Origin of the sequence: Pseudomonas sp. S3E17 (assembly GCF_024168685.1) — a bacterium.
Classification (GTDB): Bacteria; Pseudomonadota; Gammaproteobacteria; order Pseudomonadales; family Pseudomonadaceae; genus Aquipseudomonas; species Aquipseudomonas marginalis.
In genome coordinates, this window is the sequence record NZ_JALJWE010000001.1 from 6,780,247 (window position 1) to 6,837,039 (window position 56,793).

General features: G+C 60.5%; 50 protein-coding genes, 2 tRNA genes, 3 rRNA genes and 1 pseudogene (2 of these 56 cut by a window edge). 22 read left to right on the plus strand and 34 right to left on the minus strand.

Annotation, left to right across the window (positions count from 1 at the left end; all coding sequences use genetic code 11):
• Positions 1-643, minus strand: partial view of a catalase family protein gene (locus J3D60_RS30915; RefSeq protein ID WP_253493887.1) — the 5' portion only. 524 nt of this gene lie to the left of the window's left edge; the window shows 643 of its 1,167 coding nt (coding positions 1-643); its start codon is at positions 641-643; its stop codon lies off the left edge, out of view.
• The gene (locus J3D60_RS30920) at positions 640-2,448 is read right to left on the minus strand and encodes a di-heme-cytochrome C peroxidase (RefSeq protein WP_253493888.1); all 1,809 of its coding nucleotides are present in this window, start codon (positions 2,446-2,448) and stop codon (positions 640-642) included. The genes J3D60_RS30915 and J3D60_RS30920 overlap by 4 nt, the downstream gene beginning before the upstream one ends.
• Before the next feature lie 258 nt (positions 2,449-2,706).
• Here J3D60_RS30920 and J3D60_RS30925 point away from each other — a divergent pair, with 258 nt between their 5' ends.
• From J3D60_RS30925 to J3D60_RS30940, 4 genes are all read left to right on the plus strand, one after another.
• Positions 2,707-3,438 carry an FKBP-type peptidyl-prolyl cis-trans isomerase gene (locus J3D60_RS30925; RefSeq protein WP_253493894.1) on the plus strand — a complete coding sequence of 244 codons (732 nt, stop codon included), beginning with the start codon at positions 2,707-2,709 and terminating at the stop codon, positions 3,436-3,438.
• A 312-nt stretch (positions 3,439-3,750) separates the two neighbouring features.
• Positions 3,751-4,209, plus strand: coding sequence for a YkvA family protein (locus J3D60_RS30930; protein WP_027607108.1), 459 nt, complete (start codon positions 3,751-3,753; stop codon positions 4,207-4,209).
• A gap of 93 nt (positions 4,210-4,302) precedes the next feature.
• Positions 4,303-4,641 (plus strand): multiprotein-bridging factor 1 family protein, encoded by a 339-nt coding sequence (locus J3D60_RS30935; protein ID WP_253493896.1) that lies wholly within the window; start codon positions 4,303-4,305, stop codon positions 4,639-4,641.
• Entirely contained in the window at positions 4,638-5,009 is a 372-nt protein-coding gene (locus J3D60_RS30940) for a hypothetical protein (RefSeq protein WP_005786715.1), read from the plus strand. Before J3D60_RS30935 ends, J3D60_RS30940 begins: the two co-directional genes overlap by 4 nt.
• On the opposite strand, the gene J3D60_RS30945 is transcribed toward J3D60_RS30940, so the two are convergent.
• Positions 5,006-6,775, minus strand: a complete 1,770-nt coding sequence (locus J3D60_RS30945) for a bifunctional diguanylate cyclase/phosphodiesterase (RefSeq protein WP_065939992.1) — start codon at positions 6,773-6,775, stop codon at positions 5,006-5,008. The two genes, J3D60_RS30940 and J3D60_RS30945, sit on opposite strands and share 4 nt — an antisense overlap.
• Before the next feature lie 118 nt (positions 6,776-6,893).
• On the minus strand, positions 6,894-8,975 hold the full coding sequence (locus J3D60_RS30950) for a carboxy terminal-processing peptidase (RefSeq protein ID WP_169898467.1): 2,082 nt from the start codon (positions 8,973-8,975) through the stop codon (positions 6,894-6,896).
• A gap of 138 nt (positions 8,976-9,113) precedes the next feature.
• Between J3D60_RS30950 and J3D60_RS30955 the strand changes: the two genes are divergently transcribed.
• On the plus strand, positions 9,114-10,076 hold the full coding sequence (locus J3D60_RS30955; RefSeq protein WP_065939891.1) for a zinc-binding dehydrogenase: 963 nt from the start codon (positions 9,114-9,116) through the stop codon (positions 10,074-10,076).
• A 96-nt stretch (positions 10,077-10,172) separates the two neighbouring features.
• On the opposite strand, the gene J3D60_RS30960 is transcribed toward J3D60_RS30955, so the two are convergent.
• The 6 genes from J3D60_RS30960 to J3D60_RS30985 all read right to left on the minus strand — a co-directional run bounded on the left by J3D60_RS30960 (position 10,173) and on the right by J3D60_RS30985 (position 15,547).
• Complete coding sequence (locus J3D60_RS30960) at positions 10,173-10,826, minus strand: HAD family phosphatase (protein WP_065939890.1); 654 nt, start codon at positions 10,824-10,826, stop codon at positions 10,173-10,175.
• 33 nt (positions 10,827-10,859) lie between these two features.
• The gene (locus tag J3D60_RS30965; protein ID WP_253493898.1) at positions 10,860-11,849 is read right to left on the minus strand and encodes an ABC transporter ATP-binding protein; all 990 of its coding nucleotides are present in this window, start codon (positions 11,847-11,849) and stop codon (positions 10,860-10,862) included.
• Complete coding sequence (locus J3D60_RS30970; RefSeq protein WP_065939888.1) at positions 11,846-12,646, minus strand: ABC transporter permease; 801 nt, start codon at positions 12,644-12,646, stop codon at positions 11,846-11,848. The genes J3D60_RS30965 and J3D60_RS30970 overlap by 4 nt, the downstream gene beginning before the upstream one ends.
• Positions 12,633-13,478 carry an ABC transporter permease subunit gene (locus J3D60_RS30975; RefSeq protein ID WP_027607116.1) on the minus strand — a complete coding sequence of 282 codons (846 nt, stop codon included), beginning with the start codon at positions 13,476-13,478 and terminating at the stop codon, positions 12,633-12,635. The genes J3D60_RS30970 and J3D60_RS30975 overlap by 14 nt, the downstream gene beginning before the upstream one ends.
• Positions 13,475-14,281, minus strand: a complete 807-nt coding sequence (locus tag J3D60_RS30980) for an alkaline phosphatase family protein (RefSeq protein ID WP_065939887.1) — start codon at positions 14,279-14,281, stop codon at positions 13,475-13,477. Before J3D60_RS30980 ends, J3D60_RS30975 begins: the two co-directional genes overlap by 4 nt.
• Positions 14,282-14,470: 189 nt before the next feature.
• Positions 14,471-15,547, minus strand: a complete 1,077-nt coding sequence (locus J3D60_RS30985; protein ID WP_027607118.1) for an ABC transporter substrate-binding protein — start codon at positions 15,545-15,547, stop codon at positions 14,471-14,473.
• 347 nt (positions 15,548-15,894) lie between these two features.
• Here J3D60_RS30985 and J3D60_RS30990 point away from each other — a divergent pair, with 347 nt between their 5' ends.
• Positions 15,895-16,608 carry a UTRA domain-containing protein gene (locus tag J3D60_RS30990; RefSeq protein WP_253493899.1) on the plus strand — a complete coding sequence of 238 codons (714 nt, stop codon included), beginning with the start codon at positions 15,895-15,897 and terminating at the stop codon, positions 16,606-16,608.
• Positions 16,605-16,724 (plus strand): annotated as a pseudogene (locus J3D60_RS30995) (outer membrane lipoprotein carrier protein LolA); the annotation flags it as partial. The gene J3D60_RS30990 and the pseudogene J3D60_RS30995, both read left to right, overlap by 4 nt.
• Here J3D60_RS30995 and J3D60_RS31000 read toward each other — a convergent pair.
• The 10 genes from J3D60_RS31000 to soxR all read right to left on the minus strand — a co-directional run bounded on the left by J3D60_RS31000 (position 16,717) and on the right by soxR (position 24,045).
• Entirely contained in the window at positions 16,717-17,640 is a 924-nt protein-coding gene (locus J3D60_RS31000; protein ID WP_253493901.1) for a zinc ABC transporter substrate-binding protein, read from the minus strand. The pseudogene J3D60_RS30995 and the gene J3D60_RS31000 overlap by 8 nt on opposite strands.
• Positions 17,640-18,539: a metal ABC transporter permease gene (locus tag J3D60_RS31005; RefSeq protein WP_115488150.1), complete on the minus strand. Its 900-nt coding sequence runs from the start codon at positions 18,537-18,539 to the stop codon at positions 17,640-17,642. The genes J3D60_RS31000 and J3D60_RS31005 overlap by 1 nt, the downstream gene beginning before the upstream one ends.
• Positions 18,536-19,282 carry a metal ABC transporter ATP-binding protein gene (locus J3D60_RS31010; protein WP_253493902.1) on the minus strand — a complete coding sequence of 249 codons (747 nt, stop codon included), beginning with the start codon at positions 19,280-19,282 and terminating at the stop codon, positions 18,536-18,538. The genes J3D60_RS31005 and J3D60_RS31010 overlap by 4 nt, the downstream gene beginning before the upstream one ends.
• Entirely contained in the window at positions 19,279-20,199 is a 921-nt protein-coding gene (locus tag J3D60_RS31015) for a metal ABC transporter substrate-binding protein (RefSeq protein WP_065924535.1), read from the minus strand. Before J3D60_RS31015 ends, J3D60_RS31010 begins: the two co-directional genes overlap by 4 nt.
• Positions 20,200-20,218: 19 nt before the next feature.
• On the minus strand, positions 20,219-20,779 hold the full coding sequence (locus tag J3D60_RS31020; protein ID WP_065939882.1) for a DUF6162 family protein: 561 nt from the start codon (positions 20,777-20,779) through the stop codon (positions 20,219-20,221).
• The gene (locus tag J3D60_RS31025) at positions 20,776-21,099 is read right to left on the minus strand and encodes a hypothetical protein (RefSeq protein WP_065939881.1); all 324 of its coding nucleotides are present in this window, start codon (positions 21,097-21,099) and stop codon (positions 20,776-20,778) included. Before J3D60_RS31025 ends, J3D60_RS31020 begins: the two co-directional genes overlap by 4 nt.
• Positions 21,096-21,635 carry a thiamine pyrophosphate-binding protein gene (locus tag J3D60_RS31030; RefSeq protein ID WP_253493904.1) on the minus strand — a complete coding sequence of 180 codons (540 nt, stop codon included), beginning with the start codon at positions 21,633-21,635 and terminating at the stop codon, positions 21,096-21,098. The genes J3D60_RS31025 and J3D60_RS31030 overlap by 4 nt, the downstream gene beginning before the upstream one ends.
• Positions 21,632-22,834, minus strand: a complete 1,203-nt coding sequence (locus tag J3D60_RS31035; protein ID WP_253493906.1) for a PepSY domain-containing protein — start codon at positions 22,832-22,834, stop codon at positions 21,632-21,634. The genes J3D60_RS31030 and J3D60_RS31035 overlap by 4 nt, the downstream gene beginning before the upstream one ends.
• Before the next feature lie 220 nt (positions 22,835-23,054).
• Positions 23,055-23,513 carry a VOC family protein gene (locus J3D60_RS31040; RefSeq protein WP_065939878.1) on the minus strand — a complete coding sequence of 153 codons (459 nt, stop codon included), beginning with the start codon at positions 23,511-23,513 and terminating at the stop codon, positions 23,055-23,057.
• A 91-nt stretch (positions 23,514-23,604) separates the two neighbouring features.
• Entirely contained in the window at positions 23,605-24,045 is a 441-nt protein-coding gene (gene soxR, locus J3D60_RS31045; RefSeq protein ID WP_027607129.1) for a redox-sensitive transcriptional activator SoxR, read from the minus strand.
• Between the two features lie 99 nt (positions 24,046-24,144).
• On the opposite strand from soxR, the gene J3D60_RS31050 reads away from it, so the two are divergent.
• Positions 24,145-24,510, plus strand: a complete 366-nt coding sequence (locus J3D60_RS31050; protein WP_065924540.1) for an antibiotic biosynthesis monooxygenase — start codon at positions 24,145-24,147, stop codon at positions 24,508-24,510.
• Here the strand turns inward: J3D60_RS31050 and J3D60_RS31055 are convergent.
• From J3D60_RS31055 to msuE, 4 genes are read right to left on the minus strand one after another with little or no spacing between them, the layout of a single operon-like run.
• Complete coding sequence (locus J3D60_RS31055) at positions 24,499-25,602, minus strand: sigma-54-dependent Fis family transcriptional regulator (RefSeq protein ID WP_065924541.1); 1,104 nt, start codon at positions 25,600-25,602, stop codon at positions 24,499-24,501. The two genes, J3D60_RS31050 and J3D60_RS31055, sit on opposite strands and share 12 nt — an antisense overlap.
• Before the next feature lie 12 nt (positions 25,603-25,614).
• Positions 25,615-26,802: an acyl-CoA dehydrogenase family protein gene (locus tag J3D60_RS31060; protein ID WP_065939877.1), complete on the minus strand. Its 1,188-nt coding sequence runs from the start codon at positions 26,800-26,802 to the stop codon at positions 25,615-25,617.
• A 55-nt stretch (positions 26,803-26,857) separates the two neighbouring features.
• On the minus strand, positions 26,858-27,997 hold the full coding sequence (gene ssuD, locus J3D60_RS31065; RefSeq protein WP_027607133.1) for an FMNH2-dependent alkanesulfonate monooxygenase: 1,140 nt from the start codon (positions 27,995-27,997) through the stop codon (positions 26,858-26,860).
• 9 nt (positions 27,998-28,006) lie between these two features.
• Complete coding sequence (msuE, locus tag J3D60_RS31070; protein ID WP_027607134.1) at positions 28,007-28,570, minus strand: FMN reductase; 564 nt, start codon at positions 28,568-28,570, stop codon at positions 28,007-28,009.
• A gap of 398 nt (positions 28,571-28,968) precedes the next feature.
• Between msuE and J3D60_RS31075 the strand changes: the two genes are divergently transcribed.
• The 3 genes from J3D60_RS31075 to J3D60_RS31085 all read left to right on the plus strand — a co-directional run bounded on the left by J3D60_RS31075 (position 28,969) and on the right by J3D60_RS31085 (position 32,481).
• A complete protein-coding gene (locus J3D60_RS31075; RefSeq protein ID WP_065924558.1) occupies positions 28,969-29,238 on the plus strand; it encodes a hypothetical protein in 270 nt (89 codons plus the stop codon).
• Positions 29,239-29,472: 234 nt separating this feature from the next.
• The gene (locus J3D60_RS31080) at positions 29,473-30,633 is read left to right on the plus strand and encodes a cysteine desulfurase family protein (RefSeq protein ID WP_253493909.1); all 1,161 of its coding nucleotides are present in this window, start codon (positions 29,473-29,475) and stop codon (positions 30,631-30,633) included.
• Positions 30,634-30,672: 39 nt separating this feature from the next.
• Positions 30,673-32,481, plus strand: coding sequence for an aminopeptidase P family protein (locus J3D60_RS31085; protein ID WP_065939875.1), 1,809 nt, complete (start codon positions 30,673-30,675; stop codon positions 32,479-32,481).
• A 106-nt stretch (positions 32,482-32,587) separates the two neighbouring features.
• Here J3D60_RS31085 and J3D60_RS31090 read toward each other — a convergent pair whose 3' ends face one another.
• On the minus strand, positions 32,588-32,869 hold the full coding sequence (locus tag J3D60_RS31090) for a hypothetical protein (RefSeq protein ID WP_065939874.1): 282 nt from the start codon (positions 32,867-32,869) through the stop codon (positions 32,588-32,590).
• A 165-nt stretch (positions 32,870-33,034) separates the two neighbouring features.
• The gene (rhtA, locus tag J3D60_RS31095; RefSeq protein WP_065939873.1) at positions 33,035-33,922 is read right to left on the minus strand and encodes a threonine/homoserine exporter RhtA; all 888 of its coding nucleotides are present in this window, start codon (positions 33,920-33,922) and stop codon (positions 33,035-33,037) included.
• A 698-nt stretch (positions 33,923-34,620) separates the two neighbouring features.
• Between rhtA and J3D60_RS31100 the strand changes: the two genes are divergently transcribed.
• From J3D60_RS31100 to mrdA, 6 genes are all read left to right on the plus strand, one after another.
• Positions 34,621-36,157: ribosomal RNA gene (locus J3D60_RS31100) — 16S ribosomal RNA — on the plus strand.
• 83 nt (positions 36,158-36,240) lie between these two features.
• Positions 36,241-36,317: transfer RNA gene (locus J3D60_RS31105), tRNA-Ile, on the plus strand.
• A 30-nt stretch (positions 36,318-36,347) separates the two neighbouring features.
• Positions 36,348-36,423: transfer RNA gene (locus J3D60_RS31110), tRNA-Ala, on the plus strand.
• 249 nt (positions 36,424-36,672) lie between these two features.
• A 23S ribosomal RNA gene (locus J3D60_RS31115) occupies positions 36,673-39,564 on the plus strand.
• A gap of 152 nt (positions 39,565-39,716) precedes the next feature.
• Positions 39,717-39,832: ribosomal RNA gene (gene rrf / locus J3D60_RS31120) — 5S ribosomal RNA — on the plus strand.
• The 16S, 23S and 5S rRNA genes sit together here with 2 tRNA genes alongside, the layout of an rRNA operon.
• A 270-nt stretch (positions 39,833-40,102) precedes the next feature.
• Positions 40,103-41,995 (plus strand): penicillin-binding protein 2, encoded by a 1,893-nt coding sequence (mrdA, locus tag J3D60_RS31125; RefSeq protein ID WP_065939427.1) that lies wholly within the window; start codon positions 40,103-40,105, stop codon positions 41,993-41,995.
• A gap of 1 nt (position 41,996) precedes the next feature.
• Here the strand turns inward: mrdA and J3D60_RS31130 are convergent, their stop codons facing one another.
• Entirely contained in the window at positions 41,997-42,398 is a 402-nt protein-coding gene (locus tag J3D60_RS31130) for a GFA family protein (RefSeq protein WP_253493912.1), read from the minus strand.
• Between the two features lie 99 nt (positions 42,399-42,497).
• Between J3D60_RS31130 and J3D60_RS31135 the strand changes: the two genes are divergently transcribed.
• Positions 42,498-42,965: an SRPBCC family protein gene (locus J3D60_RS31135; RefSeq protein WP_065939425.1), complete on the plus strand. Its 468-nt coding sequence runs from the start codon at positions 42,498-42,500 to the stop codon at positions 42,963-42,965.
• A 73-nt stretch (positions 42,966-43,038) separates the two neighbouring features.
• Here J3D60_RS31135 and J3D60_RS31140 read toward each other — a convergent pair whose 3' ends face one another.
• On the minus strand, positions 43,039-45,276 hold the full coding sequence (locus J3D60_RS31140) for a TonB-dependent siderophore receptor (protein ID WP_253493914.1): 2,238 nt from the start codon (positions 45,274-45,276) through the stop codon (positions 43,039-43,041).
• 218 nt (positions 45,277-45,494) lie between these two features.
• On the opposite strand from J3D60_RS31140, the gene J3D60_RS31145 reads away from it, so the two are divergent.
• The 4 genes from J3D60_RS31145 to J3D60_RS31160 all read left to right on the plus strand — a co-directional run bounded on the left by J3D60_RS31145 (position 45,495) and on the right by J3D60_RS31160 (position 49,886).
• The gene (locus tag J3D60_RS31145; RefSeq protein ID WP_065939423.1) at positions 45,495-47,852 is read left to right on the plus strand and encodes a DNA polymerase II; all 2,358 of its coding nucleotides are present in this window, start codon (positions 45,495-45,497) and stop codon (positions 47,850-47,852) included.
• Between the two features lie 70 nt (positions 47,853-47,922).
• A complete protein-coding gene (locus tag J3D60_RS31150; RefSeq protein ID WP_065939422.1) occupies positions 47,923-48,501 on the plus strand; it encodes a GNAT family N-acetyltransferase in 579 nt (192 codons plus the stop codon).
• Between the two features lie 12 nt (positions 48,502-48,513).
• Positions 48,514-49,146 carry a glutathione S-transferase N-terminal domain-containing protein gene (locus J3D60_RS31155; RefSeq protein WP_065939421.1) on the plus strand — a complete coding sequence of 211 codons (633 nt, stop codon included), beginning with the start codon at positions 48,514-48,516 and terminating at the stop codon, positions 49,144-49,146.
• Between the two features lie 164 nt (positions 49,147-49,310).
• On the plus strand, positions 49,311-49,886 hold the full coding sequence (locus J3D60_RS31160; protein WP_253493916.1) for a DUF4174 domain-containing protein: 576 nt from the start codon (positions 49,311-49,313) through the stop codon (positions 49,884-49,886).
• Between the two features lie 36 nt (positions 49,887-49,922).
• Here J3D60_RS31160 and J3D60_RS31165 read toward each other — a convergent pair whose 3' ends face one another.
• The 6 genes in view from J3D60_RS31165 to J3D60_RS31190 are tightly spaced (at most 22 nt apart) and all read right to left on the minus strand, a layout consistent with a single transcriptional unit that may run on beyond the window.
• Entirely contained in the window at positions 49,923-50,957 is a 1,035-nt protein-coding gene (locus J3D60_RS31165; protein ID WP_253493917.1) for an acyltransferase family protein, read from the minus strand.
• Between the two features lie 22 nt (positions 50,958-50,979).
• Positions 50,980-52,389 carry a lipid II flippase MurJ gene (locus J3D60_RS31170; RefSeq protein ID WP_253493918.1) on the minus strand — a complete coding sequence of 470 codons (1,410 nt, stop codon included), beginning with the start codon at positions 52,387-52,389 and terminating at the stop codon, positions 50,980-50,982.
• On the minus strand, positions 52,389-53,816 hold the full coding sequence (locus J3D60_RS31175; protein WP_027603097.1) for an O-antigen ligase: 1,428 nt from the start codon (positions 53,814-53,816) through the stop codon (positions 52,389-52,391). The genes J3D60_RS31170 and J3D60_RS31175 overlap by 1 nt, the downstream gene beginning before the upstream one ends.
• A gap of 2 nt (positions 53,817-53,818) precedes the next feature.
• Positions 53,819-54,922 carry a glycosyltransferase family 1 protein gene (locus tag J3D60_RS31180; protein ID WP_065939417.1) on the minus strand — a complete coding sequence of 368 codons (1,104 nt, stop codon included), beginning with the start codon at positions 54,920-54,922 and terminating at the stop codon, positions 53,819-53,821.
• On the minus strand, positions 54,913-56,130 hold the full coding sequence (locus J3D60_RS31185) for a glycosyltransferase family 4 protein (protein WP_253493919.1): 1,218 nt from the start codon (positions 56,128-56,130) through the stop codon (positions 54,913-54,915). Before J3D60_RS31185 ends, J3D60_RS31180 begins: the two co-directional genes overlap by 10 nt.
• 8 nt (positions 56,131-56,138) lie before the next feature.
• On the minus strand, positions 56,139-56,793 hold the final stretch of the coding sequence (locus tag J3D60_RS31190) for a cellulase family glycosylhydrolase (protein ID WP_253493920.1). It continues 674 nt past the right edge of the window; only the last 655 of its 1,329 coding nucleotides appear in the window; the start codon falls outside the window, past its right edge; the stop codon is at positions 56,139-56,141.

A 56,793-nucleotide genomic window follows, 5' to 3' on the forward strand; every position in this document is an offset into this window, starting at 1 on the left:
AGCTGCGCGGGTCGGCCTTGGGGAAGAACGCCAGGACTTTCTTGCCATCCGCCTGGGCGCCGATGTTCTGCGCGTACTCCGCCACATCGCTGACAAAGAAATTCGGGTGGCTGAACATCACGAAGTCCTGTTCCGTGCGGGCCTGCTGGTCGGCGAGCAATTGTTTACCCGGCACGTCCAGCAGCTTGAGCGCCATGCCCCGGGCATCGCGGATGCTGTCGAACTGCGGGTAGGCGTTGCCGTTGGACAAGCGCATCATGGCCTGCCAGGTCTTGCCTGGTTCGGCAAATACGCCCTGGCGCAACGCCGGGTCAAGATTGGCCAGCACACTGACTTCGGCTTTCACGCAACCATGGGCCTTGGCGTGGGCATCGCGCAGGTAGCGCGTGCCTTCGCGATGCTGGTCAACGATGCGCACGGCGGTCTGGATAATGCCCTGGGTCATTGCCGCTTCACCCGCAGGGATCTGCTCGTCCGGCGACACCGGCCCGCTGTGCTGCCAGGCAAACCAGGCCGTGCTCGCCAGCCAGCCGAGCAGGCCCAGGCCGACAAGCCACAGCAGGGTCTTGCCGAGAAACCGGCCAAGGCGCAGCCACAGGCGGGCTAGCAGGGAAGGTTGGTCGTATCGAGATCGGATCATCATGGCAGTTGTTGCTCCAGCGGGCCGCCCAGCACTTTGAGGTATTCCAGCAGTGCCCAGCGTTCCTGCGGCAGCAAGCTGCGGCCGATAACGCCATTGCCACGCTTGCCGGCACGGAATTCGTGGCCGCTGTTGTGGTTGCCGGTGAGTTTGGTATCGAACAGGAAGGCATTCTTGAACGCTGCGGTCTCAAAGCCCAGGTGACGCGGGTCATAGTTGAAGGTGCCTTTATAGAAGGTGGTGCTGCGTTCATCCTGAGGCGAGAGCAACTGGTAGATCGTCGGCACCGAGCCGTTGTGCAGGAACGGCGGGGTCGCCCATACACCGGCCAGCGGGCGGGCCTTGTAGGCACGCAACTCGCGCACGCCAATGGGCAGGCCGTAGCCATCCAGGCGCGGGCGCTCGGCCGGGGTGACGCCGGCGGCGCGGTAGGCGTGGTCTTCGACGAAGGCGGTGACGTAGGCCAGGCCCTTGGCCACGGACATTTTCTTCAGGTCCAGCGGCTCGGTGGGGGTGGGGTGCAGTTCGACATTGAGCTTGGCCAGTTCCGCCGGGTCCCACTGCAGGGCGCTGAGGTCATAGCGCTGGTCGGCAATGTTGCTGGCGGTACCGGGGTCGGTGCCGATGTACTCCACCGGCAGCATTTTCAGCTGCTGCACCGGGCGGCCATGTTCCTCGGTGACGGCCGGCACATGGCAGCCGGCGCAGTTCTCGGCGAACAGCGCACGGCCCTGGGCGGCGAGGGGCTTGTCGACGGGGCCGAACAAATCCTCGGGCCAGGTCGGTGGTTTGAGGCGTTGCAGGGTTTCTTCGATCCGGTTGAGGTCACGCACCCTGACGCTCGACGGGTAGCGCGCATCGCCCTGAAGCGGTTGGCCGGCGGCGTCGAAAAAGCTCAATGTCGCGCCTACACCGAGGGCTTCACCGATATTGCGCGCCATGGGTTGCTGGGCCGAACCGTTCCATTGCACCCAGTCGAAGGTCCAGATGTCCCACAGTTGCGGGTAGTCCACCGGCGCATTGGCGACGCGGTAGTTGTCTGGCGAAATGGCATCGCCAAAGCTGGCATTGGCGATTCGGCCAAAGGCGTCGGTGCGGCCCGGGCCTTCTTCGGTGGGGTAGAGGCCGCGATGGGTGTCGTTCCAGGCGACCTTGAGGAACTGGTTCAGCGACTGTTTGAAGTCCTCGCGCAACTGGCTGTGCTCGGCGTCGTAGCGATCCCCCAGCACCTGGCGGGCAAACCGCTCGAATTTCCAGGGGTTGTAGTAGGTGACGGCGAGGCTGGCGACCAGGGCCTGGCCGAAACTGCCACCGCGCAAGGTGGGTACGCTGGAAGGCAGTACGTGTTGGGCCGAGCCGCCGTCGATACGCAGGGCCTGGCCCTTGAAGTGCAATTCGCCGGTATGGCAGGCGGCGCAGGTAATATCCAGGTATTCGACGTTACTGTCGGCGTTTTTGTGCCGGGCGAATCCCACGGGCAGGTTGCCGGGGTTTTGCGTAGTGGGCACCTGCTTGGGGTCCACCAGGAAACCGAAGCGCGCCAGATACTCCGGCGTGGCAAAACGCCGCTCGGAGAACGGCAGTTCCAGGGCGGTGAACCAGTTGTAGTGCAGGCCTTTTACTTGGGTGCCCTGGGGCGTGAAGTAATAGGTCTGGCGGTCGGCGGCACTCCATTGGTCCTGGTAGTGCACCTGCTCCACCGGCACGTAGTCGGGCAGCCTGGGGTTGACGGTGTAGTACAGCACCACGGCCAGGATCAGGCCCAGCGCGATGAGTATCAGCAGTAAAACACGGGAAAAAATGCGCAAGATGGCTATCCTTGTCTCGGCCTTGTCGAGTGGTCGCGTTGTTATGCCACTACGCCACGGGTGCGGCAAGTGGCCATGAGTCAGATGAGAGACGGTCCCGCGATCCGTCGCGGGCTCCCATAATGAATGAAAATGCTTTTAAACACGTGAACTTATCGGAAGTTTCCTGCTCACATGCCGGTAGCCATTGGTCGTGGCCGCCTGATAAGCTCGCGACTTTATTCGAATGCCCTTTTGGCGCATGAACAAGGAAATAGCATGAAACAGCATCGGTTGGCGGCGGCGGTGGCCCTGGTTAGCCTGGTACTTGCGGGTTGTGATTCGCAGACCAGCGTAGAGCTGAAAACCCCGGCGCAGAAAGCTTCCTACGGCATCGGCCTGAACATGGGCAAAAGCCTTGCTCAGGAAGGCATGGATGACCTGGATTCCAAAGCGGTAGCCCAGGGCATCGAAGATGCCGTCGGCAAGAAAGAGCAGAAGCTCAAAGACGACGAACTGGTTGAAGCGTTTGCCGCACTGCAGAAGCGTGCTGAAGAACGCATGACCAAAATGAGCGAAGAGTCGGCAGCCGCCGGCAAGAAATTCCTCGAAGACAACGCCAAGAAAGACGGCGTAGTCACCACCGCTTCCGGCCTGCAGTACAAGATCACCAAGAAAGCCGACGGCCCACAGCCTAAGCCGACTGACGTGGTGACCGTTCACTACACCGGCAAGCTCACCAACGGCACCACCTTTGACAGCTCCGTGGATCGCGGCAGCCCGATTGACCTGCCCGTCAGCGGCGTGATTCCTGGTTGGGTCGAAGGCCTGCAACTGATGCACGTTGGCGAGAAGGTCGAGTTGTACATCCCGTCCGACCTGGCCTACGGCGCCCAGAGCCCGAGCCCGGCAATCCCGGCCAACTCGGTGCTGGTATTCGACCTGGAACTGCTGGCCATCAAGGACCCAGCCAAGGCTGAAGCCCCTGCTGTACCTGCCGCCAAGAAGTAATCGGCGCCTGAACACACAACGCCCCGTCTTGACGGGGCGTTGTTGTTTCCGGGGTTTTCAAAATCAGTGCCTGTAGACATCCGATCGAACGCCCGTACGCTGTAACAGTCTGATGTAAGACTCGAGTACGGGTATCGGCACATCTGCGCCAAGTCAATGAATTCTTGGGTTTTTTTGATGTGCGCAAAAAACGCCCGATCTGACTGGAAGCCTTGTAGACCGTGGCTTTCAGCCGGTAAAACAGGCTCTGTTCACAAGGTTATCCACAATTTGTGTGGATAACCTTTCTGTTTGATGGAACTGGAGTGACAGATGAAACCACCCTTCAATTTCACCCGTTTCCTGCCCATGGCTGCACGCTTGCTGGGCCGTGGACGTTTGCCGACCCTGCTGTTTGCTGTCGCCGCCAAAGGCTCCAGCCAGGGCAACCGCCTGGGTAAGCTCAAGGATGATCTCAAACTGCTTCAATCCCTGTGCCTGGCCTACTGGCGTGGCGAGTACCGGGCCATCAGCCCAAAGGCGCTGATCTCTGTGGTGGCGGGGTTGATGTATTTCCTCAGCCCGATTGATGCGATCCCGGACTTTATCCCCATGTTCGGCATGCTCGACGACATCGCCGTACTGGCGTGGGTCATGAAGACCCTGGAAGGCGAACTGAGCGCGTTTCGCGCCTGGCGTGACGCACAGCGCCCGGAAAAACTTGCGGTGGTTGAGCGCTTGCCTGCGACCCCGGCATTGCTGGCCAAGGAAAACCCGCAAAAAAACGGATGACGTGGCTATCCCCCTGCGACCTTTGTGGCTGTTAGGATTACACTCCTAAGGAAAGAGCTTACTCAGTAAGTGCAGTTATCCTACGGGGCGGTCATGGATATTCAGATAATTTCACGCAATGGCGAACCCGAGTATGCGGTGTTGCCATGGGATCAGTACCAGGCGCTGCTAAAAGCCGCCGGTCAGCAACAGCCTTCACCGACGCCTTCTCCTACTGCCCAAGCCGCACCTGACCAGGATTTGCGCCCGCTCGCAGACCTGCGCGGCTTGCGTGAAGCCAAGGGCCTGGCGATTGAAGCGTTGGCCCGCACCGTGGGCATCAGCCCCTCGTATCTCGGATTGATCGAAAGTGGTGAACGTCAGCCGGATGCCGCAATCCGCCGCAGCCTGGCCTGGGAATTGGGCGTTACAGGGTGGAGGGATGAATCTTGAGCCTACGTATCAGTCGTCAACATTGGGATGGGTTACTTAACGAACTGGACCAGGCGCGCCGCCAGCGCCATCTGCTGACCTACCGGGCACTGTTGGAGCGCCTGCAGTTTCCGACGCCGGCGATGCAAACCCTGGCCGCTGCCTTGGAGCACCTGGCGGCGCTAGACGCCAAGGCCGAGCAACCGTTGCGCAGTTCCCTGGTGATCAGCCAGGGCGCCAGTCGCCTGCCGCGTACCGGGTTCTTTGAATGTGTGGAGCGCCTGGGGCGTTTCAGCGGGCCGTCCGATGGCGTGGCCGCCGCCTCCTGGCATGCCTCGGAAGTGGTGCGGGTGTTCGAATACGAGTATCCGGAGTCTGCCGAGGCTTAAAGCGCCTGGGCCAGGATGTCCATGCTGTCGATCACATGGATGCTGTAGCCGGCCATGTCCTTGGCATGGTGTTTGGCCTGTGAGGCCAACTCTGCCAACTGGCTGGCATCGAGTTGTCCACAGGCCTGTGGATACAAATGCACCACCCCGATCGACAGTGACAGCAACGCAAACTCCTGGCGTACGCCCTGGCGGTTCAGTGCCACGAAGCAGCCGGCGTCGAGGTGCTCGGCGCGGTAGAAGCGCCGGCACTGGGTATGGAAATCGTCCAGCAGCTGGTTGAGCCGCTTGCGCCAATCCTGTGGCCCCAATACCAGCAGAAAGTCATCGCCACCGATATGCCCGACAAAGTCGCGGCTGGGATCGACCCGGTCGTTCAGGCACTGCGCCAGGCACAGCAACACCTCATCCCCACGTCCGTAGCCGTAGATGTCGTTGAACGGCTTGAAGCTGTCGATATCCACGTAGCAGATCACCGACTCCCGCTGTTGCTGCAACAGCCGCGTCAGGCACTGCTGGATCGGCACGTTGCCGGGCAGCAGGGTCAGCGGGTTGGCATAGCGCGCCTGCTGGATTTTCAGTTCGGTGATCAGCTTGAGTACATCGATTACCCGGCCCAGGCCCAGGTAGTCGCCATTGAGGGTGATGATGAAATCTTCTTCGATACGTTGCCGTGCGCGGCTGGTCAGCAGGCGGCTGACCTGTTGCAGCGACTGGCTCAACTCCACCGCCAGAAAATCCGTACTCATCAGCCGGCTGATGGGCTTGCGTGCAAACAGGTCGGTGGCAAACGGCTTGAGCAGCGCATCCGACAGCGAATGCCGGTGCACAATCCCCACGGGGTGGCCGCGCCCATCCAGAACCGCCAGGGAGTTAAGGTTGGCCTGGCGGCGGAAGGCTTCCAGCACCTGGGCGGTCGCAGTGTCCTGATCGACCGCCGGTTGTTCGTTGAGCAGGGCGCTGAGGTCGCCGGCCTCTTCGCTGAGGGCCACATTGGCCTGGTCGGGCTTGGGCAGCATCTGGCGCGCTTCCTGTGGCGGCTGCTCCTGTGGACGGCAGAGCAGGTAACCCTGGACCAGGTCGACGCCCATCTCGGTCAATACCGCCAGCTCTTCCGGCAATTCGATGCCCTCGGCGATTACCTGGGCCCGTGAGGCCCTGGCAATCTGCAGGATAGAGCCGACAAACTCACGCTTGAGCGCATCCTGATGGATACCGTCGATAAAGTGGCGGTCGATCTTCACGTAATCCGGGCGCAGCTCCGACCACAAGCGCAGGCTGGAATAGCCGGCACCCAAGTCATCCAAAGCAATCGAAAAGCCCATGTTGCGGTAATGGTGCAGGGCGGTTTGCAGCAGGTCGAAATCGTCGGTGGGGGTCTGCTCGGTGAGTTCGATCACCACCTGGCTCGGCGGAATGCCGAAGTCGCGCAGCAATTGCAGGGTGCGGCCCGGTTGATGAGCGGTCTCCATCAAGGATTCCGGCGAGACATTCAGGAACAGCTTGCCCGGCAGCTTTTGCTCGCTGAAGCGGCGGCAGGCGCTTTCGCGGCAGGCCATTTCCAGTTCGCTGAGGCGTCCGGCGTGGCGCGCCACCGAGAACAGCGCGATGGGGGAGTGCAGCGGGCTGTTCGACGGGCCGCGGCTGAGGGCTTCGTAGCCAAGGATGCGCCGTTCCGACAGACAGATAATGGGTTGGAACAGGCTGTGCAAACTGCCTTGAGCCAGGATAGAGCCCAATGCACTCAGCTGTTCGGTCATAGTCATGGCGATCTCGATCGAAAAAAAAGGACCGCGGGCGTTACGCCGACGGTCCTTCATTTCACGACAGAATGATGTCTATATGATGACACTCCAAGGAGCGATCACATTAAATCGCCATCATTTACTGCTTGGCCACCTGTTTGGTGATTTTCAGGTAGTCCAGCAGGATCCGGCCGCTCTCGGCCAGGTAAGCGTCGTCTTCCGGCTTGGTTTTATCCGCTTCGGTCGGCAGCGCATCCTCGTCTTCTTTCTTCAGCTCCTTGAGGGGTTCTTCACCCTTGGCCTTGCGGCGGATGTTTTCCAAGGCAAGTTGCTTGTTTTCGATGTCGGAGTGCTGTGCACGACGGTCCACTTCATTGAGGCTGACGGTTTTTTCTTCCATCAACTTCTTGGCCAGGGCCAGCTTGTCGCGGATGAACACAAACTCGGCATCCTTGGCAGAGCGGGTATCGTGGTCAGCCTTCAACTGCGCGAGGAACGGCTTGAACGGGTCCGAGGCCGGCTTGATCGCAGGACGAATGGTGTCCCACGGCATGGCTTCCGGCAGGGCGCTTTCGCCGATTTCCTTGGTGTCGATGATCGACGGGAAATCGATGTCCGGCAGTACGCCCTGATGCTGGGTGCTCTGCCCGGAAACCCGGTAGAACTTGGCCAGCGTCAGTTTGAGCTCGCCATGGTTCAGCGGCTGGATGGTCTGCACGGTGCCTTTGCCGAAGGTCTGGCCGCCGATGATCAGCGCGCGGTGGTAGTCCTGCATGGCACCGGCGAAAATCTCCGACGCCGACGCCGACAGACGGTTGACCAGCAACGCCATCGGGCCTTTGTAGAAGGCACCCGGGTTCTCGTCTTCGAGCACGTCGACACGGCCGTCAGCGTTGCGTACCAACACGGTCGGGCCCTTGTCGATAAACAGGCTGGTCAGCTCGGTGGCTTCCTGCAGGGAGCCGCCGCCGTTGTTGCGCAGGTCGATGACCACGCCGTCGACTTTTTCCTTCTGCAGCTCGGTAAGGATTTTCTTCACGTCGCGGGTGGTGGACTTGTAGTCCGGGTCGCCGGCTCGGAAGGCCTTGAAGTCCAGGTAGAAGGCCGGGATTTCAATCACGCCCAGCTTGTAGTCCTTGCCATCCTGCTTGAGGTTGAGGACTTTCTTCTGCACGGCCTGGTCTTCGAGCTTCACCGCTTCACGGGTGATGGACACGATCTTGCTGGTCTGGTCGTTCGGTGCATTGGTGTGCGGAATCACTTCCAGGCGCACCACGCTGCCTTTTGGCCCACGGATCAGCTTGACCACTTCGTCCAGGCGCCAGCCGACCACATCGACCATCTCTTTGTCGGCCTGGGCCACACCGATGATCTTGTCGGCAGGCGCCACCTGCTTGGTCTTGTCTGCCGGACCGGCCGGCACCAGACGCACGATCTTCACCTGGTCATTGTCGCTTTGCAGGACGGCACCGATGCCTTCCAGGGACAGACTCATGTTGATATCGAAGTTTTCCGCGTTATCTGGCGACAGATAATTGGTGTGCGGATCGTAGGACATCGCGAAGGTATTGATGTAGGCCTGGAAGATATCTTCTGCGCGGGTCTGGTCCAGGCGCGCCAGTTGATTCTTGTAGCGCTTGGTCAACAGTTCCTGGATGGCCTTGGGCTCTTTGCCGGCGATCTTCAGTCGCAGCACTTCGTCCTTGACGCGTTTGCGCCAGAGGTCGTCGAGGGCGGCGGTGCTGGTCAGCCAAGGCGCGTCCTTGCGGTCCACCAGAAGGGTTTCCTTCTGGGTGAAGTCGAGCTTGTCGACACCCTTGTCCAACTCACCCAGGGCGAAGTCCAGACGCGCTTTCACGCGATCCAGGTAGCGCTTGTAGATGGTGAAGCCGGGCTGCAGGTCGCCGCTCTTGAGGAAGTCGTCGAACTGTGTCTTCCACTTGTCGAACTCAGCGATATCGCTGGCCAGGAAGTAGCTGCGCGACGGATCCAGCAGCTTGAGGTAGCTGTCGTAGATGATCACCGAGCGGGCGTCGTCCAGCGGCGGCTTGCTGTAGTGATGACGCTTGAGCAACTCGACGACGTTAAGGCTGGCAATCACCTCATCGCGGTCCGGCTGAAGGTTGTCCCAGCTGTTGGCTGCGAGCGTATTGGTCGACATCGACGCGAAGCCGATACCAATGAAAAGAGCGAGGGCGGTGCTGGGGAACAGATGCTTCATGCTGATTCGACGCGGGGGCAATTGATAACGCATATTAGGCCGTCTTTGAAGTTGCCGGTTCCATAGGGGCCGGTCGCATAATGCAAAAAGCCCGGCGCTACTGCTACGGGCTCAGTCCAGACTCACTATGGAGGCACTGTGAAAGCATTGCAAGGCGTTGAAGGTCATGTGGAGTGGTTGGACGAACCCAGTCCTACATGTGATGTAGGCCAAGTTCGCATTCGCGTGGCGGCTGCGGGCCTTAATCGCGCCGATTTATTGCAGCGTGCGGGGCTCTATCCGCCACCGCCTGGCGCCAGTGCCGTGCTGGGCCTGGAGTGTTCCGGGGTGATCAGCGAAGTGGGCCCGGGTTCGTCCTGGCAGGTGGGCGATCGCGTCTGTGCGTTGCTGGCCGGTGGCGGCATGGCCGAAGAAGTGGTGGTGGATGCACGTCATGTGCTGCCGGTACCGGAAGGTCTGTCGCTGGTCGAAGCGGCGGCGCTGCCGGAGGTGTACAGCACCGCGTGGCTCAATCTGTTCCAGCTGGCGGGCCTCAAGCCCGGTGAGAAAGTGTTGCTGCACGCCGGCGCCAGTGGCGTGGGCTCGGCGGCCATCCAGCTGTGCAAGGCATTTGGCAGCCCGTGCTGGGTCAGCGTCGGCTCGGCGCAGCGCCTGGCCTACTGTGAAGACCTGGGCGCCCAGGGCGGCGTAGTACGCACTGACGGTATCGAAGGGCTGCGGGATTTCGGGCCATTCGATGTAATCCTCGATCCGGTCGGCGGCAACTACGCCGCGCTGGACCTCAAGCTGCTGGCGCTGGACGGTCGCTGGGTGTTGATCGGCTTGATGGGCGGCCGCGAGGCGCAACTGGATCTGGCCCAGGTGCTGGCTAAGCGTGTGCAACTGCTGGGTTCGACCCTGCGCAGCCGTGACGATCAGTTCAAGGCCGACCTGTTCAGCGACCTGAGCCAGCATGTATGGCCGTTGTTTGCCGAAGGGCGCCTGAGCCCGCAATTGGCCAGGACGTTCCCGATCAAGGATGCCGAGGCGGCGTTTGCGGAGCTGGCGACTAACCAGATTGCCGGGAAGCTGGTGTTGGTGATTGACGAAAGCCTGACCTGAGCCCGGATTGGAATAGGGTCGATGTGGGAGGGGCGGTGCGACGCTTCGACTTGCCCCTCCCACATTTGATTGGATTTCAAGTCGGGATAGGCGGTGTCAGACCCAGTGGTGGATTGGCCAGCCGGCCTTCTCGGCATGCTCGCGCAATACCGGATCCGGGTTCACCACCTGCGGGTGATCCACCTTCAACAGCAACGGTAAGTCATTGCGTGAATCCGAATAGAAATACGCGCCGTCCAGCGTCTCACCTTCCTGCTCCAACCATTCCAGCAAACGCGTGATCTTGCCTTCGCGGTAGGTCAGTACACCGACGGTACGGCCGCTGTACACGCCATGACTTACTTCCAGTTCAATCCCCAGCACCTCATCAATGCCGATACGCGCCGCAATCGGTTTCACCAGGTGCGTACCCGAGGCGGAGATCACCAGGATCCGGTCGCCGTTGGCGCGGTGGCGGGCGATGGTCCTGGTGGCGTCGCTGTAGATCAGCGGTTCAATCACATCCTCGACCCATGGCTCCACCAAATGCTCGATTTCCTCCGGGGTGCGGCCGATCATCGGTTCCAGGCTGAAGTCCATGAAGTCTTCCATGGCCAGCTCGCCTCGGCTGTAGGCGTCCATCAGCTCGTTGTTCCTGTCCATGAACGACGCCGGGTCGACCCAGCCCAGGCGCCCCATCTGTTCGCTCCAGAGGGTGGCGCAGTCGCCATGGATCAGGGTGTCGTCCAAATCAAAAATTACCAATGCCATCCGTTACGCTCTCTCAAGATTCACTGCTGCTGCTCAGGCTACTTCACACAGCGCACTGGGGTCGATGGAAAGTGCCAGGCGCTGGCCGTCCGGGTGCAGATCGTCCGCCGAGCGGTTTAGCACGTCCACCACCAATTCCACGCCACGGGCTTCGATACGGTAGCGGATCACGTTGCCCAGCAGGCTGTGGCTGCGCACCAGCGCGTCGAGTTCGCCGTTGCGGCTCAGTTCGATGGCCTCCGGGCGAATCGCGATGCGCCCGCTGATCGGGCGTTGCAGCAGTTGGCTGGCCTTGTCGGCGTCCAGCAGGTTGTAGTTGCCGATGAAACCGGCAGCGAATACATCCACCGGTGCGGTGTAGAGGGTCTCCGCATCGCCGCTTTGCACGATCTTGCCCTGGTTCATCAGGAAGATGCGGTCCGACATGGTCAGGGCTTCTTCCTGGTCATGGGTCACGAAGATCGTGGTCAACCCCAGTTCGCGCTGGATCTGGCGAATCTGTTCGCGCAGGTGCTTGCGAATCCGTGCATCCAGCGCCGACAGCGGCTCATCCAGCAGCAACAGGCGCGGGCGGGTGACCAGGGAGCGGGCCAGGGCTACACGTTGGCACTGGCCGCCGGACATCTGGTGCGGGTAGCGGCCGGCCAGGTCCTTGAGTTCCACCAGTTGCAGCACTTCCTGCACGCGCTTGTGGCTGTCATCGGCGTTGACCTTTTGCATGCGCAGGCCGAAGGCGACGTTCTGTTCCACGGTCATGTTGGGGAACAGCGCATAGCTCTGGAACACCATGCCGACGTTGCGTTTCTGTGGGCTCAGCGGAACGATGTCCTGGCCGTCCAGCAGGATTTTCCCACTGTCCACCGCGGTCAGGCCGGCGATGCAGCGTAGCAGGGTGGACTTGCCGCAACCGGATGGGCCGAGCAGGGTGACGAACTCACCCTTGGCGATTTCGCAGTTGATATCACTGAACACCGGGGTGCCGGCGTAGCCTTTTTGCAGATGTTGGACGCTGACGAAGCTCATTGGCTTTTGTCCTTGTTCAAGATATTGGCGGCCCAGGTCAGCACCAGCACAAAGAAGAAATAGGAAATCACGACGGCGCTGGTGAAGTGGCCGCTGCTGTTGCGCATGTTGTTCAGGTACACCTGCAGGGTTTCGTAGCGAGTGCCCACGAGGATATTGGCGAACACGAACTCACCGAACAGGAACGAGAACGACAGCAGCAGCGCCACCATCAGGCCTTTGCGCAGGTTGGGCAGCACCACGAAGAGCGCGGCCTGCCAGGTGCTGGCGCCGAGCAGTTGCGAGGCATCCATCAGGTCGCGCAGGTTGATGGCTTGCAGGTTGTTGGTGATCGCCCGGTACATGAACGGCAGCGCCACGGTGAAGTAGCAGCCGATCAGGATCCACGGCGTGCCCACCATCGCCAACGGCCCGGAACCGTACAGCTGCAGAAGGCCCACCGACGACACCACCGGCGGTACCGCGAAGGGCAGCAGGATCAGGATGTTCATCAAGGCGTCGAGCCTGGGAAAGTGGTAATGCACCACGAACAGCAGCGGCAGAATCAACACCACCGACAGGATCAGCGCGCCCACGCACACCAGCAAGGATTGCCCGAAGGCCATCAGGAAGCGTGGGTCGCTCCATAGCTGCACATACCATTTCACCGTGAAGCCCGCCGGCAGAATGGTTGCCGACCAACTGCTGGCAATGGAGTAGACGAAGGTGCCGATCAGCGGCAGCACCAGGATCGCGAACAACAGGTACACCACCACGCGGTGGTAGAGGGAGGCCGGGCCGGCTTCAGCGCGAGACATGGTAGCTCCTCTTGAGCAGCAGTTGATGGACCACGGTGACCACGGTCATCAGCGCCACCAGCACCACGGCCAGGGCGCTGGCCATGTTTGGATCGAGGGATACATCCCCCGACACCAGGCCGGCGATACGAATCGGCAGCACGTTGAAGTTACCGGTGGTCAGGGCGTAGACCGTCGCATAGGCACCCAGGGCATTGGCCAGCAGGATCACGAACGTGCCCAGCAGCGCTGGCGTGAGCACCGGCAGGCCGATATGCCGCCAGAACTGCCAGCCATTGGCGCCCAGTAACGCAGCGGACTCGCGCCAGTCTTCGCGCAGGGCGTCAAAGGCCGGGTAGAGCAGCAGCACGCCGAGGGGGATCTGGAAGTAGGTGTAGAGGATGATCAGGCCGGTCTTGGAGTACAGGTTGAAGTCCTGAATGATCCCGGCCTGCTTGAGCATGATGGTGATGCTGCCGTTGAACCCCAGCAGGATGATGAACGCGAAGGCCAGGGGCACGCCGGCAAAGTTGCTGGTCATGTTGGCGAAGGCGGTGACGAAGTTGCGCAGCGGCGAATCCACCCGGCGCAGGGAGTAACTGCCCAGCGTGGCGATGATGATGCCGAAGATGCTCGAGTAGAAGCTGATCTCCAGGCTGAACTGGATGGCCTGCAGATAGAACTTCGAACTGAAGATGCGCGTGAAGTTGTCCAGCCCCCAGCCGGTGTCTTCGGTCTGCAGGCTATTGATCAGCACCCACACCAGCGGGGCGATTTCGAACACGATAAAGAACAGTGCGAAAGGCACCAGGCACAGGAGGGCCAGCCATTTGCCGCGGGATATTGAACTCACTTCAGTAACTCCCGGCACACGGGTTTGTCGTGGGGTACGCCCAGCAGTTCGCAGACCGTGCCGCACAGCTCGGTCTGTTTCGGTGCGGCGTGGGTGTCCAGGCTGAAGGCATCGCCGAGCACGAACAGCGGCACTTCCCGTTCTTCCGGCAGCAAGCCGTTGTGGGAGCGGTCGTTGTTCATGCCGTGGTCGGCGGTCACCAGCACCTGGTAACCCGCATCCAGCCAGGCTTGCAGGTAGTCGGCCAGGATGATGTCGGCCGAACGTGCGCTGTTGCGGTACTGCGGCGTGTCGAGGCCGTGCTTGTGGCCGGCGTCGTCGATGTTCATCGGGTGCACCACCATGAAGTCCGGCGCGTGCTTGAGCCGCAGACTTTCGGCGTCGGCAAACAGGTGGGAGTCCGGGTAGTGGTCATTCCAGTAGAAATGCCCGTGCTGGATCGCCAGCGCTTTGTCGTCGGTATGACGATCCCGTGCGGCGAGAAAGGGCGTGCGGTTATACAACTCGCTGACCCAATGGTAAGCCGCCGCTGCGGTGGTAAGGCCGGCGTCGGTGGCGTAATGGAAAATGCTGCGCTGGTTGGACAGGCGCGAGACGTTATTGTGGACGATGCCGCTGTGGATCGGTGGCACGCCGGTGAGGATGCATTCGTACAACGGGCGGGACAGGGCGGGCAGTTCACATTCCAGCTTGTAGAGGGCTGCGCGTCCTGCGCCGACATAGGCCTGCAAGTGCCCCATGGCGTGCCTTGCAACCTCGAAGTTCAGGCCGTCGAGCACGACAAGGATGACGGGGTGCTTCATGGGGGGCGACGCTCCGCAATGATTGACTTGGCTCAATTCCTCTGGAGGAACGGGGTCAAAAATGTGGGAGGGGGCTTGCCCCCGATAGCGGTGTGTCATTCAACGAATTTGTTAGCTGATCCACCGTCATCGGGGGCAAGCCCCCTCCCACATTGGATCTCCACTGGAGCTCCAATGTGGGATAAACCCTTACTTCATCTCTACGATGACCTGCTCGTTCCACAGTTGCGGCAGCTTCTTGGAAGTCGCTTCCCAGGCATCGGCATCCTTGATCGGCTGCGGGTTGGCCTTGGTGTACTGCTCGCCCGGGATCAGGTTCTTGGCGATGTCGGCCGGCAGTTTCAGGTCGGTTTCGGCACGGATCGGACGTGCGTTGCCACGGGCCAGGTTGAGTTGGCCGGCGTCGCTGAAGATGTATTCGCGGGTCAGCTTGGCGGCGTTCGGGTGCTTGGCGTATTTGTTGATGATGGTGGTGTAGCCGGATTTCACCGAGCCGTCCGATGGGATCAGCACCACGTAGTCATCCGGGTTGGCCATCTTGGCTTTGTAGCTCAGGCCGTTGAAGTCCCAGACGATACCCACTTCGACTTCGCCTTTTTCCATGGTGGCGATGGTCGGGTTGGACAGGCCGAGGCGACCTTGCTGGGCGATCTTGGTGAAGAATTGCAGGCCCGGGGCGATGTTCTTTTCATCGCCTTTATTGGCGATGGCGGCGGCGAGTACGGCGTTGGAGGCCTGGGCCGCAGTGCTTACGTCACCCACCGAGACTTTGTATTTGCCGGTTTGCAGGTCCGCCCAACTGGTAGGGACTTCGGAGCCGTGCAGCAGCTTCTTGTTGACGATGAACGCGATGGTGCCGGTGTAGGCCAGGGCCCAGTGACCGTCCTTGTCTTTCGCCCAATCCGGCACCGAGGCCCAGTTGGACGGCTTGTACGGCTGGGTGACTTCCTGCTTCACCGCGATCGGGCCGAAGGCGGCGCCTACGTCGCCGATGTCGGCGCTGGCGTTGTCTTTTTCGGCCTTGAACTTGGCGATTTCCTGGGCCGAACTCATGTCGGTGTCGATGTGCTTGAGGCCGTAGGTCTTGGCCAGGTCTTCCCAGGTGCCTTTCCAGTTGGCCCAGTCATCGGGCATGCCGACGCTGTTGACGGCACCTTCCGCTTTCGCGGCGGCTTCCAAGGTTTTTAGATCGGTATCAGCGGCCATGGCGGCGGTGCACATGGCAATGGTCGAGCCTAACAGTGATGCCAGGAAAAGCTGTTTCATCCGAAGCTCCTTTGGGCGTTTTCAACGCGGCGGTGTTTTCTATGGTGTTGTTGGTCTAGGTCAGAGCAATACCTGAGCCAATCTAGACGCGATGGATGACAGTTTCATGTCGATGTCGTTTTTAAAACCTTGATGTCGCTCAGCGCAGACTTAGCGTAGACCATGCTCAAGTGCCCGTAGCGACTGGACTTGGCCGATGTATTGCAGGGTGTGGTGCAGGGACGGGGCAGGGACTGTCATCTGTCGGTCATCAGGAGTGCCTAGGCTGGCAAGCAGTCGTGCAAGCCCACTTATGCAGCGGTTTGTGCACCTGAACAGTGCTGGTCTAGTCCAGATAGGTAACGTTGATGCGTGATGAGGCAATCAAGGCGGTGACATCCATCGGGCTGGCGCTGCAAGAGCAGATCGACCACGGCCTGTTGGCGCCTGCAAGCAAGCTGCCTGCCGAGCGCAAGCTCAGCGAGTTGTTTGGTACCACTCGAATTACCGTGCGGGAAGCCTTGTTACAACTGGAGGCTCAAGGGCAGATTTATCGCGAGGAGCGCCGGGGCTGGTTCGTCTCGCCGCCACGCCTGGCCTACAACCTGATGCAGCGCAGCCACTTTCACGCCATGGTCAACGACCAGGGACGAGTGGCATCCACCGAAGTGATCAGTGCGCGACTGCAGCCGGCCTCGGCCGCGGTGTGTGCGTGGTTGCAGCTGCCGGCGTTGTCCAGCGTGATCCAGATCTGCCGGGGACGGCGGATTGACGGGCGGCTGGTGTTGTATGTGGAGCACTACCTGAACCCGCAGTATTTCCCGGGGATTCTCGAGTGCGACCTGAATCAGTCGATGACCGAGTTGTATGCGCGCAAGTACGACTTGCACTACGGGCGGGTGCGCTTCGAGATCGTGCCGACCTCATTGCCGGTGGAAGCTGCGGCGGCATTGCGCGTGTCGGTGGGCAGCCCGGGCTTGCGGATCGCCCGGGTCAATTATGACCAGTACCAGCGCTTGATCGACTGCGACCTGGAATTCTGGCGGCATGATGCGATTCATGTCGGTGTGGATGTGGTGTGATCGGGGGGCCTCCTGTAGGAGCGAGCTTGCTCGCGAAAGATGTCAACGATGACGCGGGAGGCCTGGCTCCCCGCAGCGCCCTCAGGTTTTTCGAGAGCAAGCTCGCTCCTACAGTGAGTGCACCGTGAGTGCCTTGATCACTTGGTCCACATTGCTCTCCAGCTCCGATACCGGGTCCGCGCCGTCTACGTTCAACACCAGCAGCGTTGAACCGCCTGCCGTGATGGCGGCTTTCACTGCGTCACTCGGCTGGCGATGATGCAGCACCACGGCCACGTCGTTGTCCTTCAGCTCGGTACTGAGCTTCTGTAACGCCTCAGGCGTCCAATCGGCGTCGGGCCGGGCATCGGTGCTGAGCAGTTCGAGATTCAAACTGCTGATCAGATAGGCAAAGTGATCGCTCAAACTGACCACACTCAGGTTGTCCGCCTTGGCCAGTCGCGCCTCGCTGTCGGCGCTGAGCTTGAGCAGGCGTTGCTTGAGGGCGGCCAGGTTGGCGTCGATCTTCGCCTTGGCGCCCGGTGCCAGGCGGCTCAGGTCGGCGGCCAGGACATCGGCCATGCGCCCCAGGTTGTTGCTCGATTGCCACGGCTGGCTGTTCAAGCCGTCGGCGACGCCAGGTTGCACGGCGATCCCCGGCAGGCCGCCATCCACCGGGCGTGCCGCATCGATTTCGACGATACGGATATTGCTGCGCCGTGCCACGGGGTAGAGCGGGTCATCGGCCCACAGCGAGCGCACGCCGATGGCAGCGTCGGCGTCCTGGGCCAGGGTGTTCAATGCCGGCGCGCCACGGCCGGTAAAGTACGACACCTGCCGCGAGCCCGGCAGGTTGGCCGGGGCGGCGCGTTCAAGCTGCACGTCGGTGCCCTTGAGCAGCACCTGCGCCAGGCCGTAGGTGATCGGCAGCGAGGCCAGGACTTTGACCGGTTTTGCCGCGTGAGCAGCAGGTTTGCCCACGTCGGCCGCCATCAGCGGCGTGGTGATCAAGCAAGCGATGGCCAGGGCCAGAGGTTGAAGAACGGAGCGCATTATCCAAGGTTCCCTTTAAGGCTGGGCACGGTGCCCCGCGCGACGGCGGCAAGGGCGAAAGCGATACCGGCCATCAGGATGATCGCGGCACCGGAGGGGATGGGCAGGTCGAAGATGATCGGCAACAGGATCCCGCACAGGGTGCTGACGGTGGCGATCACCACCGAGATCCAGAAGAAGCCTTTGAGCGACTGGCTCAGCAGGCGTGCCGCCGCAGCCGGGATCACCAGCAGTGCGCCCACCAGGATGGCGCCGATGACCTTGACTGCCGCCACGGTGATCAGCGTCACCAGGATCACGAACAGGTAGTCCAGGGTCTTCACCGCCACACCACGCACCGCCGCCAATTGCGGGTTGAAGCTGGCGAGCATGATGCGGTTGTACAGCGGCAGCGCCAGGGCCATTACCAGTGAGCCGACAATCGCCAGCACCAGCAGGTCGTTACCGTTGACCGTCAATACCGAACCGAACAGCACGTTCTCGAGGATATGCACGTTGATCTTGCCCGCCAGGATCAGCAGCAGGCTGGCGCCCAGCGCCAGGGACACCGACAGGAACACGCCGATCAAGGTGTCCGGTGCCAGGCCCGTACGGTTGCGCAGGTAGTTGAGCAGGATGCCGAACAACAGGCAGTAACCGAACAGGCTGCCATAGGGCCCGGTGTAGGGCTCACCCAGCAGGATGCCCACGGCCACGCCGGTCAGTGCGGCATGGCCGACCGCTTCGGAGAAAAACGCAAAGCGCTTGACCACCACCAGCGTGCCCAGCCCGCCCAGCACCGGGCCGATCAGCAGGCCGGCGAGCAGGGCGTTGACCACAAAACCATAGGCCAGTGCCTCCGGCAGGTAACCGGACGAGGCCCAGCCCTGGACCATCAGGCGAAACGCTTCATAACTCATGGCGCCGGGCTCCGCGGATGGGTAGAGAACAGGGTCAGCAGGCGCTCCGGGGTCAGCGCCTCTTTCGGCGTGGCGTCGAACAGCAGGCGGCGGTTCAGGCCGGTGACGCGGTCGGCCAGGCGGCCCACGGCTTCCAGGTCGTGCTCGATCCACAGCACGGTGATGCCGGCCAGGCGCCAGTCATTGAGCAGCCGTTCGAACACCTGGATGCCCGCTTCGTCGAGGGCCGACATCGGCTCATCCAGTACCAGCAGTTGCGGCGCCGGAATCAACCCTTGGGCCAACAACACCCGCTGGCGCTCACCGCCGGACAGCGCGCCCATGCGCCGCTTGCGCTTGTCCTGCATGCCGACCCGCTCCAGCGCCTCGCCAATCGCGGCGGCGTAATGTTTGGACAACCCCAGGAACGCCGGGCGCCGCTGGCACATGGCGGCCATGAAATCGTCGACCGTCATCGGCAGGCCCCGGTCGAACTCCAGCGCCTGGGGCACATAACCGATGGTGCCGGGTGTGCCCGGCCATTGCAGGCTCAGTTGCCCCTGGTGCGGTGTTTGCCCCAGCAGGGTCTTGATCAGCGAGCTTTTGCCGCCGCCATTCGGGCCCACCAGCGCATGAATACTGCCCGGCTGCACCTGGAAGCTCACGCCGTCGAGGATCACGGTGCGGCCCAGGGTCAGGGACACCTGGTTGAAGTCGAGGGTCGGGCCGACGCTCGCGACCTTAAGTTGCTGCGCTGCGGTCATGCCCCGGACTCCTGAATCGCCCGTACTACGGTGTTAAGGTTGCCGGTCATTTCCACTTCGTATTTTTCAGCGCTGTATTCGCCGTAGGAAATATGCGACAGCGGGTACAGCTTGACCCCGGATTCACGCTGGATGGTGTCGACGTAAGTGGACGGGAAATCCATCTCCGAGAAGATCACCTTGACGTCCAGGGCGCGCAGTTCGTCGATGGTCTTCTTCAACTGGCTGGGGCTCGGCTCGATCCCGTGGGCGGGTTCGACCACGGCCGTGACTTCCAGGCCGAACTCGCGCAGCAGGTAATCGTAGGCCGCGTGCACGGTGGCGACGCGCAGGTCCGGATTGGGGGCGCCGGTCAACTTGGCCAGGGCATCGGCACGCATCTGCCGCAGGCGTTTGCCGTAGGCACGGGCGTTCTGGGTGTAGGTCTTGGCATTGTCCGGGTCGAGCTTGCCCAGCTCGCGGGCGATGTTGTTGACCTGGGCAATCGATGCACTGATCGACAGGAAGGTGTGCGGGTTGACCACCTTGCCGGCACCGCGTGCGGCGTTGCCGGTGGCCGCCAGCAGCGGCACGTTGGCGTTGGCTTCGATCACCGGGATGTCCGGGCGCTCGCTGGTGGCGATCATGCGGTCGGCGAAATCGTCATGGCCGACGCCGTTGAGCACGATCACATCCAGGGTGCCGATGCGCTTGATGTCTTCGGCACGTGGCTCGTAGGCGTGGGGATTGAAGCCGGCCGGGATCAGCGGCACCACTTCGGCCTTGTCGCCGACGATATTGGCCACGTAGCTGTAATAAGGGTGCAGGGTGATGCCGATACGCAGGCGTTTAGCCGCTTCGGCATTCGCGAGGGGGGCGAGTATCAGGCTGAACAGGCCAACCAGAAACACGCGCAACAGGGGCGATGAAATAGACATGGGCAATCGGTCTTCTCGTTCAGTGACGGTGCTGGCGGGTGACGCCGGCATCGAATTGCGCGACCACCTGCTGCCAGCCGGCTGCGATCAGCGCCTGGTCAGTGAGGTCGGAGGGGGCGGCCAGGTGTGTGCTGCGGTTGAGCCAGATATCCGGCTCGCTGCCCTGTACGCGCATCAGCAGTGAACCGCTGGTGGTCGGCGTCTGGCTCAGTCCCAAGTAGGCCGAATTCGCCAACAACTGCCAGCGATGGTCGCCGCGGCTGACCGAACTGGCGTCCTGGGCAAAGGGCGCGAAGCCTTCTTCGGCCAGTTGCTCGGGGCCAGGCAGGGCGCTTTGCTCCTGCTGCAGCAAGTGGATTTCATCCAGCGTGACCCGCAGGTCGGCGTAGATGCCTTGTTCGGCGGCGCTCAGGTCGCGGCGGGCATCCAGCTGATGGCGGGGCAGCGTCGCGACTGCCTGGGTTTCACCGTGCAGCGCCACCACCGTACCGGCCACCGCGAGGATGATCAGGCACAGCAGCAGTACGTAGAGGGTTTCGTGGCCGGCACCGGCGGGGCGAACAACCTGTGTCGTACTCATTGAGGCTGGATATCCGCTTGGTCGATTTCCACCACGTGACCGGGGCCTGCATCAAACAGCACGTAGAACTCGGCGGTCGGTTTCTTGAAGGTCAGGGTGGAGTCCTGGCCGAGCTTGCCGGGCACCAGGATGGTTTCGTCATAGCCGATCACATCCAGGGTCACGCCGGGGGCACCGCTGCCGTCGGAGAAACCGCCTTTGCACTGGATCTGCTCGCCGGGGATTTCCTTGCATTCGCACATCGGGTTATGGGCAAAGACGGTGGTGCTGAAACCGGCGCACAGCAACAGCGCGGCGCGGGACAGGTGCTTGAACATCATGGTTTGACTCCTTGCTTGTTCAGCCAGGCAATGGTGGCAGGCGAGGCCTGGCTCAGCGGGATGGAACCCTGGTGCATGGTGCCGTCCCAGCCTTCCATGGTGACCCACAGTTCGGCGTCGACGGGGGTACGCTCCGGCACGGGCAGGCCCGCACCCATGCGATACGGGGTACCGAAGAAGATCACCCCGGCGGCACGCAGGCTGCGCGGCTTGCCGATGCGCAGGTACGTGGCCTTGACCTGGTCGGCGCAGGTGGCGCAGAGGGCGGCGTTGAAGGACTTCATCGGGCCGGCCGGGTCGGGGCGCGGGCCTTCATTGCGAAATTCGGCCAGCGTGAGGCTCCAGGGGCCGACCTGTACGTCGCCGGCCACCCGCTCGCCGATGCCGGTGTCGCCGCGAAACAGCGCGGCATCGGCGAAGTACTTGGGCATGAAGCCCAGCGGTACCAGCAACAGCAGGACATTGATGTGGAAACGCCATTTCAGCCAAAAGGTCCGCAACGGTGAAGGCGGGGTAGCTTTGGCGGACTTGCTCATGGGTTGGCCTCCGAGGTTTCAGACTGCATGGCCGGAATGGCTGCCGGCGCACGTTGTGTCTTGGCCTCACGCTTGAGAGCGTTGAGGGTGGCCAGGGCCGTGCGCTTGGTCCAGATCAACAGGCCGCTCAAGACCATCATGCTCAGCACAAGGCCGAAGAATGCCCAGATCAGCTTGATCCACAACCCGCCAAAGTCGCCGGTGTGCAGGGGGCGCATGGACTCGGTGACGAACTCCAGCTTGGTGCGGTCGGACAGCAGGTGCGACGAGGCGATTTCACCGTCATACGGGTTGATCTGAGCGGTCTGGAACATCAGCGGGTACCAGCCCCGCCCGCCGATTTGCAGGTGGCTGTAGGCATTGAGCGGCAGGCTCACGAAACTCGCCTCCAGCCCTGGGATACGTTGGGTGGCGATCGCGATCGCCTCATCCACCGGAATCATCGGCGCAGGCACGCCGGGGGCTGAGGTTGGGACTTTTTCGCGGGCGATCACCGGGACGATGGGCTCGCTGGAGATGGAGATCTGGTTGTCACCCAGGATTGCCTGGATCAGGAACCAAGTGCCAGTGATGGAAATCACCGCAATAAACCAGATCGACCAGATACCGCTCAGGCGGTGGAAGTCGCCCCAGAAAATCCGCGCGCCGTGGCGGATACGCAGGGTCGGCTTGAAAAAGCCTTTCCAGAAGCGTTTGTACACCACCAGGCCGGTGACCAGTGAGGCCAGCAACGGCAAGCCGAGCAGCGACACCAGGTACCAGCCCCAACTGAAGCCATTGGTAAACGGCACCAGCCACCAGCCGTGCAGGGCGCGGGTGAACTGACGGAAGTTGAACGACGGGCTGATGCCCTGGATCGCCCCCGTGTATGGGTTGACGTAGACCTCTACCGAGCGCCCGTCCGGGTAGCTGAGGTCGACGCTGAGGGCGAAGTGGGATTCATCCGGGCGGCTGATCGATTGGACGAAGACTTGGGGTTCGTCGCGCTTGATGGCGGCGATGACCCGGTCGTAGCTCAGTGGTTGCGCATCATCCGACGGCTTGCTCGCACGGATGTCCGGGTTGGCCAGCCACACGATTTCCTGGCTGACCACCGCCAGGGTGCCGGTGACGCAGACAATCAGTACAAAGAACCAGATGGGCAAGGCCAGCCAGCTATGGACGAGAAACCAGAGTTTTGAGCGTGACTTCTTCGACATGTGAAAGGGGGTCTTGATCAGAGGAGGGCGAGGGAGGCCCGGAAAAGGCCAGTCGTAGCTTTTGCTGACGCGACAGGCTGTATCTAAGTTAAGACGGATGAGAATGAGAAATCCCCAAGGTGGATATGAAAGAAAATGTTTCAGGTTCATATCCAGCGGGTTTTTACGGCGTGGGGGTATTCATGAAGTGGGGTAGGAGCCGGCGGACCGGCCCCGGTGCTCAGCCTTGCTTGAACATTTCCATGGCGCGCTGACGGATCTGTTCTTCGCTGAGGTCTTCCTTGCGGGTGGCGAGGTACCAAAGGTGACCGTATGGATCCTTCACGCTGCCCGAACGGTCGCCATAGAATCGGTCCTCTGGTTCGGACACCACGCTGGCGCCCGCTGCGACGGCTTGTTTGAACTGTGCGTCTACGTCGTTCACATAGAGATGCAAAGCGACACTGGTGCGTTCAGCCGGATTGCTCAGGGACATCTCATCGCAGGGCGTGCCCAGCATGATCGCTGAGTCACCAATGCGCAGTTCGGCATGGCCGACCCTGCCATCGGGCATGTCCAGGCGCGTGATTTGAGTGGCGCCGAAGGCCTTTTTGTAAAACTCGATAGCCTCTGAAGCTTTGTCGATGCCCATATAGGGCGTGACACTGTGATAACCCTCGGGAATCGGTTTAACGCTCATTTCGTTCTCCTTGATTGTGGTTGTGGAGGCACGGCCTCTTCACTATAGGCCATGCCCATCAAGGGCTCCGAGGGCCCCGACAAGGGGGCGTTCAGCCAGGCTCCAGCAATTGCGCCCCCGGCCCGCGCCCACCAAGCTGGTCATCCGGGTTGCGCAACGGGCACGCGTCCAGCGACAAGCATCCACACCCAATACAACCGGTGAGTTTGTCCCGCAGCAGCATCAGCTTATGGATGCGCTCATCGAGGTCTTCCCGCCACAGCGCGGACAACCGCTCCCAATCCTGAGCGTTGGGCGTGCGTCCTTCCGGCAACGTCTGCAATGCCTCGCCAATCGTCGCCAGTGGAATTCCCAGGCGCTGGGCGATCTTGATCACCACCACCCGACGCAGTACATCCCGTGGATAGCGTCGTTGATTGCCGGCATTGCGATGACTCTTGATCAGCCCCTTGGTTTCGTAGAAGTGCAGGGCCGTAACAGCTACACCGCTACGGGCTGCCAGTTGGCCGACGGTGAGCTCTTTGGTAACCATGAAAACTCCAATTAAGCGCTTGACCTTGACTTAACTAGAGGTTTTACCCTGCGTGGTATCGAATCACAAGATTCTGCCTACAGAGAAATGGGAGTGTTCATGCAGGTATCAGAGAAGAATCGCAGTTTCACTCAACTGATCGAGTTTCACATCGAACCCCAGCAACAAGTGGCGCTGGTGGCGGCCTTGTCCACCCAAAGTGAACGCCTGGCCCAGGGCCATGGCGGCTTTATCAATGCGAGCGTGCAGGTCAGCGAAGACGGGCGGCGGGTGCTCAATTACCTGCAATGGCGCTCCCGCGAGGACGGCGAAGCGGCGTTCCAATGCTTTGAACACGGCGAGGAAGATTTCTGGACGCTGATCCGCGCCCACCAGGCCACGGCCGTGACCTTTGGTTCGTTCCAGGTATTGCGCAGTTTCGAACGCAGCCATGACAACGCGTTGCACTGTCGCCTAAATGGATAGGTGCAGCATGCGCTCGCCCTGCACGTTTTCTCCAGGGCGACGCTTGTTCACCGCCAACTCGCCGATCTTGATCAGGCGTGTGCGCGTGACGTTGCGGCTCAGGCCCAGCAAGTTGGCGGTGTGCACCTGGTTGTAATGGCTGAAGCGGTAGGCGGCGCGCAATAGCGCGTCTTCAACCTTTTCGTGCAGGGCACCGGCCTGTTCTTCGAAGAGCTTTTGAAACGCGCGCTCCAGCAAGGCTTCGGCGCTGTTGTCGGTGCCGTGCTGGCTGTCGTCCTGGCGCTCGATGCGCATGTTTGACAGGCGCAGGTCGTCGCGTTCGATCACACCGTTACGGCAGATCAGCAGGGTGTGGTGGATCACGTTTTCCAATTCGCGGATGTTGCCCGGCCAGCTGTAGCTCTTTAGCTTGTGTTCGGCCTCGCGGCTGATGGTGATCGGGCCGTAGCCCAGGCGTTGGCTGTAGGCTTCGATAAAATGCCGGGTCAGCGGCAGGATATCGCCGGGGCGCTCGCGCAGCGGGCTGAGCTCGAGGCTGACGACGTCGAGGCGGTAGTAGAGGTCTTCGCGGAAATGCCCGGCGTTGATGGCCTTTTCCAGTTGCACGTTGGTCGCAGCCAGTACCCGCACATCGATCGGAATGCTCTTGCGCGAGCCCAGGCGCACCACTTCGCGCTCCTGTAGGACGCGCAGCAGCTTGACCTGGATGGGCATCGGCAAATCGCCGATTTCATCGAGGAACAGCGTGCCACCATCGGCCTCTTCGAACCAGCCGGCCTTGGCGCTGAGGGCGCCGGTAAACGCGCCTTTTTCATGGCCGAACAGCTCGGCTTCCACCAGGGATTCGGAGAACGCCCCGCAGTTCACCGCCACGAACGGCCGGTTGCGCCGCGCGCTGAGGTTGTGGATGTGGCGCGCCACCAGCTCTTTACCGGTGCCGGTCTCGCCGATGATCAGCACGCTGGCTTCGCTGGGTGCCACTTGCTGGATGTGGTCGAGCAGCGCCCTGGATTTCGGGTCTTCGAAGACCTGGGCCGTGGCGCGGATCGACGTCGCGAGGGCGGGCGAGGGCGGTAAGGTTAGAAGCTGCATGGGCACCTCTTTTTATGAGTAGAACGTCGGAATCGGCAGGGATAGGTTCAACGCCCAGTCCCCCAGTTCGTGGAGCTTGTAGTCGACCGGGTCGTGCAGGGTTTGCGTGCGCAGGTTGCGCCAATGACGATCCAGGCGCAGGGATGCGTGGGTGGAGCGCGCGCCGGTGACTTCAAACAGGCGGCTGCACAGGTCCAGGCCTTGGCGGGTGGCGGCGACCTTGGCGGTCGCAATGGCAATCGCCAGTTGACCGCGTTCGTTTTCGCTGAGGTTGGGGCCTTTTGCCCATGCCTGGTCGAGCAGCTCGGCAGCGCGTTCCACCAACAGGCGCACACCCTCCAGGGCCACCCAGAATTCGCCGTAGTGATGCAGTACGTAAGGGTCCTGGCGCACGTCTTCGGTTGAGGACTTGTGCCAGGAACGGGTCTCGGTGAGCGTGTAGTTGCGCGCTTCTTCGAAGGCACCTTCGGCGATGCCGAGGAACATATGGGTGAAGGTCAATTGGGCGATCAGCGGGCGCAGGCAGGCAAAAGGCGTGCTCAGCGGGCCCGGGTCGAGCAGCAATTCCGACTCCTCGACGCGCACCCGTTCGAAGCTGGCGCTGCCGCTGTCGGTCTGGCGCTGGCCGATATTGTTCCAGTCGTTGTGCAGGGTGATGCCGCTGCGCCCGCTGGGGATGGCAGCGATCAGCAGCTTGCCGCCGGCGCTTTCATCCACCGCCGAGGCAATCAGCATTTCCGAGTCGCTGGCGCCGGAGCAGAAGCTCTTCTTGCCGGAGAACTCGCGCCAGCCGCCGAAGTCCTTGACCACGGTGCGTGTGTCCAATGGATTGAGGGCGTTGCCCCAGAACCAGTTTTTGCGCGCGGTCTGTTCGAACCAGGGTTGCCATTGGTCCGGCCGCGAGAACAGGCGCACGGTGGCGAGCATCAGGTGGTGGAAGCCGAAGACGTGGGCAATGGAGCTGTCGACCTTGGCGAACTCGCGCACGATGGCCAGGGTGTCACTCCAGCGGGCGCCGAGGCCGCCGTATTGGGTGGGAATGCTCAGGGCCAGCAGGCCGCTTTGGCGCAGGGCGTCACGTTCGGTCTTGGGGGTGCCACCGCGCTCGTCGCGCTCGACGGCAGTGAGGGCGAATTCGGCGGCCAGCAGTCTGGCGGTCTGCAACGGTGATGGCAGGACGCTATGGGGTTTGGCTGTCACGGGTTTTCCTCTTTATAAGCGGGAACGACCAATGCCGCTCCCGCCGCTGCGCCGATCAGGCCTTGGCTGGCAGAACATCGTTGGCAATCATTTCGCCGAACGGGCCAGTGAGGTTGGTGATGCCGCGTCCGGCCAAACTGGCATAGGGTTCCGGCAGCAGCGGGAACACCAGCTCGGCAAAGCGATAGGCTTCTTCCAGGTGCGGGTAGCCGGAGAAGATGAAGCTTTCGATGCCCAGGTCGGCGTATTCCTTGATGCGCTCGGCTACTTGCCGGGGGTTGCCCACCAGCGCGGTACCGGCACCGCCGCGTACCAGGCCGACACCGGCCCACAGGTTGGGGGCGATTTCCAGGTTGTCGCGGCGCCCGTCATGCAAGGCGGCCATGCGGCGCTGGCCTTCGGAGTCGAAGCGCGAGAAGGATTTTTGTGCGGCGGCAATGGTTTCGTCGCTGATGTGCTCGATCAGCTTGTCGGCGGCTTTCCACGCGTCCTCTTCGGTCTCGCGCACGATCACGTGCAGACGAATGCCGAACTTCACCGTACGCCCGTGGCGGGCAGCGCGTTCACGCACATCCGCGAGTTTTTCGGCGACGGCGGCGGGCGGTTCGCCCCAGGTCAGGTACACATCCACCTGTTCGGCGGCGAGGTCGTGGGCGGCATCCGAGGAACCGCCGAAATATAACGGTGGATAAGGCTTTTGCACCGGAGGGTAAAGCGCCTTGGCGTTCTGCACTCGCAGGTGTTTGCCTTCGAAGTCCACTGATTCGCCCTGCAATACGCGGCGCCAAATTTGCAGGAATTCGTCGGAGACTTCGTAGCGTTCGCTGTGGTCGAGGAAGCTGCCGTCGCCGCGGTTCTCGTCGGGATCACCGCCGGTGACCACATTGATCAGCAGGCGACCGTTGGACAGGCGATCCAGGGTCGCCGCCATGCGCGCAGAAACGGTCGGCGAGATGATGCCCGGGCGAATTGCCACCAGGTAACGCAGGCGTTCGGTCAGCGGCACCAACGCCGAGGCGATGACCCAGGAGTCTTCGCACGAGCGGCCGGTAGGAATCAGCACGCCGTGGTAACCCAGGCTGTCAGCCGCCTGCGCGACTTGCTTCAGATAATTGAGGGTGACCGGCCGTGCACCTTGGGTGGTGCCCAGGTAATGACCGTCGCCATGTGTTGGCAGAAACCAGAAAACATCCATGACCAATCCTTAAGCGATTTTCAGCAGAGAGGGGGAGTGCGCTGCAAACAACGGCGCTGCGCGTTCTGCCGCAAGGCGTATACGGCCCTTCAAGGGCTCACTGGTTATTTGGTAATCGGTGAAGTCGGCCTCGGTGGCGTACACCCCGATCGGCAGGGTCAGGGCCTGGAAGAAGCTGAACAGCGGCCGCAGTTGGTGATCGAGAACCAGCGCGTGGCGTTCGCTGCCGCCGGTGGCTGCGAGTAATACCGGGGTGTCGATCAGGGCGTTGAGGCCAACCAGGTCAAACAGATGCTTGAGCAGGCCAGGGTAGGAACCGCGATAGACCGGTGCGGCGACGATCAGCAGGTCGGCCTGTTCGATGGCCACCAGTTGGGCTTCGACCTCGGCGGGCAACTCATCCCGTGACAGCGCACCACCGAGCGGCCGGGCAATGTCGCCCAGTTCGATCAGGGTGGTCTGGATCGGCAGCAAGGTCGCCAATTCAGCCAGTACGGCTTGGGTCAGCACGAGGGTACGGGACGGGCGCCAGGTTCCGCCGGAGAGGGCAACGACATTCAGGGGACGGGTCATGAACAGTTCCTTTATCAACAGTGGTTCATAGCAGGTGGAGTGCAACCTGTTGAGCAAGAGCTGTACCAACGGGTGCAGGCCTTGATTGGCGTGGGTTGCAGGTTCACTGCTGAAAAATGCTGCTGTTGTCTGACTGGTGATTTGTTGAATGGCTGTTGCCTGGCAAACAGTTGCGTGGCGAACAGTGCAGTTGCGGTGCAAGTCCTTTATAGAGCGTTGCATTTATTCCGTAAATGAACGTATTTCCATATTTATAGATCATAAGGAAATATAAGGAGTAGCTATCGAGGGTGCGTTGGCGGTTGATAGCGACTATCACGGACGGTGATTTTTCACTCTGTGAGGTCGGGAGTAGCCTGTGTTCATTGACTCGAAACCTTCTTTCCAGGGCTACCGCCATGAACCGATTTCTTGCTGTTTGCTTAGTGATTGTCAGCGCCGTACTCGCCGGGTGTGCGAGCCATCCATCGCCGGAATTGCGTCCCTACACGGCCGAAGAGAGCAAGCAACTGGCCCTGGAAGCGCTGAGCCGTCGTGGCTTGTCGTTTGATGAATATCAACAGCAGCGCGCCGCACTGACCGGCCAGCCACAGAAGCCCTTCGGATTTGATCGCCAGGGCGAAATGAACGCCGAGCGCAACGTGGTTTTGCATGGTCGTCCCAGTTGAGTTGGCACTGCGCAGCAAAAAGCCCGAGGCTTCCCTTAAAGGAACCTCGGGCTTTTTGTTTGCCATGGCACGACTTCAGCCTGTTAAGCTGAATTTCAGGAGCGTTCCTACGCACATTTACTTAAAGTTGTCCTTCTTTAATGGCATTCGATCCGGTAAACCTGACGACCTCTGTTCCGGCCGATGCCCCTGAGACGCTGCTCTCGGGAACCTGCTCTGCGAGTCTTGACTGTCATGAATAAACGTCCGCTGTATTTCGACTACGCCGCTACCACCCCGGTGGACGAACGCGTCATCCAGGTGATGGTCGAGTGTCTGGGCTTCAATGCCAATTTCGGTAACCCCGCGTCCAGTTCCCACGCGTTCGGCCAGGCGGCCCGGCAAACGGTTGAGCAGGCACGTCGCCAGGTGGCCGAACTGGTCGGCGCACAGCCTGAACAGATCGTCTGGACCTCCGGCGCTACTGAGTCCAACAACCTCGCGATCAAGGGCGTTGCCCAGGCGCGTGGCGTGGCGGGCGGGCATATCATCACCAGCCAGATTGAACACAAGGCCACGCTGGATACCGCGCGCCAGTTGCAGGAAGCCGGTGTGGCCGTGACTTACCTGGTGCCGGACGCCGACGGGTTGATCAGCGCCGACGCCGTCAGCGAGGCATTGCGTGAAGACACCTTTCTGGTATCGCTGATGCTGGTGAATAACGAACTGGGCACCCTCAATGACATCCCCGCCATCGGCGCGCGCGTGCGTGAGCATGGCGCGTTGTTGCATGTCGACGCGGCGCAGGGCGCGGGCAAGGTGGAGATCGACCTGGCGCAGTGGCCGGTGGATTTGATGTCGTTTTCCGCGCACAAGCTGTATGGCCCCAAGGGGATTGGCGCGCTGTATGTCGGCCCTCGGGCGCAACAGAAAGTGTCGGCACAGATTCATGGTGGCGGCCACGAGGGGGGCTTGCGCTCCGGTACCCTGGCCACTCATCAGATTGCGGGCATGGGCGCGGCATTCGCCTTGGCGGCGGCGTCTTTTGCGCAGGAGAAGGTAGTCATCACGGCCTTGCGCCAGCGCCTGCTGGAGCAGTTGGATACGCTCGGTGGCGTGCGCCTCAATGGCAGCCCTGCGCAGCGCATTCCTCACACCCTCAGCCTGACGTTCAGCGAAGGTGAATTCGACGCTGCTGCGTTGAGTGCGGGCATCGCCTTTTCGGCGACCTCGGCCTGCAACTCCGCGAGCAATGCGCCTTCCCACGTGCTGCTTGCGTTGGGCCTTGACGCACGTTCTGCCGGCCGCACCATACGTTTGAGCCTGGGCCGGTTTACCACCGAGCAGGACATCGACCAGGCCGTGCAATTGATCAAGGCCGCACTGGCCAGCGCACCGGCGTTCTGGGCCGTCTGATTTTCACATAACAATTATTAGTGGTTAGCAGGAGACACAATGAGTACGCAGCCTTTGACCCATGGAACGGTTCCCCAGCGCCTGGCGCACACCCGCGAACTGATGAGCCGCGAGGGCATTCACGCCCTGCTGGTGCCATCGGCTGACCCGCATTTGTCCGAATATTTGCCGGGTTACTGGCAGGGGCGCCAATGGTTGTCGGGGTTCCATGGCTCGGTAGGCACGCTGATTGTCACTGCGGATTTCGCCGGTGTCTGGGCCGACAGCCGTTACTGGGAACAGGCGACCAAGGAGCTCAAGGGCAGTGGCATTGAATTGGTCAAGCTGCAACCGGGCCAACCCGGGCCGTTGGAGTGGCTGGCCGAGCAGACGCCGGAAGGCGGTGTGGTGGCGGTGGACGGTGCGGTCATGGCTGTCGCGTCGGCGCGCACCTTGGGCGCCAGGCTGGCAGAGCGCGGGGCGCGCCTGCGGACCGATATCGACGTACTCGATGCAGTTTGGAAGGACCGTCCGAGCCTGCCGAGCCAGCCGATCTATCAGCATCTGCCACCGCAAGCGACCGTCAGCCGTGGCGATAAACTTGCCGCACTGCGCGCCAGTTTGAAAGAGAAGGGCGCCGACTGGCACTTCATCGCCACCCTGGATGACATCGCCTGGCTGTTCAACCTGCGTGGCGGCGATGTTTCGTTTAACCCGGTGTTTGTGTCGTTTGCGTTGATCAATCAACAACAGGCCACGTTGTTTGTGGCGCTGAGTAAAGTCGACGCGGACCTGCGTGCGGTGCTTGCGCAGGATGGTGTGACGTTGCGCGACTACAGCGACGTGGCGGATGCACTGCGCGCGGTGCCATCGGGCGCCAGCATGCAGGTTGACCCGGCCCGCGTTACTGCCGGTCTGCTGGAAAACCTGGATGCCGGCGTCAAGCTGATCGAAGGGTTGAACCCCACCACGCTGGCCAAATCCCGCAAGAGCCTGGCGGACGCGGAGCACATCCGCCGAGCCATGGAACAGGACGGCGCGGCGCTGTGCGAATTCTTCGCCTGGCTGGACAGTGCACTCGGACGTGAACGCATCACTGAATTGACCATTGATGAACACCTGACGGCTGCGCGCACCCGTCGCCCCGATTACGTGTCGCTGAGTTTCAATACCATCGCAGCGTTCAATGCCAATGGGGCCATGCCGCATTACCACGCCACCGAAGAAGAGCATGCGGTAATCGAAGGCGACGGCTTGCTGCTGATCGACTCGGGTGGCCAGTATTTGGGCGGTACCACGGATATCACGCGGATGGTGCCTATCGGTACGCCGAGCGACGAACAGAAACGTGACTGCACCCGTGTGCTGAAGGGCGTGATTGCACTGTCACGTGCGCATTTCCCCAAAGGCATTCTATCGCCGCTGCTGGATTCCATTGCCCGTGCGCCGATCTGGGCCGAAGGCGTGGACTACGGCCACGGTACCGGGCACGGCGTAGGGTACTTCCTCAATGTGCATGAAGGCCCACAAGTGATCGCCTACCAGGCCGCCACTGCGCCGCAAACCGCGATGCAGCCAGGGATGATCACCTCCATCGAGCCGGGCACCTACCGCCCTGGACGTTGGGGCGTGCGTATAGAGAACCTGGTATTGAACCGCGAGGCAGGCAAGACCGAGTTTGGTGAGTTCCTCTCGTTTGAAACCCTGACCTTGTGCCCGATCGACACCCGTTGCCTGGAGCCGTCGCTGCTCACGGTGGAAGAGCGCGAGTGGTTCAACGCCTATCACGCCCAGGTGCGTGAACGCCTGAGCCCGCTACTCAGCGGTGCTGCGTTGGAGTGGTTGCAGGTGCGCACGACGGCTATTTGATCTGTTGCAAAATCAGGAGCTGCAATAATTCAGTTGCAGCGCCGCGTTGGGGTGAGGTTGTATCAGGCATGTGGATGAGCAGTCGCTGGTGACTGCTCGGAGGAGATCACTTGCAGATAACGATCATGCTGCGGCTGGTATAGCCGGCAGGGTTTAGGCCGAAGGGGTAGTCCCCTGGTTCCTCGGAATTGTCACCGGACTTGGCGATAACCCGGTAGCCCTTCGCGCCACAAGAGTTGGTTGCACTGGTGTAGCACTGGTCCCAGGAAGAAGACAGGCCGGAACAGTTGATATGCAGCCCTTTTTTGCCGCGTTTTACTTCTGTCTTGGTAGTCGCGGCACAGCCAGCAAGGGCCACGACCATTAACAGTATCAAAATTCGCTTCATTCCCATCCTTATATAGCCGCTTCACAATGCTCGAAGTCGGCTCTACTCGCTCTCGAGTGTAGCGTTCGCGCTGTCCTTGTCGAAAAACTCCATGAATGACATTCGTTTGCAGTTTAAACATGGCCTAAATACGCGGCAAATACCAGAGCAACTTTCAAAGATGATTCAATCCGCCGGAACCAGCGGCTTGGAGTCATTGCGCATTGTCAACGTCGCACCTACCGAGGCCATGATGATGCAACTTATGGCCAGCCATTGCGGTAGGGATAGATGTTCCTGCAGGAAGAAAAGTCCTGAGAGCGCACCGAAAGCAGGCTCAATGCTCATAAGCGTTCCGAATGTGCGGGCGGGGAGGCGTGTCAGCGCTACCATCTCCAGGGTGTAGGGAAGTGCAGTGGACAGAATCGCGACACCAATGGCGACAGGGATCAATGCCGGGGTCAGTAGTGCGGTACCGGCGTGGACAATGCCGATGGGCGCAACAAACAGGGCAGCGATCATTACGCCCAGGGCGGCGGTCTGGACGCCGTTGTCGTTGCCTGCTTTCTGTCCGAACAGAATGTAGAGTGCCCAGCAAGCCCCCGCCCCCAAAGCATAGGTCGCGCCGGCCAGGTCGATTCCGCTGCTGGCTTCCCCCGTGGGGATCAGCAGGAGCAGGCCGATGATAGCGAGTGCTATCCACAGGAAGTCTACCGCTCGGCGCGACGCGTAGATCGCGACGGCGAGCGGTCCGGTGAATTCAAGGGCTACGGCAATGCCCAACGGAACGCTGCGCAAGGACATATAGAAGAGGAAATTCATGCCGCCCAAGGCCATGCCGTAAACAACCACTGTACGCAGGGATTTTGCGGTCAGCCTGGCGCGCCATGGTCGCAAGATGAGCAACATGATTACGCTGGCGAAGATCAGGCGCAGGGTTGTGGTGCCCTGGGCTCCGACAATCGGGAACATGCTCTTGGCCAGTGAGGCTCCGGACTGGATGGAGGCCATGGCGATCAACAGCAGGCCGACAGGAAACAACGCCGAGGCCAAGCTGCGGGGGGAGGTGGTCATTGGGGCGTTCGTCCGAGGTCATATTCGAGAATCAGGGACCGCTATGATGCTTAACTGTTCGGATTTGAGCAATATATTGCTCAATTCGACAACGAGACCTTCTATATATAGAGGGATTTATAGGTTGGCAGGCCCGTTGATAGAAAAAGCTAAATTAAGTATTGACGGCAGATCCTGGAAGTCTATAATTCGGCCCACTTCCGGCGCAGTCGAAACGTAAAACTCCTTGGTAAACAATGAGTTATGCAGAATAAAGCAGCGGATTGCTTCAGTTCATCGAGGCCCAGAAGAAGTTGGTAGGGTCGTGTTGTTTGACGCTATTAACGATTCGATCTTCTCGGTCGAAAGCGGAGAAAAAGAGGTGTTGACAGCAGCGTGTAACGCTGTAGAATTCGCCTCCCGCTGACGAGAGATCGCAAGCGCAAGTGGTTGAAGTTGTTGAAGAAATCTTCGAAAGCTTCTGAAAATAATCACTTGACAGTAAATGAGGCTGCTGTAGAATGCGCGCCTCGGTTGAGACGAAAGCTCTTAACCAACCGCTCTTTAACAACTGAATCAAGCAATTCGTGTGGGTGCTTGTGGAGTCAGACTGATAGTCAACAAGATTATCAGCATCACAAGTTACTCCGCGAGAAATCAAAGAATAACCAACGATTGCTGAGCCAAGTTTAGGGTTTCTTAAAAACCCAAAGATGTTTGAACTGAAGAGTTTGATCATGGCTCAGATTGAACGCTGGCGGCAGGCCTAACACATGCAAGTCGAGCGGTAGAGAGAAGCTTGCTTCTCTTGAGAGCGGCGGACGGGTGAGTAATGCCTAGGAATCTGCCTGGTAGTGGGGGATAACGTTCGGAAACGGACGCTAATACCGCATACGTCCTACGGGAGAAAGCAGGGGACCTTCGGGCCTTGCGCTATCAGATGAGCCTAGGTCGGATTAGCTAGTTGGTGGGGTAATGGCTCACCAAGGCGACGATCCGTAACTGGTCTGAGAGGATGATCAGTCACACTGGAACTGAGACACGGTCCAGACTCCTACGGGAGGCAGCAGTGGGGAATATTGGACAATGGGCGAAAGCCTGATCCAGCCATGCCGCGTGTGTGAAGAAGGTCTTCGGATTGTAAAGCACTTTAAGTTGGGAGGAAGGGCCATTACCTAATACGTGATGGTTTTGACGTTACCGACAGAATAAGCACCGGCTAACTCTGTGCCAGCAGCCGCGGTAATACAGAGGGTGCAAGCGTTAATCGGAATTACTGGGCGTAAAGCGCGCGTAGGTGGTTTGTTAAGTTGGATGTGAAATCCCCGGGCTCAACCTGGGAACTGCATTCAAAACTGACTGACTAGAGTATGGTAGAGGGTGGTGGAATTTCCTGTGTAGCGGTGAAATGCGTAGATATAGGAAGGAACACCAGTGGCGAAGGCGACCACCTGGACTGATACTGACACTGAGGTGCGAAAGCGTGGGGAGCAAACAGGATTAGATACCCTGGTAGTCCACGCCGTAAACGATGTCAACTAGCCGTTGGGAGCCTTGAGCTCTTAGTGGCGCAGCTAACGCATTAAGTTGACCGCCTGGGGAGTACGGCCGCAAGGTTAAAACTCAAATGAATTGACGGGGGCCCGCACAAGCGGTGGAGCATGTGGTTTAATTCGAAGCAACGCGAAGAACCTTACCAGGCCTTGACATCCAATGAACTTTCCAGAGATGGATTGGTGCCTTCGGGAACATTGAGACAGGTGCTGCATGGCTGTCGTCAGCTCGTGTCGTGAGATGTTGGGTTAAGTCCCGTAACGAGCGCAACCCTTGTCCTTAGTTACCAGCACGTGATGGTGGGCACTCTAAGGAGACTGCCGGTGACAAACCGGAGGAAGGTGGGGATGACGTCAAGTCATCATGGCCCTTACGGCCTGGGCTACACACGTGCTACAATGGTCGGTACAGAGGGTTGCCAAGCCGCGAGGTGGAGCTAATCCCAGAAAACCGATCGTAGTCCGGATCGCAGTCTGCAACTCGACTGCGTGAAGTCGGAATCGCTAGTAATCGCGAATCAGAATGTCGCGGTGAATACGTTCCCGGGCCTTGTACACACCGCCCGTCACACCATGGGAGTGGGTTGCACCAGAAGTAGCTAGTCTAACCTTCGGGAGGACGGTTACCACGGTGTGATTCATGACTGGGGTGAAGTCGTAACAAGGTAGCCGTAGGGGAACCTGCGGCTGGATCACCTCCTTAATCGACGACATCAGCTGCTCCATAAGTTCCCACACGAATTGCTTGATTCATTGAAGAAGACGATAAAGAAGCAGCCCGAAATTGGGTCTGTAGCTCAGTTGGTTAGAGCGCACCCCTGATAAGGGTGAGGTCGGCAGTTCGAATCTGCCCAGACCCACCAATTTTGTGTGGGAAACGCCTGTAGAAATACGGGGCCATAGCTCAGCTGGGAGAGCGCCTGCCTTGCACGCAGGAGGTCAACGGTTCGATCCCGTTTGGCTCCACCACTACTGCTTCTGCGTTATGAAAGCTTAGAAATGAGCATTCCATCAGTATGATGGTGAATGTTGATTTCTAGTCTTTGATTAGATCGTTCTTTAAAAATTTGGGTATGTGATAGAAAGATAGACTGAACGTTACTTTCACTGGTAACGGCTCAGGCTAAGGTAAAATTTGTGAGTGGCTCTTAATTGAGTATGATCGAATTTTCGGCGAATGTCGTCTTCACAGTATAACCAGATTGCTTGGGGTTATATGGTCAAGTGAAGAAGCGCATACGGTGGATGCCTTGGCAGTCAGAGGCGATGAAAGACGTGGTAGCCTGCGAAAAGCTTCGGGGAGTCGGCAAACAGACTTTGATCCGGAGATGTCTGAATGGGGGAACCCAGCCATCATAAGATGGTTATCTTGTACTGAATACATAGGTGCAAGAGGCGAACCAGGGGAACTGAAACATCTAAGTACCCTGAGGAAAAGAAATCAACCGAGATTCCCTTAGTAGTGGCGAGCGAACGGGGACTAGCCCTTAAGTGGCTTTGAGATTAGCGGAACGCTCTGGAAAGTGCGGCCATAGTGGGTGATAGCCCTGTACGCGAAAATCTCTTAGTCATGAAATCGAGTAGGACGGAGCACGAGAAACTTTGTCTGAATATGGGGGGACCATCCTCCAAGGCTAAATACTACTGACTGACCGATAGTGAACTAGTACCGTGAGGGAAAGGCGAAAAGAACCCCGGAGAGGGGAGTGAAATAGATCCTGAAACCGTATGCGTACAAGCAGTGGGAGCCCACTTTGTTGGGTGACTGCGTACCTTTTGTATAATGGGTCAGCGACTTATTTTCAGTGGCGAGCTTAACCGAATAGGGGAGGCGTAGCGAAAGCGAGTCTTAATAGGGCGTCTAGTCGCTGGGAATAGACCCGAAACCGGGCGATCTATCCATGGGCAGGTTGAAGGTTGGGTAACACTAACTGGAGGACCGAACCGACTACCGTTGAAAAGTTAGCGGATGACCTGTGGATCGGAGTGAAAGGCTAATCAAGCTCGGAGATAGCTGGTTCTCCTCGAAAGCTATTTAGGTAGCGCCTCATGTATCACTGTAGGGGGTAGAGCACTGTTTCGGCTAGGGGGTCATCCCGACTTACCAAACCGATGCAAACTCCGAATACCTACAAGTGCCGAGCATGGGAGACACACGGCGGGTGCTAACGTCCGTCGTGAAAAGGGAAACAACCCAGACCGTCAGCTAAGGTCCCAAAGTTATGGTTAAGTGGGAAACGATGTGGGAAGGCTTAGACAGCTAGGAGGTTGGCTTAGAAGCAGCCACCCTTTAAAGAAAGCGTAATAGCTCACTAGTCGAGTCGGCCTGCGCGGAAGATGTAACGGGGCTCAAACCATACACCGAAGCTACGGGTATCACGTAAGTGATGCGGTAGAGGAGCGTTCTGTAAGCCTGTGAAGGTGAGTTGAGAAGCTTGCTGGAGGTATCAGAAGTGCGAATGCTGACATGAGTAACGATAATGGGTGTGAAAAACACCCACGCCGAAAGACCAAGGTTTCCTGCGCAACGTTAATCGACGCAGGGTTAGTCGGTCCCTAAGGCGAGGCTGAAAAGCGTAGTCGATGGAAAACAGGTTAATATTCCTGTACTTCTGGTTATTGCGATGGAGGGACGGAGAAGGCTAGGCCAGCTTGGCGTTGGTTGTCCAAGTTTAAGGTGGTAGGCTGAGATCTTAGGTAAATCCGGGATCTTAAGGCCGAGAGCTGATGACGAGTTAACTTTTAGTTAACGAAGTGGTTGATGCCATGCTTCCAAGAAAAGCTTCTAAGCTTCAGGTAACCAGGAACCGTACCCCAAACCGACACAGGTGGTTGGGTAGAGAATACCAAGGCGCTTGAGAGAACTCGGGTGAAGGAACTAGGCAAAATGGCACCGTAACTTCGGGAGAAGGTGCGCCGGTGAGGGTGAAGGACTTGCTCCGTAAGCCCATGCCGGTCGAAGATACCAGGCCGCTGCGACTGTTTATTAAAAACACAGCACTCTGCAAACACGAAAGTGGACGTATAGGGTGTGACGCCTGCCCGGTGCCGGAAGGTTAATTGATGGGGTTAGCTAACGCGAAGCTCTTGATCGAAGCCCCGGTAAACGGCGGCCGTAACTATAACGGTCCTAAGGTAGCGAAATTCCTTGTCGGGTAAGTTCCGACCTGCACGAATGGCGTAACGATGGCGGCGCTGTCTCCACCCGAGACTCAGTGAAATTGAAATCGCTGTGAAGATGCAGTGTATCCGCGGCTAGACGGAAAGACCCCGTGAACCTTTACTATAGCTTTGCACTGGACTTTGAATTTGCTTGTGTAGGATAGGTGGGAGGCTTTGAAGCGTGGACGCCAGTCTGCGTGGAGCCAACCTTGAAATACCACCCTGGCAACTTTGAGGTTCTAACTCAGGTCCGTTATCCGGATCGAGGACAGTGTATGGTGGGTAGTTTGACTGGGGCGGTCTCCTCCTAAAGAGTAACGGAGGAGTACGAAGGTGCGCTCAGACCGGTCGGAAATCGGTCGTAGAGTATAAAGGCAAAAGCGCGCTTGACTGCGAGACAGACACGTCGAGCAGGTACGAAAGTAGGTCTTAGTGATCCGGTGGTTCTGTATGGAAGGGCCATCGCTCAACGGATAAAAGGTACTCCGGGGATAACAGGCTGATACCGCCCAAGAGTTCATATCGACGGCGGTGTTTGGCACCTCGATGTCGGCTCATCACATCCTGGGGCTGAAGCCGGTCCCAAGGGTATGGCTGTTCGCCATTTAAAGTGGTACGCGAGCTGGGTTTAGAACGTCGTGAGACAGTTCGGTCCCTATCTGCCGTGGACGTTTGAGATTTGAGAGGGGCTGCTCCTAGTACGAGAGGACCGGAGTGGACGAACCTCTGGTGTTCCGGTTGTCACGCCAGTGGCATTGCCGGGTAGCTATGTTCGGAATAGATAACCGCTGAAAGCATCTAAGCGGGAAACTAGCCTCAAGATGAGATCTCACTGGGACCTTGAGTCCCCTGAAGGGCCGTCGAAGACTACGACGTTGATAGGTTGGGTGTGTAAGCGCTGTGAGGCGTTGAGCTAACCAATACTAATTGCCCGTGAGGCTTGACCATATAACACCCAAGCAATTTGCGTCGAAAGGCCAGATTGCGGTGTGTGAAGACGCAATGAACCGAAAGTTCGAGATTTCACAAAACACCGACAGCTGTCACATACCCAATTTGCTGAAGCGAGGCCCGCTGGCCACGACTCAGTACCCGAATTTCTTGACGACCATAGAGCATTGGAACCACCTGATCCCATCCCGAACTCAGCAGTGAAACGATGCATCGCCGATGGTAGTGTGGGGTTTCCCCATGTGAGAGTAGGTCATCGTCAAGATTAAATTCCGAAACCCCATTTGCGAAAGCAGATGGGGTTTTGTTTTGGGCGGTTGAAAAGTGGGTACGCCTAGGCGGATGAGCTGTTGATTCTCTTCAAGGGCAGTTGCCGTATCACCGTACCCATCGAGATGGAACTCACTTCAGAGTGCCGTTGGGGAATTCAATGCAAAGTGTTTCTGCATTTTTGGTATGGTGCAGCACATTTCTCAAGGACTGATCTTTCATCGCAGGATGCGGCGTCGACCTTCTTCAACGAGATGCTGTAGAAATGCCTGAACCTATACCGATTAAAGATCACGAAAAAGAAAACCGCCTGGTCAACAAGCGCCTGCTCGCTTGTGCGTTGTTGGTGATAGGCATTACGTGTGCGCTGGTAGGGCGTATGTATTTCCTTCAAGTCGTACAGTTCGACTACCACTCCACGATTTCTGAAAACAACCGTGTCCACGTGCTGCCCATCACTCCGACACGTGGCCTTATTTATGACCGTAATGGCGTGCTGCTTGCCGATAACCGACCCAGCTACAACCTGACCATCACCCGCGAGCGCACCACTGACCTCAAGGGCGAGCTCGACGCCATCGTCAACTTGCTGCACCTGCCTGTCGAAGACCGAGCACTGTTCGACAAGGCTCTGAAGCAGGCACGCCACCCATTCGTTCCCGTGACATTGTTTTACGAGTTGACCGAAGAGCAAATTGCATTGCTGGCGGTGAATGAGTTCCGCCTGCCAGGAGTAGATGTAGAGCCGCAATTCGTCCGTCACTACCCGCTGGGTGCGCACTTTGCCCACTCCATCGGTTATGTGGGGCGGATCAATGAGAAAGAATCCAAAGCCCTCGACTCGGTGGAGTACCGTGGCACGCAGTCCATCGGCAAAACCGGTATCGAGCGTTTCTACGAGTCCGAACTGCATGGTCATGTCGGCTACGAAGAGGTCGAGACCAATGCCCAGGGCCGCGTACTCCGTGTGCTCAAGCACACCGACCCGATTCCTGGCAAAAATATCGTCCTGAGCCTCGATGTGAAGCTCCAGGAGGCTGCGGAAGAGGCCCTGGGTGATCGCCGTGGCTCGGTGGTTGCCCTCGATCCGCAAACCGGTGAAGTGCTGGCCATGGTCAGCAAGCCGAGTTTTGACCCGAACCTGTTCGTCACCGGCATCAGTTTCAAGGAATATGCCGCGCTGCACGACTCCATTGACCGGCCGCTCTTCAACCGCGTCCTCCGAGGGCTCTATGCGCCAGGTTCGACCATCAAGCCGGAAGTGGCCATCGCTGGTCTCGACAGCGGTGTTGTCACCCCACAGACCCGTGTATTCGACCCCGGTTACTACCAGCTCCCCGACTTTGACCACAAATACCGCAATTGGAACCACAGTGGTGACGGCTGGGTAGACATGGACGCTGCCATCATGCGTTCCAACGACACTTACTTTTACGACCTAGCTCACAAGCTCGGCATTGACCGCCTGCATGACTACTTGGCCGAGTTCGGCCTGGGTCAGAAAGTCTCCCTGGACATGTTCGAAGAGTCCGCTGGCTTGATGCCATCCCAGGCATGGAAGCGCGCCACACGGCGCCAACCCTGGTTCCCGGGCGAAACCGTGATCCTCGGCATTGGCCAGGGTTACATGCAAGTCACTCCGCTGCAATTGGCCCAGGCCACGGCGTTGATCGCCAACAAAGGCGTGTGGAATCGGCCTCACCTGGCCAAGACGATCAATGGTGAGCCGCCGGTAGACCAGAATCCAATGCCCAACGTCGTCCTCAAAGATCCGCGTGATTGGGAGCAGGTCAACCACGGTATGCAACTGGTGATGCATGACCCACGAGGTATCGCCCGGGCCGCCGCACAAGGGGCGCAATATCGCATTGCCGGCAAGAGCGGTACCGCGCAAGTGGTTGCGATCAAGCAAGGCGAGCGTTACAACCGCGAGAAGACCCTGGAACGCCACCGTGACAACGCGTTGTTCGTTGGCTTCGCTCCGGCCGAACACCCGAAGATAGTGATTTCGGTGATGATCGAAAACGGTGAGGCCGGTGGTCGCGTCGCGGGTCCGGTGGTGCGGCAAATCATGGATGCCTGGCTACTCGACCAGGACGGTCACCTGAAGCCGCAATATGCGACGCCGGCAAAAGCGCCAGGTGACCCCCACGTTTAAATCATGCCTTCCACTCGTCCCATTGCTCTATGCCTTCATGGGCAAGCCAGGGCACATCATGGGCCGTCCAGATGTGCGAGGTGGGCCTGACGCCCGGATCATCGTCCAGCGTCGCTACCCGCACGATCACATGGGGCTGATGCCCACGCTCTGCTATCAGATGGGAGCCGCAGCGCGAACAGAAATGCCTGAGCTTACCCGGCGAAGATTCAACGGACGCCAACAGTTCCTCTCCTTGCGTCCAGCGAAAATGTTCGCGCATTACGCCAGCGGTGGCGACAAACGGCGCCGCATGTATTTTGCGGCAGCTTGCGCAGTGGCAGTGGCTGATAGGCATGTCCAACTGGTCCACCTGATAGCGGACACCTTTGCAGAAGCAACTTCCATTCAATGGGTCAGTCATAAACGTATTGCCGGTTCAAGGACGGGGTCATCATGATTGCTTACAACCTGAGGTTGCGCATTATTTGGTGTCGCCTACTGTCAATGGAGGAGGTGACTTATGCACGTATTAGATCGCATTGAGCGAAAAGTTCTGCTGAACGCTTCACGTAAACAGGTCTGGGAAGCGCTCACCCATGCCGAGCAATTCGGTAATTGGTTTGGTATCGCCCTCAAGGGCAAAGCCTTTGTGGCAGGGGAAACCATAGAGGCGCCGATTACCTACCCAGGTTACGAACACGTGATCTGGAAAGCCAAAATCGAACGCATCCTGCCGCAAACATTGTTCTCTTTCTGGTGGCACCCCTTCGCAGTGGAAGAGGGCGTCGACTACGACAAGGAAACCCCGACACTGGTGGAATTCACCATTGAGGATCGGGCGCCGGGCATTTTGCTGCGGGTGGTTGAATCCGGTTTCAACGCGGTGCCGGAGGCTCGTCGGCAAAAGGCCTTCAAGATGAACTCCCGTGGCTGGGATGATCAGATGGGCAATATCGAAAACTATTTGAGCAAAGCACGTAGGGCGTGAGCCGCATAACGGGCATCATTAACGGATGCCCGTCTTTGTCGTTCCCAATGTTCACGGGGGAATGGCCTTACGGTTAGAAATCCACCGTCGCGGACAACTTGGCTACGCGAGGATCGCCCTGGCTCAGGAACCCGCCCTGAGCCGACTCCCAGTATTTTTCGTTAGCGACGTTTTCCACAGTAACCCCGAGAGTTACATCACGCTGGTCCAGCGTGAACGTATAGCGCGCGCCTATATCGAAGCGGTTCCAGGCCGGCAGGCTCAAGTTGTTGGCTGCATCCGCGTACTGGCCACCGGTGCGCAGCATGCGCCCGTTGAGGGTCACGCCTTGCAGGGCGGGTATATCCCAGTCCACGCCCGCGTTGAGCTGGAAGGAAGGTACACCAATGGCGCGGTTGCCATCGTTGGCACCGTTCTGTGTGTCCTTGAGTTCGGTCTTCATCACGGTCACACCACCCAGCAAACGCAGGCCGCTGACCGGTTCGCCGAAGACATTCAATTCGACGCCTTTATTGATCTGCTGGCCTTCACGAACGTAGCGTGCGGTGGTTGCATCGACGACCTCCGAGTAACCTGCTCCAGGCTGCTCGATACGATAAACCCCTAAGGTAGCGCCATAGGTACCCATGTCCACTTTGACGCCCGCTTCGATCTGCTTGGAGCGAGCGGGCGCGTAGGCCTGCCCGCCGCCAATCACAGTGCGGGTGCCTGCCACAAGCGGGGAAACCGGTCCTTGGGCCAAGCCTTCGATGCGGTTGGCGTACACCGACACGTGTTCCCATGGCTTGAACACAATGCCGTAGACCGGCGTGGTGATCGATTCGTCATAGTTGGCGGTGCGTGTACCGCTCATGTAGTTGTAACCCTGAACCACCATCTGCTGGCGACGTGCGCCGACGGTCACCAATAGGCGGTCATCGAAGAAGCCCACGGTGTCGGAGACGGCTACGCTGCGCACGAATGTCTTGGCGGTAATGGTCGGGTCGCTGAAATCGGTACCCGGGGTATTGCGCGGGTTGTTGAGAGTCGGTGGTGCGCCAGTCACAGGCGCGTAGATATTGGTCGCACTCGGTGAGCCGTTGAAGACATAGGCGTTACGTGCCTGGGTCCAAATGCCCGCGAGGCCGAAGTTGAGTCGATGGCTGACGGCGCCAGTCTGGAATTTGCCGTTCAGGCCGCTCATGAGACTGGAGTTGTCTTCTTCGTGCGCGATGGTCGAGCGGCTGGATGTGGCATTGCCGAGGTTATCGGTCAGGGTCACCGATGAATATTGGCCCATTTCACGGCTGTGTTTGGCACCGGCTGCCGCATAAGCCGTCCAGTTTTCGTTCAGGTCATACTCGGCGCGCAGCATTCCCAAGGTGTCTTCAAGGTTGGTACTGCTCCAGCTCGGCGCATAGTTCGTGTCTGCTGAAGGCGCATCCGGTACATGGGTGGCGGTACCCAGGAATACCGAATTGCGCCCGCCGTTGATGTGCTGCTTTTGATAGACAAAATCACTCGATACGCGCAAAGCATCACCGCGGTAATCCAGGCCGAGGGCAAACAGTTTGGAACGCTGGTTTTCATCGTCAATACCGGTATCCCCTTCGCGTTGGGACAGGTTTACCCGTGCACCAAAACGATTGTCTTCGCCGAACCGCTGGCCGATATCCACGTGTTCGCCTACACGGCCATCGCTGCTGATATCCGTGCTGAAGCGACGCAGCGGTACATCATCGGCGCGCTTGGGTTGCAGGTTCACGCCGCCGCCGATCCCCGAGCCGCCCGGTGTCACACCGTTGATAAACGCGTTGGGCCCCTTGAACACTTCCACACGCTCCAGCGCGTCGGTAGAGATGATCTGACGTGGCAGGATGCCGTACAAACCATTGTAGGAAATGTCATCGCCGTTCAACGGCAGGCCACGGATCATGAAGGTCTGCGCCTGGTTCGCATACCCCGACGCCTGGCGCACCGACGAGTCATTGAGCAGCACATCGCCGACGGTCTCGGCCTGCTGATCACGAATCAATTTTTCGGTATAGGAGGCCATGCTGAAGGGGACGTCCATGATGTCCTGGTTGCCCAGCACTCCCAATTGACCACCGCGTGCCACCTGGCCGCCGCTGTACACGGGGGGAAGGGCACCCGGTGCGGGCCCGTCGGCGTTGATAGTGGTGGCACCCAATTCCAGTGTGCTGCCGTCCTGACGGTTGTTCGCATCCTGCGGGTTGACTGGGGTTGCAGCATGGGCGGCAAGGCTCAGGGAACAGCAAAGGGCGAGCAAGGTCGGGCGAAACGGCACAGCGAATGGGCTACGGGTGGGCATGGTCGATCCTGACGGCGAACCGTCAATGTGAGAAGAGGGGCAACAGGCGTTGCGCTTCCTCACTGCGCGAATACGACTCCGGCGCAGATGATAGTAATTATTATTAACGGCGTGCAACAAATTTGTCAGATTGCAGTCTGCGTGCGCGTTTACCTGCCGCGTTTGCGCAGATGCCGCGTAGAATCAACGCCTGAAAGCTATTCCAGAGGTGCGGTACGGTGGATTTACAGCAGGGTTTTGTCCTGACCCGGCATTGGCGCGATACCCCGGCGGGCACGGAGGTCAGTTTCTGGCTGGCCACAGACCAGGGGCCACGGTTTATCCGCCTACCCGTGCAGACCTCGGTGATGTTCATTCCCGAGGCCCATCGCAAGCCGCTGGATTGGTTGCTCAAAGGTGAACGCGATATCGAATTGCGCCCGCTGCAACTCTGCGATTTCCATCACCGCCCGGTCCTGGGCCTTTACACGCGCCAGCACCGCCAGTTGATGGACGTGGAAAAGCGCCTGCGCGCCGCCGGTGTCGATGTCTACGAAGCCGATGTGCGCCCGCCGGAACGCTACATGATGGAGCGTTTCATCACCGCTCCGGTCTGGTTCGGGGGGACAGCGGATGCCGGTGGCGCCCTGTGCGACGCGCAGATGAAGCCCGCGCCCGACTACCGGCCGCCGCTCAAGCTGGTGTCCCTGGACATCGAGACCACCGCCCAGGGCGACCTCTACTCCATCGCCCTCGAAGGCTGCGGGGAACGCCAGGTGTACATGCTCGGCCCGCCGAACAAGACGGACGCGGTGGACTTCAAGCTCGACTACTGCGACACCCGCGCCCAACTGCTCGAATGCCTCAACCAATGGCTCGCCACCCATGACCCCGATGCAATCATCGGCTGGAATGTGGTGCAGTTCGACCTGCGCGTACTCCACGAACATGCCCAGCGCCTCAACGTGCCGTTGATGCTCGGTCGCGGCGATGAGCCCATGGCCTGGCGCGAACACGGCAGCCGCAACCATTACTTCGCCGCAGCGGCGGGGCGCCTGATCATCGACGGTATCGAAGCCTTGCGTTCGGCCACCTGGAGCTTCGAATCCTTCAGCCTGGAAAACGTCGCGCAAACCCTGCTCGGCGAGGGCAAGGACATCTCCACACCGTATCAACGCATGGACGAAATCAACCGCATGTTCGCCGAGGACAAGCCCGCCCTGGCGCGTTACAACCTCAAGGACTGCGAGCTGGTCACGCGGATTTTCGAGAAGACCGAGCTGCTCAAGTTCCTGCTGGAGCGCGCCAGCGTCACCGGGTTGCCGGCCGACCGCAACGGCGGCTCGGTAGCGGCATTTACCCACCTGTACATGCCGCTGATGCACCGCCAGGGCTTCGTCGCGCCGAACCTGGGCGACAAACCGCCTCAGGCCAGCCCCGGCGGGTTTGTCATGGACTCGCGGCCCGGCCTCTACGAATCGGTGCTGGTGCTCGATTACAAAAGCCTCTACCCGTCGATCATCCGCAGCTTCCTGATTGACCCGGTGGGCCTGATCGAAGGCCTCAAGCACCCCGACGACAGCGACTCCGTCGAAGGCTTTCGCGGTGCACGCTTTTCTCGCACCCGGCACTGCCTGCCGGCCATCGTTGCGCGTGTCTCCGAAGGTCGCGAAGAGGCCAAGCGTGAGCACAACGCGCCGCTGTCCCAGGCGCTGAAAATCATCATGAATGCGTTCTACGGCGTACTCGGTTCCAGCGGTTGCCGCTTTTTCGATACACGACTGGCTTCCTCGATCACGATGCGCGGCCACCAGATCATGCGCCAGACCCGCGAACTGGTTGAAGCCCAGGGGTATGAGGTGATCTACGGCGACACCGACTCCACCTTCGTGTGGCTCGGCAGCGCGCATTCCCAGGACGACGCCAGCCGTATCGGCCAGGCGCTGGTCAAGCACGTCAACACCTGGTGGCGTGAGCACCTGCACAGCGCGTTCGGCCTGCAAAGTGCCCTGGAGCTGCAATACGAAACCCACTTCAGCCGCTTTCTGATGCCGACCATTCGCGGCGCGGAGGAGGGCAGCAAGAAGCGCTACGCCGGCCTGGTGGTACATGCCGACGGCAGCGAAGAGATGATCTACAAAGGCCTGGAGACCGTACGCAGCGACTGGTCGCCCCTGGCCCGCCGGTTCCAGCAGGAACTCTACCAACGCATCTTCCACCGCCAGCCCCATCAGGACTACATACGCGACTACGTGCGCCGCACTTTGAGCGGCGAGTTCGATGAACTGCTGATCTACCGCAAACGTCTGCGCCGTCAACTGGATGACTACGAGCGCAACGTGCCGCCCCATGTACGCGCGGCGCGCCTGGCCGATGAATACAACGACCGCCTGGGGCGCCCGCGCCAGTACCAGCGCGGCGGCTGGATCCGCTATGTGATCAGCGTCAACGGCCCCGAACCGCTGGAAGTACGCCAGGCGCCGATTGATTACGACCACTACGTCACCCGGCAATTGCAACCGGTCGCGGATGCGATACTGCCGTTCGTGAGTGACGATTTCAGCACCCTGGTCGGCGGGCAAATGGGTCTGTTCTAAAATCCTTGATTCACCCTGGTGAGAGCCTGCACTCTTGGCCTCTGATGATCACCAGACGGCGTAGCGCTCCATGACCCTGCTCACCCTGACCGGCACCACGGTCGAACTCCAACCCCTGCAACGCGAACACGCGGCCGCCTTGCTTGCTGCTGCGGCCGATGGCGAGTTGTGGAACCTCAAGGTCACCCACGTACCGGGCCCGGATACTGTCGATAATTACATCGCCACCGCCTTGGCCGGGCGCGAGGCGGGCAGCATGATCCCTTTCACCCTCGTGCGTCGCGACACCGGCCAGGTGGTCGGCAGCACGCGGTTCTGGAAGGTCGACCGGGTCAATCGTAAGCTGGAGATCGGCCATACCTGGCTGGCGCAATCCACGCAAAAAAGCGCCATTAACACCGAAGCCAAGCTTCTGCTGCTGACCTACGCGTTCGAAGTGCTGGACTGCGTGCGCGTGCAATTTACCACCGACGAACTCAATGAAAAGTCCCGTGCTGCGATTCTGCGCCTGGGCGCCGTGCAGGAAGGCATCGTGCGTCACGAACGCATCATGCCCGACGGGCGCAAGCGCAACTCGGTGCGTTTCAGCATCATCGATTCGGAATGGCCGCAGGTGAAGGTCAACCTGCAGGCGAAACTGCAACGATAGGAGGAAAGGCCCATGTACACACTCTATGGCATCGACGAATCCGGCTCCTGCATGATCGAAATCGCCCTGCAACGGTGCGCGGTACCATGGCGACGGGTGGACGCCGCCTCCTGGGCCGACGGCGAGGGCAGCGACGAGCTTGCCCGTATCAACCCGCTCAAACAGGTGCCCACCCTGGTTACCCCCGATGGGCAGGTGCTGACGGAAAGTGCCGCGATCCTGATCCACCTGGGCCTGGCGTTTCCCGATGCGCATCTGCTGGGCGGCGACCGTGACCAGATCATCCGCGGCCTGGTGTACATCGCGGCCAATTGTTATTCGGCGATCGGCATCATCGACTACCCGCAACGCTGGCTGGGCAACGCCGATGAGGCGGTGCTGGCGCAATTGGTCACGGGCACGCGCCGCTATCTGCACCAGGCCTGGGTGGTGTTTGCCGAACAGTTTGCCGGCCAACTGTTCGCGCCCGACGGCGCACCGAATGCGTTGGGCATCATGGCGGCGGCGGTGTCACGCTGGGATGAGGCGCGTGAGGCCTTGACTGCCCTGGCGCCAGGCTTTGCCCAGACCCTGGCGCAGGTGGATGCCGACCCGATCGTGGCGCCTGTCTTTGCCCGCCATTGGCCGGGCTGGAAGGTCTCGTAATGTTTCCGCAATCAAAGGAAACAATGCCGCATGTCGCCGCCAAGTCCTTGCGGAGCGGGCGTCCTGGCCTACGCTTTCTGAACGCGGTGTAGGAATCATCCTTGAATTTGACTGTCGCAGACATGAAACTCAAGAACCCTGCATGGAATTCAAAGGAGGTGCGCATGCTCATCCGGTCGCTGACCCTGGCTACCTTGATGGCTTTTACGGGGCCGCTGTTGGCTGCTGATGATATCAACCCGCTCAAGCAGGACCTGGGCAAAGCCCGGCCACTGGTGGTGGTGGAGCTTGATTCCGGCAACGACACACTGGCGACCCTCAAGAAACAGCTGGACGAGCCTGCCACCAAGCAGTCCTTTGAAGAGCGCAGCATGGTGTTCTACACCGTGAAGTTCGGCAGCATCGGTGCCGAAGGGGAGAAGTTCGCCAAGGCCCCCAAGGACAACAAGAAGCTCACGCCGCCCGAGACCAATGCGCTGATCCGCGCCCTCAAACTGGGCGCCGGCAGCGGCACCAAAGTGATCTTGGTGGGCAAGGATGGCGAGAAGAAAGTCGAGAAGACCGTGCCGCCGGATAGCCTCGATTTGAAAGAGTTTTTCAGCGCCATCGACCAGATGCCGATGGCCGAGAAAGAAACCGCCGCAGCCCCGGAACCCGAGCCCGTTGCACCGGCTCCGGCCAAGGGCGCCAAGCCGGCGAAACACGCCGGCAAGCCCGCCGCGCAACAACTGGATGACTGAACCCGATACTCGGTAGGAGCACGCTCGCTCCTACCGTTATCTGGCAGCCTTGCGCAGCGGAAATGGAAAGTAGAAAAACCGCAGGAACGCCACCCGCTTGATCACTTCCCCGATCAACAACGGCACCACCACCGCCACCACAAAGCCGATACAGGCCGCGACAAACGCGTGCAGCCCCAGGCGCTCCATCAAGTCGAATGTCTTGTGCTGGATCTCCCCATGGAAGATCAGCAGGATCAGGGTCGACTGGCCGATGTAGGTCATGATCCGGGTGATCAGGGCCGACGCCATCAGCACCCGCGCCAACGCCCAGCACAGGTACACCCCAATCACCGCCAGCAGGCTGGTCCACAGCCAGTGGTCGTAGCGACGCTGCGCCAGGTCCATGGTGTCGCCCCGGTAGAGGAACACCACCGCGAACAGCGCCACCGACACCAGCAGGGTCAGCAGTGACCCCGCATGGGTACGCAGCCAGTCACGCAGCAGGTAGCCGTAGACGAAACACGCGCTGCTGATCAGGGTGATATCCAGGCTGAAGGGCAGGCCGGGCAGCACCCAGGTTTGCCCGCCGAGAGTCACCGGCAGTTGCCAGAACCACGGCAGCATCCAGATGCCGATCAGCAGCGGCACCAGCATCACTGCACAACTCACCGCCAGCGGCAGGCGCTGGATCAGCCGCAGTACGGCCCAACTGAACAGGATCGCCACCCAAAAGTGCGGCAAAAACCACAGCGCCTGCCACGGGATGGTGTCCACCGAGGCGTACAGCACGCCGCCGATATCCGGCAGCAGCGGTTGGCCGCGCAGCACATCGCGCACGATCACATACACCAGCATGGTGAAGAAAAACGGCTTGAGCAGGCCGTCGGCCTTACGCACCGCCATCTCGACAAACGGCTGTTCAGGTTTGAAAAACACCCCCGACAGAAAGAAGAACAACGGCAGTACGAACGACGCCAGGATCGGGTACATCAAGTCCGGCGACGTGGCGACAAACCAACTGTGGGCGTACACGATCACCAGGATGCCGATGCCCTTGGCGATATCCATTTGAATCCAGCGATTTTTCACCTGAGTGCTCCCGATCGATCATTCATGCCTTGCGCCACGGCTTGAGCCACAGCCCCATGCCGAGCAGCACCACGGCGCCCGTCAGGGTGCTCAGCCCCAGTTGCAGCCACACGCCCTCAATACCAAACAGCATCAGCGCCGCCAGCCCCATCAGCAGTGCACTGAGCAGCCAGTGCCGGGCCCAGGGCAGGGCGTCGAGCAAGGCCTGGCGCTGCATCAGCAACAGTGCGGTGCAGAGCACGCCGGCCAGTGCGGCCAAGGGGATACCAGCCAGGCCAAACACCCAGGGCAGCGCTCCCAGCAACAACACGTTGACCAGGCTGCCCAGCAACTCGCAGCGCAGTGGCTGGCGCGTATCGCCAGCGGCGTAGGCATAGCGCGCGAGCAAGGCGTTCCAGGCGCCGAACACCAACGGCACGGCAAACCAGGCCAGCAGCAGCGGCAACGGCGAATCCGCCGATTGCTTGGGCAGCAGCAATGCCACCAGGCTCGGGGCTGCCGCCACCAGGCCGACACCGGCAGGCAGGGTCAGCACGCTGGCGGTTTCCAGGCCGCGCTTGAGCAGGGCCAGGCGCTCATCGCCCTGACGTCGGCTCATCATGCCCAGCAGTACCTGGTTGAGACTCATCAGCGCAATCAGCGGCAGGTTCATCAGCTTGCGCGCCAGGTTGACCCAAGTCACCGCGCCTTCTCCCAGCAGCGATGCCACCAGCCGCTCGATCAGCGCCAACCCCTGGCTGGCGCCATTGCTCAGCAACAGCGGTCCGATGCGCTGGCCCAGCTCCCGCAAGGGTGCGACGCTCAGTTGCCAGCGCCATGGCCGCCAGCCTTGGCGCCACACCGACGGCAACAGCGCCAGCGGCATCAACAGGCTGCCGGCCAGGCAGGCCAGGGCCAGCGCGTGCGGTTGGCTGGTGGTGCCCGCGAGGGCGAGGTACGTCACCGGCGGCAGGTTGAACAGTAACGAGCCCAGCCCCGCGAGGACAAAACGTTCACCGGCCTGCAAGGGAATGCTGAACAGCCCATGCAACATCAAGCCCGGCACACACCAGGCGAGGATCTGCAGGTTGCTGCTGGCCAAGACTGTGGCGGTGTCGGCCAATCCCGGGCCGAGCACTTGCACCAGCCACGGTGCCAACAGCGTCAGCAGCAGGCTGATGACCAGCGCGATCAGCAGCAACGCCGGGAACAGCACCGCCAGCCACTCCAGGCGTTCGCCATGCTTGCGTTGCAGGTACAAGGGCAGCGCGGCGGCGCTCAGCACACCGCCGGCCAACGACATGCGCAGCGCTTCCGGCAAAAACAGCGCGATCAGGAAGGCATCGCTGCGCTCTCCGGCGCCCCAGGCCGCCACCAGCAACCATTCACGGGCAAATCCCAGGCACAGGCCCACCAGGGTCGCCAGGGTCAGCCAGGCGGCGGAGCCGAGCATCAGGGCCGTGCCCCATCAGGCAGGTGTTTGCGGTAGGCCACGGTCTTCACCTGCGGCAGCCGCGCCGGAAACAACCGCCGCGCCTCCAGCACATTGATGCCCACCATCAGCCAGAACAACGCCACCATCACCACCGCAAAACTGAAGTAGTGGTCGAACAGGCCGCTGACCAGTGCCGACAGAATCCCGCCGGTGGTGCCCAGCCACAGGGCATTGTCCTTGGTCAGGCGAATCGGGCCTTTTTGCGGACGCGCCTCACGCCACCAGCGCACGGTCACCGCCACAAAGAACAGCATGCCGACGATGCCGGTCTTGTAGATGAAGTTCAGCCACAGGTTGGAGATCCCCAGCAGGTGGGTGCCCGGTACCGGCGGGTCAACCTTGAAGCCGATCCCGAACGGATAGGACACCACCGCCTGCGGGAACATGCGGTACTCGTCGAACCGCACTTCGGTACTGGCGTTGTCCGAGGAGAAAATCGTCGCCAGGCGTTCCTGCAACGGTGGGTAGGCCATTACCAGTGCCACGGTCAGCGCCGCGCCGATCATCAGCAGGCGCCCGGTGTAGGGCACGCGGCGCGTAGCCATCCACACCAGCACCAACGCCAGGCTGACCATCGCGCCGCGGCTGCTGGCCAACAGCAACGCGGCCGCGCCCAGGCAGGCGACGCCCAGGCCCAGCGCACGTTTCCAGCCCTGTTCGGTCACGCCGAAGCAGAAGGCCAGGGGCAGCAACAATGCCATGATCCCGCCGATGGCATTCGGGTGCATCCACGGCGAACCCATGCGCGAAGACATGGCCTCCAGACCGAATTTCAACATGTCGAAATTGCCGTAGTTGAACAACGCCAGAATCGGCGCAATGCCGGCCCCGGAGCGCGTGCGCACGAACACCGCAATCGACAGCACCAGCATCGCCAGGCTGCCCAGCAACAGGGCGATCACCAAGGATTCACGCTGCTTGCGGTCCACCAGCAATCTGGCGCAGAGGAACACCGCCGACAGGCTCAGCAACCAGCGCAGCCAGTTGGCCACGCCGCTGCTGTCGGCGTGGACGGTGACCTGGCCGACGATAAACGGGAACACGCTGAACAGCATCAGCCACAGCAGCATCTGGTCGGTGGGACGGCGGGTCAGGCTGGGCGTATCGGGCAGGCGGGCCAGGAAGTTGTGCCACAGCACCGCGCCCCAGGTCAGGGCCAGGATCGCTTCGCTGACGGTGCTGCGGATCCCCAGGTTGATAGTCGAGTACGGCATGAACGTGGCGATCATGGCGAACAGCAACAGCCCCCACAACGGAAAGCGCAGGATGGTCACTGCCCCCGCCAGGCCGACTACGGCCAGGAACGCCTTGGCCGGCGACAGCAGCAGGGCGAGGGCGCCAAACAGCAGGCCGAAGAGGATCGCGACGAGGCTTGCCAGGTTCACTCTCACTGAAGTTCCTCGATCAGTTCGGCCAGGCGCTGGCGATAAGCATGATGGTTGAAACGTTGCGCCCACAGGCGCCGTTGCTCGGCGCAGTCTTCATCCGGCCGCGCGCCCAGGCTGAGCATCAATTGCACCAGCGCCGGGCCATCGGTGGGCGAAAACCGCGGGGCCGACGGCGGGGTGATTTCATCCAGCGAAGTGCCGCTGGCCACCGCCACCGGGGTGCCGACGCTCAGGGCCTCGATCACCGGCAGGCCAAAGCCTTCGGCATAGGATGGCTGCCACAGGCGTGACGCCTGGCGGTACAGCCCCTGCAACTCGGCGTCCGACACGCCACTCAGGGCGCGAATCCCCGGCAATGTGCGCTGGGCTTCGGGCAAGTGTTCCAAACTGCCCACCAGCACCAACTCCGGCACCGAAGGGGATTGGCGCCGCGCCTGCTGCCAGGCGTCCACCAAAAACGGCACGTTCTTGCGCAACTCACGGGTGCCCACCAGCAGCCAGTAGCGCTCGGGCAATTGATGCCGGCTCAGGTCCGCCACCAGCCCGGCAAAGCCATCGACCTGATTGGGCAGCACACGAATCTTGCCCACCGCCTTGGGAAACAGCCGCGCGGTTTCATCCGCGCTGTATTGCGACGGCGTCCACACGCGGTCGGCGCTGTGCACCGCGTAGGCAATCGACAGGCGATCGCTGGTCTTGTAGATCAGCGCCTTCAAGCGGTTGGCGTGGTAGTTGTCCAGGGTGATCTGGAACAGGTCATGCAGCAGCACCACCGTGCGCAAACCCTTCGGCTTGGGCGGTAACGGCAGGCCCATGTTGAAGGTGCTGATGTACAGGTCGATACGCTCCTCGCGCAAGGCGCGCGGCAGAAAACCGGCCTCAAAGCGCAGACGATTCTGCGGCTGGTGCATGGCGGTCTTGGCACAGCCCCACGCCGGGCAGTGGGCCTGCAGGCGCGTTTCATCGCCCAGTGGCGCTACGGTAAACCGCTCAAGCTCGATGCCCGGCAAGGTGTGCAGGGCGCTTTCCAGCGCATACACCTGGCGGCTGATGCCCGATTGCGGCGAGGTGCCGACGGTGCGGTAATCCAGGCCTATACGCATGCGGGCTCCCTCTGGCTCAGCGGCACGAGGGTGGCGTACACCTGCTCCAATTGGCTGGCGGCGACGCTCCAGTCATGGGCGCGGCGTACGTAGGCGCGGCCCGCCTCACCCATGGGCGCGGCGGCTTCAGGGCATTGCAGCAGGCGCACCACGGCATCGGCCAGGTCGTCGGCGCTTTGCCCACCGAGGTAGTCCAGGCCTTCCACCAGGTCCAGCCCCGACACGCCTTGTTCGGTGCTGGCCAGCGGCAGGCCGGCGGCCAGGGCTTCGAGTACCTTGAGCTTGGAGCCGCCGCCGTGGCGCAACGGCGCCAGGAACACCGAACAGCTCGATTGCAGGTCGAGCAGGTTGGGTACGAAGCCTTGCCAGTCGATACGCGGGTCTTTCCAGCGCTCGCGCCAGCTGCCGGGCATGCCGAAGCCGCACACGCTCATGCGCGCATCCGCACAGCGCGCCCAGACCTTGGGCAGGATTTCATCCAGGGCCCATTCGATGGCGTCCACGTTCGGCGCGTATTCATAGTTACCGAGGAACAGCACGCGGCGTGTCGACGGGTCGGGATGGGCGGCGGCGAAGTGATCGCAGTCCACGCCATTGACCACCACCGGTACGGGTTTGCCGGCGATTTTCTCCAGGGTGTGCGCATCGCTTTGAGTGACCGCCACCACCTGCGTGGCCTGGCGCATCACTCGGCGTTCCCAGCGGGCATAGCGCCATTGATCGTAGCGAATGAACGGCAGCGACCAACGCGGCAAGCGGTCGTAGGTGGCCGCGCCCAGGGCCGATTCCACATTGTGTTCGGTCAGCACAAAGGGCTGTGATTTACGCGCCAGCGCATCTTCGTAAGGCTGGAAACTGTAGCTGTGCTCGATCTGCACAACGTCCCACTGCTCACCCAGCAACCAGTTGAAGGTGTCCTGCAACTCGCCCGCCAGCCCATTCACGCTGGCCAGCAGCGGGTAGGGTGCAAACAGCCCCGCCACCAGGGTCTTGAGGCTGCGCAACGGGCGGCGCGGCAGGATGATCAACTGTTCGACAAACGCTTCCAGCACCTGGCGGTCGGCAGGGGACACCGGATGCTTGTCATGCAGCAGCAAGGTGATCCGATGCCCCCGCGCCGCCAGGCTGCGCAGCAGGTGGAACTGGCGCGTCTTGCCGCCGCTGGTGGCGGGCCAGGGCGAGTAGGGCAGGATCCATAAAATACGCATGGCGGGCCTCACTCCCATAACAGAATTTGCAGGTTCGGCTTGACCATGACAGTCAGCCCGTGGGTGCCGCTTACCGGGGTTTGCGTACCGCGCAGCGGGTCATACAGGGTGGCGCTGGCCAGGTTGGGCAGGTGTGCGTTGCCGCCCCCGGCCGCCCAGAAGAACCATAGCTTGCGCCCGTCGGCGCGGGTCCAGCCGATGCTGAACAGGCCGTCGGGCAACTGATCGGCGCTGGGCGGATCGCCGGGGGTGAGCGTCGGACCGCTGACGTCGAGGAAATTTTTCAGCGCGGTGTAGACCGGCTTGGGGTTGGCGTCGATGTCGAGCAAGCCGTAAGACTGGTCCCGCACACTGGCGCGCTGGTCCAGATCACTGAGGGTAAACAGGAAGATCCGGTCGTAATCCAGCGCACTCATCAGCGCCAGGCGGCGCACTACGTAATCGGCCTGGGTCTGTGGGGTGATGATGTCCTGGGCGTCTTTGGGACCGGTGTAGGTCGACCAGCCCCATTCTGTGCTCCACAGGGTCTGCACGCCGCCGCTGCGCAGGGCCTGGTTGAGCGTGGTGGTCCTGGCGATAAAGTCCAGGTTGGCCGGGTCGTTGCCTTCGGGCAATTGGGTATAAGGGTGGTACGAGACGACGGTATTGAGGCTGGCCACGCCC

Coding starts and splice junctions, on each gene's coding strand:
- J3D60_RS30925 (WP_253493894.1), top strand. CDS start 2,707: ATGAAACAGCATCGGTTGGCGGCGGCGGTGGCCCTGGTTAGCCTGGTA.
- J3D60_RS30930 (WP_027607108.1), top strand. CDS start 3,751: ATGAAACCACCCTTCAATTTCACCCGTTTCCTGCCCATGGCTGCACGC.
- J3D60_RS30935 (WP_253493896.1), top strand. CDS start 4,303: ATGGATATTCAGATAATTTCACGCAATGGCGAACCCGAGTATGCGGTG.
- J3D60_RS30945 (WP_065939992.1), bottom strand. CDS start 6,775: ATGACTATGACCGAACAGCTGAGTGCATTGGGCTCTATCCTGGCTCAA.
- J3D60_RS30950 (WP_169898467.1), bottom strand. CDS start 8,975: ATGAAGCATCTGTTCCCCAGCACCGCCCTCGCTCTTTTCATTGGTATC.
- J3D60_RS30960 (WP_065939890.1), bottom strand. CDS start 10,826: ATGGCATTGGTAATTTTTGATTTGGACGACACCCTGATCCATGGCGAC.
- J3D60_RS30965 (WP_253493898.1), bottom strand. CDS start 11,849: ATGAGCTTCGTCAGCGTCCAACATCTGCAAAAAGGCTACGCCGGCACC.
- J3D60_RS30970 (WP_065939888.1), bottom strand. CDS start 12,646: ATGTCTCGCGCTGAAGCCGGCCCGGCCTCCCTCTACCACCGCGTGGTG.
- J3D60_RS30980 (WP_065939887.1), bottom strand. CDS start 14,281: ATGAAGCACCCCGTCATCCTTGTCGTGCTCGACGGCCTGAACTTCGAG.
- J3D60_RS30985 (WP_027607118.1), bottom strand. CDS start 15,547: ATGAAACAGCTTTTCCTGGCATCACTGTTAGGCTCGACCATTGCCATG.
- J3D60_RS30990 (WP_253493899.1), top strand. CDS start 15,895: ATGCGTGATGAGGCAATCAAGGCGGTGACATCCATCGGGCTGGCGCTG.
- J3D60_RS31000 (WP_253493901.1), bottom strand. CDS start 17,640: ATGCGCTCCGTTCTTCAACCTCTGGCCCTGGCCATCGCTTGCTTGATC.
- J3D60_RS31005 (WP_115488150.1), bottom strand. CDS start 18,539: ATGAGTTATGAAGCGTTTCGCCTGATGGTCCAGGGCTGGGCCTCGTCC.
- J3D60_RS31010 (WP_253493902.1), bottom strand. CDS start 19,282: ATGACCGCAGCGCAGCAACTTAAGGTCGCGAGCGTCGGCCCGACCCTC.
- J3D60_RS31015 (WP_065924535.1), bottom strand. CDS start 20,199: ATGTCTATTTCATCGCCCCTGTTGCGCGTGTTTCTGGTTGGCCTGTTC.
- J3D60_RS31020 (WP_065939882.1), bottom strand. CDS start 20,779: ATGAGTACGACACAGGTTGTTCGCCCCGCCGGTGCCGGCCACGAAACC.
- J3D60_RS31025 (WP_065939881.1), bottom strand. CDS start 21,099: ATGATGTTCAAGCACCTGTCCCGCGCCGCGCTGTTGCTGTGCGCCGGT.
- J3D60_RS31030 (WP_253493904.1), bottom strand. CDS start 21,635: ATGAGCAAGTCCGCCAAAGCTACCCCGCCTTCACCGTTGCGGACCTTT.
- J3D60_RS31035 (WP_253493906.1), bottom strand. CDS start 22,834: ATGTCGAAGAAGTCACGCTCAAAACTCTGGTTTCTCGTCCATAGCTGG.
- J3D60_RS31040 (WP_065939878.1), bottom strand. CDS start 23,513: ATGAGCGTTAAACCGATTCCCGAGGGTTATCACAGTGTCACGCCCTAT.
- soxR (WP_027607129.1), bottom strand. CDS start 24,045: ATGGTTACCAAAGAGCTCACCGTCGGCCAACTGGCAGCCCGTAGCGGT.
- J3D60_RS31050 (WP_065924540.1), top strand. CDS start 24,145: ATGCAGGTATCAGAGAAGAATCGCAGTTTCACTCAACTGATCGAGTTT.
- J3D60_RS31055 (WP_065924541.1), bottom strand. CDS start 25,602: ATGCAGCTTCTAACCTTACCGCCCTCGCCCGCCCTCGCGACGTCGATC.
- ssuD (WP_027607133.1), bottom strand. CDS start 27,997: ATGGATGTTTTCTGGTTTCTGCCAACACATGGCGACGGTCATTACCTG.
- msuE (WP_027607134.1), bottom strand. CDS start 28,570: ATGACCCGTCCCCTGAATGTCGTTGCCCTCTCCGGCGGAACCTGGCGC.
- J3D60_RS31075 (WP_065924558.1), top strand. CDS start 28,969: ATGAACCGATTTCTTGCTGTTTGCTTAGTGATTGTCAGCGCCGTACTC.
- J3D60_RS31080 (WP_253493909.1), top strand. CDS start 29,473: ATGAATAAACGTCCGCTGTATTTCGACTACGCCGCTACCACCCCGGTG.
- J3D60_RS31085 (WP_065939875.1), top strand. CDS start 30,673: ATGAGTACGCAGCCTTTGACCCATGGAACGGTTCCCCAGCGCCTGGCG.
- J3D60_RS31090 (WP_065939874.1), bottom strand. CDS start 32,869: ATGAAGCGAATTTTGATACTGTTAATGGTCGTGGCCCTTGCTGGCTGT.
- rhtA (WP_065939873.1), bottom strand. CDS start 33,922: ATGACCACCTCCCCCCGCAGCTTGGCCTCGGCGTTGTTTCCTGTCGGC.
- mrdA (WP_065939427.1), top strand. CDS start 40,103: ATGCCTGAACCTATACCGATTAAAGATCACGAAAAAGAAAACCGCCTG.
- J3D60_RS31130 (WP_253493912.1), bottom strand. CDS start 42,398: ATGACTGACCCATTGAATGGAAGTTGCTTCTGCAAAGGTGTCCGCTAT.
- J3D60_RS31135 (WP_065939425.1), top strand. CDS start 42,498: ATGCACGTATTAGATCGCATTGAGCGAAAAGTTCTGCTGAACGCTTCA.
- J3D60_RS31140 (WP_253493914.1), bottom strand. CDS start 45,276: ATGCCCACCCGTAGCCCATTCGCTGTGCCGTTTCGCCCGACCTTGCTC.
- J3D60_RS31150 (WP_065939422.1), top strand. CDS start 47,923: ATGACCCTGCTCACCCTGACCGGCACCACGGTCGAACTCCAACCCCTG.
- J3D60_RS31155 (WP_065939421.1), top strand. CDS start 48,514: ATGTACACACTCTATGGCATCGACGAATCCGGCTCCTGCATGATCGAA.
- J3D60_RS31160 (WP_253493916.1), top strand. CDS start 49,311: ATGCTCATCCGGTCGCTGACCCTGGCTACCTTGATGGCTTTTACGGGG.
- J3D60_RS31170 (WP_253493918.1), bottom strand. CDS start 52,389: ATGCTCGGCTCCGCCGCCTGGCTGACCCTGGCGACCCTGGTGGGCCTG.
- J3D60_RS31180 (WP_065939417.1), bottom strand. CDS start 54,922: ATGCGTATAGGCCTGGATTACCGCACCGTCGGCACCTCGCCGCAATCG.
- J3D60_RS31185 (WP_253493919.1), bottom strand. CDS start 56,130: ATGCGTATTTTATGGATCCTGCCCTACTCGCCCTGGCCCGCCACCAGC.